General features: G+C 37.2%; 45 protein-coding genes and 2 pseudogenes (1 of these 47 running past the window's edge). 23 read left to right on the top strand and 24 right to left on the bottom strand.

Annotated features, from left to right (window positions below):
* The 3 genes in view from tatC to tatA are tightly spaced (at most 55 nt apart) and all read right to left on the bottom strand, a layout consistent with a single transcriptional unit that may run on beyond the window.
* Positions 1-290, bottom strand: partial view of a twin-arginine translocase subunit TatC gene (gene tatC, locus ACFINY_RS00950; protein ID WP_375611255.1) — the 5' end (the start) only. Its footprint begins 493 nt before the window's first position; the window shows 290 of its 783 coding nt (coding positions 1-290); its start codon is at positions 288-290; its stop codon lies beyond the left edge, outside the window.
* Positions 287-727 carry a twin-arginine translocase subunit TatB gene (locus tag ACFINY_RS00945; protein WP_375611254.1) on the bottom strand — a complete coding sequence of 147 codons (441 nt, stop codon included), beginning with the start codon at positions 725-727 and terminating at the stop codon, positions 287-289. Before ACFINY_RS00945 ends, tatC begins: the two co-directional genes overlap by 4 nt.
* Before the next feature lie 55 nt (positions 728-782).
* Positions 783-1,085 (bottom strand): twin-arginine translocase TatA/TatE family subunit, encoded by a 303-nt coding sequence (gene tatA, locus ACFINY_RS00940; protein ID WP_375611300.1) that lies wholly within the window; start codon positions 1,083-1,085, stop codon positions 783-785.
* Between the two features lie 1,644 nt (positions 1,086-2,729).
* Here tatA and ACFINY_RS00935 point away from each other — a divergent pair.
* The 3 genes from ACFINY_RS00935 (at position 2,730) to pgsA (ending at position 6,626) form a co-directional block, all read left to right on the top strand.
* Positions 2,730-3,593 (top strand): 23S rRNA (adenine(2030)-N(6))-methyltransferase RlmJ, encoded by an 864-nt coding sequence (locus tag ACFINY_RS00935; protein WP_375700761.1) that lies wholly within the window; start codon positions 2,730-2,732, stop codon positions 3,591-3,593.
* A gap of 399 nt (positions 3,594-3,992) precedes the next feature.
* Positions 3,993-5,972, top strand: a complete 1,980-nt coding sequence (uvrC, locus tag ACFINY_RS00930) for an excinuclease ABC subunit UvrC (protein WP_375638105.1) — start codon at positions 3,993-3,995, stop codon at positions 5,970-5,972.
* 72 nt (positions 5,973-6,044) lie between these two features.
* Entirely contained in the window at positions 6,045-6,626 is a 582-nt protein-coding gene (gene pgsA, locus ACFINY_RS00925) for a CDP-diacylglycerol--glycerol-3-phosphate 3-phosphatidyltransferase (RefSeq protein WP_273723320.1), read from the top strand.
* A gap of 329 nt (positions 6,627-6,955) precedes the next feature.
* On the opposite strand, the gene ndk is transcribed toward pgsA, so the two are convergent.
* The 5 genes and pseudogenes from ndk to bafA (ACFINY_RS00900) all read right to left on the bottom strand — a co-directional run bounded on the left by ndk (position 6,956) and on the right by bafA (ACFINY_RS00900) (position 19,499).
* A complete protein-coding gene (ndk, locus tag ACFINY_RS00920) occupies positions 6,956-7,378 on the bottom strand; it encodes a nucleoside-diphosphate kinase (RefSeq protein WP_375611251.1) in 423 nt (140 codons plus the stop codon).
* A gap of 267 nt (positions 7,379-7,645) precedes the next feature.
* On the bottom strand, positions 7,646-10,234 hold the full coding sequence (gene bafA / locus ACFINY_RS00915; RefSeq protein ID WP_375611250.1) for a BafA family autotransporter: 2,589 nt from the start codon (positions 10,232-10,234) through the stop codon (positions 7,646-7,648).
* A 286-nt stretch (positions 10,235-10,520) separates the two neighbouring features.
* Positions 10,521-10,746, bottom strand: a pseudogene (locus ACFINY_RS00910) (hypothetical protein); the annotation flags it as partial.
* Between the two features lie 323 nt (positions 10,747-11,069).
* Positions 11,070-13,634, bottom strand: a complete 2,565-nt coding sequence (gene bafA / locus ACFINY_RS00905; protein ID WP_375611249.1) for a BafA family autotransporter — start codon at positions 13,632-13,634, stop codon at positions 11,070-11,072.
* A gap of 360 nt (positions 13,635-13,994) precedes the next feature.
* On the bottom strand, positions 13,995-19,499 hold the full coding sequence (gene bafA, locus ACFINY_RS00900) for a BafA family autotransporter (RefSeq protein WP_375611248.1): 5,505 nt from the start codon (positions 19,497-19,499) through the stop codon (positions 13,995-13,997).
* Positions 19,500-20,071: 572 nt separating this feature from the next.
* Between bafA (ACFINY_RS00900) and ACFINY_RS00895 the strand changes: the two genes are divergently transcribed.
* Positions 20,072-21,361: an MFS transporter gene (locus ACFINY_RS00895; RefSeq protein WP_375700760.1), complete on the top strand. Its 1,290-nt coding sequence runs from the start codon at positions 20,072-20,074 to the stop codon at positions 21,359-21,361.
* On the opposite strand, the gene ACFINY_RS00890 is transcribed toward ACFINY_RS00895, so the two are convergent.
* From ACFINY_RS00890 to ACFINY_RS00880, 3 genes are read right to left on the bottom strand one after another with little or no spacing between them, the layout of a single operon-like run.
* Positions 21,358-21,624 (bottom strand): hypothetical protein, encoded by a 267-nt coding sequence (locus ACFINY_RS00890; RefSeq protein WP_375611246.1) that lies wholly within the window; start codon positions 21,622-21,624, stop codon positions 21,358-21,360. The genes ACFINY_RS00895 and ACFINY_RS00890 overlap by 4 nt on opposite strands.
* Positions 21,611-21,790, bottom strand: a complete 180-nt coding sequence (locus tag ACFINY_RS00885) for a hypothetical protein (protein WP_375611245.1) — start codon at positions 21,788-21,790, stop codon at positions 21,611-21,613. Before ACFINY_RS00885 ends, ACFINY_RS00890 begins: the two co-directional genes overlap by 14 nt.
* On the bottom strand, positions 21,790-22,236 hold the full coding sequence (locus ACFINY_RS00880; RefSeq protein WP_375611244.1) for a DNA polymerase III subunit chi: 447 nt from the start codon (positions 22,234-22,236) through the stop codon (positions 21,790-21,792). The genes ACFINY_RS00885 and ACFINY_RS00880 overlap by 1 nt, the downstream gene beginning before the upstream one ends.
* Before the next feature lie 396 nt (positions 22,237-22,632).
* Between ACFINY_RS00880 and lptF the strand changes: the two genes are divergently transcribed.
* The 6 genes from lptF to rsmA all read left to right on the top strand — a co-directional run bounded on the left by lptF (position 22,633) and on the right by rsmA (position 30,172).
* Positions 22,633-23,823 carry an LPS export ABC transporter permease LptF gene (gene lptF / locus ACFINY_RS00875; protein WP_375611243.1) on the top strand — a complete coding sequence of 397 codons (1,191 nt, stop codon included), beginning with the start codon at positions 22,633-22,635 and terminating at the stop codon, positions 23,821-23,823.
* Complete coding sequence (lptG, locus tag ACFINY_RS00870; protein ID WP_375611242.1) at positions 23,820-24,911, top strand: LPS export ABC transporter permease LptG; 1,092 nt, start codon at positions 23,820-23,822, stop codon at positions 24,909-24,911. The genes lptF and lptG overlap by 4 nt, the downstream gene beginning before the upstream one ends.
* Entirely contained in the window at positions 24,912-27,272 is a 2,361-nt protein-coding gene (locus ACFINY_RS00865) for an LPS-assembly protein LptD (protein ID WP_375611241.1), read from the top strand.
* Positions 27,273-27,381: 109 nt separating this feature from the next.
* Positions 27,382-28,338 (top strand): SurA N-terminal domain-containing protein, encoded by a 957-nt coding sequence (locus ACFINY_RS00860; RefSeq protein ID WP_375611240.1) that lies wholly within the window; start codon positions 27,382-27,384, stop codon positions 28,336-28,338.
* Positions 28,338-29,351: a 4-hydroxythreonine-4-phosphate dehydrogenase PdxA gene (gene pdxA, locus ACFINY_RS00855; protein WP_375611239.1), complete on the top strand. Its 1,014-nt coding sequence runs from the start codon at positions 28,338-28,340 to the stop codon at positions 29,349-29,351. Before ACFINY_RS00860 ends, pdxA begins: the two co-directional genes overlap by 1 nt.
* Positions 29,342-30,172 carry a 16S rRNA (adenine(1518)-N(6)/adenine(1519)-N(6))-dimethyltransferase RsmA gene (gene rsmA, locus ACFINY_RS00850; protein ID WP_375611238.1) on the top strand — a complete coding sequence of 277 codons (831 nt, stop codon included), beginning with the start codon at positions 29,342-29,344 and terminating at the stop codon, positions 30,170-30,172. Before pdxA ends, rsmA begins: the two co-directional genes overlap by 10 nt.
* Before the next feature lie 29 nt (positions 30,173-30,201).
* Here rsmA and gmk read toward each other — a convergent pair whose 3' ends face one another.
* From gmk to ACFINY_RS00815, 7 genes are all read right to left on the bottom strand, one after another.
* A complete protein-coding gene (gmk, locus tag ACFINY_RS00845; protein WP_375611237.1) occupies positions 30,202-30,879 on the bottom strand; it encodes a guanylate kinase in 678 nt (225 codons plus the stop codon).
* A 298-nt stretch (positions 30,880-31,177) separates the two neighbouring features.
* Entirely contained in the window at positions 31,178-32,287 is a 1,110-nt protein-coding gene (mltG, locus tag ACFINY_RS00840; protein ID WP_375611236.1) for an endolytic transglycosylase MltG, read from the bottom strand.
* Positions 32,288-32,383: 96 nt separating this feature from the next.
* Entirely contained in the window at positions 32,384-33,646 is a 1,263-nt protein-coding gene (fabF, locus tag ACFINY_RS00835; protein ID WP_375611235.1) for a beta-ketoacyl-ACP synthase II, read from the bottom strand.
* A 101-nt stretch (positions 33,647-33,747) separates the two neighbouring features.
* Positions 33,748-33,984, bottom strand: coding sequence for an acyl carrier protein (locus ACFINY_RS00830; RefSeq protein ID WP_004860281.1), 237 nt, complete (start codon positions 33,982-33,984; stop codon positions 33,748-33,750).
* 260 nt (positions 33,985-34,244) lie between these two features.
* Complete coding sequence (gene fabG, locus ACFINY_RS00825) at positions 34,245-34,982, bottom strand: 3-oxoacyl-[acyl-carrier-protein] reductase (protein WP_375611234.1); 738 nt, start codon at positions 34,980-34,982, stop codon at positions 34,245-34,247.
* A gap of 18 nt (positions 34,983-35,000) precedes the next feature.
* Positions 35,001-35,945 carry an ACP S-malonyltransferase gene (gene fabD / locus ACFINY_RS00820; RefSeq protein WP_375611233.1) on the bottom strand — a complete coding sequence of 315 codons (945 nt, stop codon included), beginning with the start codon at positions 35,943-35,945 and terminating at the stop codon, positions 35,001-35,003.
* A 77-nt stretch (positions 35,946-36,022) separates the two neighbouring features.
* Positions 36,023-36,610, bottom strand: a complete 588-nt coding sequence (locus ACFINY_RS00815; RefSeq protein ID WP_375611232.1) for an undecaprenyl-diphosphatase — start codon at positions 36,608-36,610, stop codon at positions 36,023-36,025.
* 335 nt (positions 36,611-36,945) lie between these two features.
* Between ACFINY_RS00815 and rpsF the strand changes: the two genes are divergently transcribed.
* From rpsF to ACFINY_RS00765, 10 genes and pseudogenes are all read left to right on the top strand, one after another.
* Positions 36,946-37,353: a 30S ribosomal protein S6 gene (gene rpsF, locus ACFINY_RS00810; protein ID WP_375611231.1), complete on the top strand. Its 408-nt coding sequence runs from the start codon at positions 36,946-36,948 to the stop codon at positions 37,351-37,353.
* Positions 37,353-37,601, top strand: coding sequence for a 30S ribosomal protein S18 (rpsR, locus tag ACFINY_RS00805; RefSeq protein ID WP_012754957.1), 249 nt, complete (start codon positions 37,353-37,355; stop codon positions 37,599-37,601). The genes rpsF and rpsR overlap by 1 nt, the downstream gene beginning before the upstream one ends.
* 149 nt (positions 37,602-37,750) lie before the next feature.
* Complete coding sequence (locus ACFINY_RS00800; RefSeq protein ID WP_375611230.1) at positions 37,751-38,731, top strand: hypothetical protein; 981 nt, start codon at positions 37,751-37,753, stop codon at positions 38,729-38,731.
* A gap of 25 nt (positions 38,732-38,756) precedes the next feature.
* Complete coding sequence (gene rplI, locus ACFINY_RS00795; RefSeq protein ID WP_375611229.1) at positions 38,757-39,353, top strand: 50S ribosomal protein L9; 597 nt, start codon at positions 38,757-38,759, stop codon at positions 39,351-39,353.
* A 593-nt stretch (positions 39,354-39,946) separates the two neighbouring features.
* Positions 39,947-41,437, top strand: a complete 1,491-nt coding sequence (locus ACFINY_RS00790; RefSeq protein WP_273791081.1) for a replicative DNA helicase — start codon at positions 39,947-39,949, stop codon at positions 41,435-41,437.
* Positions 41,438-42,050: 613 nt separating this feature from the next.
* Positions 42,051-42,986: pseudogene (locus tag ACFINY_RS00785) on the top strand (DnaB-like helicase C-terminal domain-containing protein); the annotation flags it as partial.
* Positions 42,987-42,992: 6 nt separating this feature from the next.
* Positions 42,993-44,369, top strand: coding sequence for a DNA repair protein RadA (gene radA / locus ACFINY_RS00780; RefSeq protein ID WP_375611228.1), 1,377 nt, complete (start codon positions 42,993-42,995; stop codon positions 44,367-44,369).
* Positions 44,370-44,511: 142 nt separating this feature from the next.
* Positions 44,512-45,054, top strand: a complete 543-nt coding sequence (locus tag ACFINY_RS00775; protein ID WP_375611227.1) for a CvpA family protein — start codon at positions 44,512-44,514, stop codon at positions 45,052-45,054.
* Between the two features lie 115 nt (positions 45,055-45,169).
* On the top strand, positions 45,170-46,663 hold the full coding sequence (gene purF / locus ACFINY_RS00770) for an amidophosphoribosyltransferase (protein ID WP_375611226.1): 1,494 nt from the start codon (positions 45,170-45,172) through the stop codon (positions 46,661-46,663).
* 2 nt (positions 46,664-46,665) lie between these two features.
* A complete protein-coding gene (locus tag ACFINY_RS00765; protein ID WP_375611299.1) occupies positions 46,666-47,415 on the top strand; it encodes an SDR family NAD(P)-dependent oxidoreductase in 750 nt (249 codons plus the stop codon).
* A gap of 70 nt (positions 47,416-47,485) precedes the next feature.
* On the opposite strand, the gene pssA is transcribed toward ACFINY_RS00765, so the two are convergent.
* The 5 genes from pssA to cysS all read right to left on the bottom strand — a co-directional run bounded on the left by pssA (position 47,486) and on the right by cysS (position 53,379).
* Entirely contained in the window at positions 47,486-48,325 is an 840-nt protein-coding gene (pssA, locus tag ACFINY_RS00760) for a CDP-diacylglycerol--serine O-phosphatidyltransferase (protein WP_375611225.1), read from the bottom strand.
* An 8-nt stretch (positions 48,326-48,333) separates the two neighbouring features.
* Entirely contained in the window at positions 48,334-49,032 is a 699-nt protein-coding gene (locus ACFINY_RS00755; RefSeq protein ID WP_375611224.1) for a phosphatidylserine decarboxylase, read from the bottom strand.
* A gap of 117 nt (positions 49,033-49,149) precedes the next feature.
* Positions 49,150-51,033, bottom strand: a complete 1,884-nt coding sequence (locus ACFINY_RS00750; protein WP_375611223.1) for an ABCB family ABC transporter ATP-binding protein/permease — start codon at positions 51,031-51,033, stop codon at positions 49,150-49,152.
* A 115-nt stretch (positions 51,034-51,148) separates the two neighbouring features.
* Positions 51,149-51,820: a DUF421 domain-containing protein gene (locus ACFINY_RS00745; RefSeq protein ID WP_375611298.1), complete on the bottom strand. Its 672-nt coding sequence runs from the start codon at positions 51,818-51,820 to the stop codon at positions 51,149-51,151.
* A gap of 50 nt (positions 51,821-51,870) precedes the next feature.
* Positions 51,871-53,379: a cysteine--tRNA ligase gene (cysS, locus tag ACFINY_RS00740; RefSeq protein WP_375611222.1), complete on the bottom strand. Its 1,509-nt coding sequence runs from the start codon at positions 53,377-53,379 to the stop codon at positions 51,871-51,873.
* Positions 53,380-53,878: 499 nt separating this feature from the next.
* On the opposite strand from cysS, the gene ACFINY_RS00735 reads away from it, so the two are divergent.
* Positions 53,879-54,247, top strand: coding sequence for a TIGR02301 family protein (locus ACFINY_RS00735; protein WP_375612942.1), 369 nt, complete (start codon positions 53,879-53,881; stop codon positions 54,245-54,247).
* A 419-nt stretch (positions 54,248-54,666) separates the two neighbouring features.
* On the opposite strand, the gene ACFINY_RS00730 is transcribed toward ACFINY_RS00735, so the two are convergent.
* Positions 54,667-55,995, bottom strand: a complete 1,329-nt coding sequence (locus ACFINY_RS00730; RefSeq protein WP_375700759.1) for a dihydroorotase — start codon at positions 55,993-55,995, stop codon at positions 54,667-54,669.
* A 64-nt stretch (positions 55,996-56,059) separates the two neighbouring features.
* Here ACFINY_RS00730 and ACFINY_RS00725 point away from each other — a divergent pair, with 64 nt between their 5' ends.
* Both ACFINY_RS00725 and ACFINY_RS00720 read left to right on the top strand, forming a co-directional pair.
* Complete coding sequence (locus ACFINY_RS00725; protein ID WP_375700758.1) at positions 56,060-56,932, top strand: YgfZ/GcvT domain-containing protein; 873 nt, start codon at positions 56,060-56,062, stop codon at positions 56,930-56,932.
* Positions 56,925-57,542, top strand: a complete 618-nt coding sequence (locus ACFINY_RS00720; RefSeq protein ID WP_375700757.1) for a YfbR-like 5'-deoxynucleotidase — start codon at positions 56,925-56,927, stop codon at positions 57,540-57,542. The genes ACFINY_RS00725 and ACFINY_RS00720 overlap by 8 nt, the downstream gene beginning before the upstream one ends.
* The last annotated feature ends 129 nt before the right edge of the window (positions 57,543-57,671 follow it).

Genomic DNA, 57,671 nt, shown 5'->3' with positions numbered 1-57,671 from the left:
GGAAAAGATAAAATAATTCCCCCAAAAGCAGAAAGCTTCATCTTCGTTAAAAAAGTTTCCCATACTTGCGTTGATTGCAAACGAATACCCTCAGGGTTACCCCCTGCTATTTTCATTGCCCACTGATATGGCCATAGTAAAAAATTTAAGATATAATCTTTAACAAGAAAACACATCATAAAAGCGATCATAAATGCAACCAAGGCAGAAATAATTCGCTGACGAAGTTCAATTAAATGTTCTAAAAGTGGAGCCATATTAGCATCAACTTCATTTTTTTTTACATTCATGACATATCTTCTTTTTCTTTATCTTTAGGAGAAACAAAAATGTTTTCAGAATGATGAGAAGCTATAGAAACTGTCATATCTTTCTTGATTACCTTTTGATCACATTCCAAAATTTCTTTATCTTTTTTTGATTTATGATGTGTTTCCTTAACATCCCAATTATCGTGGATATCCTCTAATATATTTTGAGTGGGATCAAAAGTTTCTGCCAACTTCTTGCTTGAATCGCTAATATCCGAACATACTTTTTGCAAATCATCGCGCTCGATTTGTTTTATTACATCATCAAACTGATGACGAAGTTCATTTGCTGTTGAATACACATACGCTCTTATCTTTGCTACTGTCTTTAATATTTTAGGTAAATCTTTTGGTCCAACGACAATGATGAGAACAAGTAAGATTACGATAAACTCTGGTCCGTCAATCCCAAACATCTCTTAATTCGACTTTCTCATCAAAAAATATTGCACAATGATGATTGCGTTTTTGTTACTGTTTTTTAGCAACAGATGTTTTGCTTTTTTTAGAAACAGAAGAAACCTTTCTGCGTGCTGTTGCATGTTTTACCGATAACGGCTGAGATTGTTGAGATTCTACATCAATCATTTGGGAAGTAGGAGCCATTTCAACTTTATCCTCAATGCCGTCATCTTCTTCTTTCATATTTTTTTTGAAGGCTTTAATTCCTTTAGCAACATCGCCCATTAATTCAGAAATTTTACCGCGACCGAAAAGCACAAAGATAATCAATAAAATTATAATTAAATGCGTTGGTGAAAAAATATTACCCATTATTCTCTCTAACTTTATGCTTTTAAATTTGATTTCATTTATCCATGCTTCCCCTGAAGAATGTATCAAATATAATATCTTACTTATATATTTTCTTCTTAACTTAAAAGCAATTACACGCTTTTATTGCAAAAAGAACTTTTTATCCTCTCATCCTTTTTTAGCGTATTATAACACAAACCATTCAAAAATGATAAACCACTTCATACAAAGTTCAAAACACTTAAAAACTTTTCTAAAATAACTTCATCTGATCTCTTAGGTTACTCATCTTCCTGTAAATACTATAGCCAATGTCTTTCCTTTTAAACAATGTTGTACGTATCATTACAAACATTTCCGCCAAATTATCCTTTACTGATAAAAATCATAACATGCTGTAAAACATTTTACGTATTCAATTAAAAAAATCAGAAAGAAAAATCTCTAAAAAACTTTCTTAACACATCATCAGTCTCTTCAAAAACGATCATCTTACGCACAACATTTACTCTTTGCGTTGGGGTGGAAATTTTATCATCCATTATTCCATATACAATACGAAATATGAGCCATCATCGTATTCAATTAAATATCTGGCGTGTAAATAAAAACTATTAGCGGAAAGAGTAAAAATGCACTTTATGAACCAACTCAAGTGCCAAGAGGTATGGCAATACTGCTAAAAAATAAAAAAGGTACCAGCTTGTGCCTTTATTCAGTAAAATACCTCCATATAACCAGCTCTCTAAGCCACTGTATGCTCTAACTATTACAAGTCTCCGGATTCTGGGCATGCGTTCTCATAATATCATGTGTTTAACCTATCTCAGTATTGAAAACAGAATGGGCATGAATAGAAAATTACATTCAATCAAAAGCATGGTATCGAAGCATAATCCATATAAAAAGAATTTCTTATCCTAGCCTTTTTTATAAGATTACCTCATAAAGCCGCTCGATAATACAGTGTTAGAGATAGATAAACCTATTTACTTTAGTTTAAAATTCCTCATTTTGATTGAGATAGCTTGCAGAGCACATATCAATTTTCAAAAGTTTTATTTTAGCATCATACACAATAACCTAGCTATTTAGCGTGTATAATGTAAAGCTTTGGCTCCGCTTAAAGCAATGAAATTCATTCACACTTTTACAAAAATCTATCACTATAACACCAGCACTTTATTGCTCTATCCATAATTTTACGCTTGCTAAAAAACTTATAAATGTAACAATGTTTTTATCAAGCATTTGAAATTCTTTAATCTTTAAACAAGCAAATTGATGAATGAATTTGAAAGATACCCTTCAATTTTCAACAAACTTCACTAATATTCTCGTTAATTGAGTGTTTTTTATAGTCTTCCTAGAAGAGTCCGCGATCATAAAAAATTTCTCTTACAACATAAATATCTCTATTGAAATGTTTGATCTCTTCTTGTCTATCTTTCATATAAAAAATTTAAAATTTTAACGATTAATCTCATAATATAAAAATAGCCTTGTGAATAAATGCTCCAATGACATTAATATTTTTTCTGTAGTGTATAATTTGGGAGTGAGGGTATTGTTTGATTTCTACAAGAGTATTTTTATGGATATCAATTCTATTATTCTATGCTAATAATCCGGTACAGTTATACATATGATAGAGTTTACTCCATGAATTATCGGCATATTTATCATGCTGGCAATTTTGCTGATGTTTTTAAACACATTATTGTCACTCGCATTGTAGAATATCTCAAACGCAAAGAAAAAGCTTTTCGCGTTATAGATACGCATGCTGGAATCGGTATTTATGACCTTTCTTCTTTAGAAGCACATAAAACAGGAGAGTGTCGCGAAGGTGTCCAACGACTTTTTTCAACTCCTATCCCAGAAGATTTAAGAACACTCCTTTGTCCATGGTGTGATATCATTGATGCCCTCAATAAAGGGGAAAAAGAAATTGTATTTTATCCTGGATCTCCTGTTCTTATTCGTCAATTATTACGGAAACAAGATCGCCTCACCGCAATAGAATTGCACAATGAAGATTATCATATTTTAGCAAAAAACTTTGCAGGAGATTATCAAACAAAAGTTCTGCATTTAGATGGTTGGCTTTCCTTAAATGCTCATGTACCACCAAAAGAAAAACGTGGGTTTATCCTTGTTGACCCTCCCTTTGAAAAAACTGGAGAGTTTTCCCGCCTTATTGATGGATTAACGAAAGCCTATCGTCGCTTTTCTGGAGGAATCTACGCTTTATGGTATCCTGTTAAATATGACAAAGAAATTGAAAGTTTTCTTCACGCGCTTTATCAAACCGGAATTCCTAAGATTCTACAGCTTGAAATGCGTATCCGAAAAAGTTCAAGTCTACCGACAATGAATGGAAGTGGTATGATTATTATTAACCCTCCCTACCTTTTGGAAGAAGAAATGAAAAAACTCAGCCCCTTTCTTATCAACCGTCTGGGACAAGATGAAAATGCCCAAATAACGCATAAGTGGCTTCAAAAAGAACATCTGTTATGTTAGATCTTTCTCTGATATTTTTTCTAAATCAAATATCATGTTGTAAAATACAAAGGCATTAAATGATAAAGTTCTTTGATTCTTTGGATAATACCAACATATTATAATGGTAAGCTAATAACGATCAGCGTGAATTAATTTTTTTCCTTTTAGAAAGTCTATCCTCTTAATCATCATGGATTTCTTATTTCAATCATTTTAATGGATAAATTGGGCAAATTCATAAAGCTGTCTTAGAATAACAACTCTCATATTTTTTATGAAAGATCGGCTCTCTAAAATCATACTCTTATGTTATAAGATATTATTTATAGAAAAAAATTATAAAGACATAAATAATCATTATTTAATAAAAAAGAATATTTCATATATTAAACAAACAACATATTCGTAACAAACGGAATGGTCCTGAAAAATAATACAAATTGTCCGCAAAATGAACGGGAAAAACTTTCTTTTCTCTCTAATGTTACATGGCATAATGCCAATCAAAGCAATGAGAAAAATCAGTTCCAAGGTATCAAATTCATACAAGAGTTTGTTAGACACCTTCCGCATAAGCCAGGGGTTTACCGGATGATTGGTGAAAATGGTGATATTCTTTATGTTGGCAAAGCCCGTAATCTCAAAAAACGTGTTTCAAACTATACACGTGAACAAGGACACAATAATCGTATTACCCGCATGATTCGTGCAACATATCATATGGAATTTATCGTCACCCATACAGAAACAGAAGCACTCCTTTTAGAAGCCAATCTCATCAAAAGATTGCATCCACATTTTAATGTACTCCTGCGTGATGATAAAAGTTTCCCTTATATTATGATTACAGATGATCATCGAGTGCCTGCACTTTACAAACATCGTGGTGCTCGAACACGAAAAGCTCACTATTTTGGTCCTTTTGCTTCTGCTGGTGCAGTGACACAAACAGTTCATGTTTTACAACGCGCCTTTTTATTACGAACCTGTACTGATTCAGTTTTTGAAAACCGTACACGCCCCTGTTTGCTTTATCAAATTAAGCGATGTTCTGCACCTTGTACTCATGAAATTAGTGACAGTGATTATAAAGAACTGGTGAAAGGAGCAAAAGCGTTCCTTTCGGGAAAAGATCAATCTATTAAAAGCGATATGGTTCAAGCTATGCATAAAGCCGCAGAAAATCTTGATTTTGAACAAGCAGCTTCCTATCGTGACCGCTTATCAGCCCTTTCTCACATACAAAGCCATCAAGGTATTAATCCTCAAACGATAAAAGAAGCGGATGTATTTGCAATTGCGCAAAAAGAAGGAATGACCTGTATTCAAGTGTTCTTTTTTCGCATGGGGCAAAATTGGGGAAACCGTGCCTATTTTCCTAAAGCAGATCCCTCTTTTTCCCGCACTGAAATTTTAGCGAGTTTTCTTGCCCAATTTTACGATGATAAACCACTTCCCAAAAGCATCCTTTTATCTGAAGAAATTGAAGAAAAGGCACTTCTTACAGAAGCATTTAGTCTCAAAGCAAACCACAAAGTATCCCTCTCTTTACCCAAACAAGGTGAACGGAAAACTCTTGTTAATCGTGCCTATCTCAATGCTCATGAAGCACTTGAACATAAGCTTTCTGAAACAGCCACCCATACAAAATTGCTTCAAGGTCTTGCTAAAACATTCCAACTACCTTTTCCTCCACACCGGATAGAAGTCTATGACAATTCTCATATCATGGGAACAAATGCTGTAGGGGCTATGATTGTTGCTGGTCAAATGGGATTTATTAAAAATCAATATCGAAAATTCAACATTCGCTCAACAGATATCACGCCTGGCGATGATTTTGGCATGATGAAAGAAGTGATTAAACGAAGATTTTCACGCCTTATCAAAGAGCATGATCTGCCAAATAGAAGTCATAACATAAAAGATGATGATCTTTTTCCCATTTGGCCTGACCTTATCTTAATCGATGGTGGTGAAGGACAAATCAACAGCGTACATGCAATACTTGCTGAATTACAATTAAATGATCTCTTCACAGTTGTTGGAATCGCCAAAGGTGTTGACCGTCATGCGGGACGTGAACGATTTTTTATAAAAGGTATTCCCCCCTTTACACTTCCTCCACGTGATCCTATCCTCTATTTTTTGCAACGTCTGCGTGATGAAGCACACCGTTTTGCGATTGGAACTCATAGGATAAAACGAAAAAAAGCAACATTCAAAAACCCACTTGATGAAATCGAAAATATCGGTCCGACAAGAAAGCGTGCATTGCTTCATCATTTTGGAAGTGCCAAAGCTGTTGCTAGTGCCTCATTTGAAGATTTAAAAAAAGTTACGGGAATCTCTATGACAATTGCACAAAAAATTTATAACCATTTTCATGAAAAATAGGCTTGTTTCATTACCTTCGCCTTGTTACGTTTAGGAAATATATTCTCTTTCACAAGAATTAAAAATGGCTCCATGAAAAATCATACTTTTTCTTTTCCAAATATTTTAACTTATGCACGAATTGTTGCAGTCCCAATGGTTGTTGCATGCTTTTTTTTAGAAGGGCGACTACAATCAAGTGATATCACTCGCTGGATTGCTGTTTCTATTTTTATCGTTGCATCCATTACTGACTTTCTTGACGGTTACCTTGCTCGTATTTGGGAACAAACATCCAATATTGGTCGCATGTTAGATCCAATTGCCGATAAACTTCTCGTCTCTGCTTGTTTGCTCTTGCTTGCCGCAGACAGTACCATCGCTGGGTGGACACTATGGGCAGCTATTATCATTCTTTGCAGAGAAATTCTTGTATCAGGATTACGTGAATATTTGGCTGAGTTAAAAGTTAGTGTTCCTGTCTCTCGTCTTGCAAAATGGAAAACTTTTGTACAGATGATCGCTATTGTATTTCTTTTAGCTGGACCAGCCGGTAATAAAATTTTCCCTTACACAGTAGAGTTTGGCATTACTATGTTGTGGATTTCTGCCCTCCTTACATTGTGGACAGGGTGGGATTATTTTCGTGCAGGTTTAAAACACGTTATCCTATGAAGAGTATGGAGATTTATAATGATAATTTATCTTTTTGTACTTAAATAAGAGATAAGAATAGCATAAGATTGATTTATTTTTATTAATGATAAATCAATCAAACACTGTTTTGCACATTACAAATAAGGGGGACGTGTAGATAAAAGCTATTCAAAAAAGAGTAAATAGGCTTTATATTTTCGTAAAAGCAGCTGTAATATTAAAAGCTAAAAAAACGATTAATGCTCTATATGCTTTCAAAAAAATCTATAATCTTATAAGCAAAAAACCGAAACATAGTGTTTCGGATTTTTGCTTCTTATATACGCTTTATTATTATAAACGCTTTATTAACCAACAATTTCTACCTCAGGAAACCAAAAGGCGATTTCTGTTTTTGCCGTTTCAGCACTATCGGATCCATGGACAGAATTTTCGCCAATCGATAAAGCATGAACCTTACGAATTGTCCCTTCTTCTGCATTACTAGGATTCGTAGCCCCCATTACTTCACGGTTTTTAGCTATTGCATTTTCACCTTCCAAAACTTGTACAACGGTTGGACCAGAAGACATGAATTCAACCAATTCACTAAAAAAAGGACGTTCTTTATGAACAGCATAAAATTTTTCAGCCTCACGTTTGCTCATCCAGACACGTTTAGACGCAATAACACGTAGCTCCGCATCCTCAAGCATTTTAGTAATTGCGCCAATCAAATTACGACGGGTTGCGTCTGGTTTAATCATCGAAAAAGTACGCTCTAAAGCCATTTAACCACCTTTATTTCATTGATAACATTCTCTGGCCATTTCTATAGCGAGCAAGGAGCCCTTTGCCAAGTGACTCTGCAAAAATCTATACAAATTCTCAAAAATATAGAATAAATTATAAAGAAAACTTTAATAAAAATCCTGCAATTGCTCATCCCATCATAAAAATGCGCTACCGACTCTTAATAAATATTGAATCTTCTTCCATAATTTTAAATGCTTCCTATCAAAATTATCATTGAAATCAATCAAAAAATAACCATATCGTTAGAAACTATAGCGTACACCTAAAATACCCTGAAAGGACTGTTTTGTTTTATGTCCTTTAACATAATGGGCCTCACCATATAACTTTAACTTCTCACTCACAAAACTGCTTAAACCTAATCCTAACTTACCTGCATTGCCCGATAAGTCCGTGGTAAATGGATGACGTTGATTAATTAATGTTTGATTGTCATCTTTATTCTCACGCAACCATGCTGCTGTAATATACGCAAGCGATGAGGAATCCATGTGAGAACCAAATTCATATCCTAAAGATAAGCCAACCTCACTGCGTAATGAAGTAAATGGACGCATGTCACCTGTCATGCCATTCGATAACTTGATTTCTTTACCCTCAACACGCAACCATGTAAATTGTCCATAAGGCTGCAACCAACTGTTCTTTGACGTCTTAAGTCGATAACCAGCTTCAAAGGAAGTTCCCAATGCCCTTTGAGTATATGTTCCTTCAATCTCTAAACCATTCGTTGAAACGGCTTTTAGAGTATTTTGATAATGATTGTATTTTAAAATACCATCGAGATACCATCCACTATGATCAAAATAAGTGACATAAGCACCAATACCATAAGTATTGATTCCACTGTTACCCCCCCGTGCATGCGCAACACGGGCACGATCATAACTGCCAAAACCACCTATATAAAATTCTCCATTTTCCCACTCGCTTAAACCATTGATCCCCAAAACGATACCGGTCTGATCCAGTTTAAAATCTATATGCTCTGTAACAACACTCTCTTTAGATTTAATCGCATAGGTCCATAAAGCCGTATTCTTTTTACTTTTATCTAGAATTCCTCTTCCCGCACGTACGGTTTGCATTTCATTGTGAAAAATCATCGCTGGAGCCACAGACATAGACAATACCGCATCTGTAGAGGGAGTGGTCAAAAAGTGAGAAACTGAAAGTTTCTCACTCAATTGTGGAAAAGGTTGTTCTTTATGAACTGGACGCAAAGTCATTTGATCGGCTAAAGATTGAGAAGAGGTTGAAACAGCAGTTTGTTGTTTTTCATCAGAAAAAGGATGAAGACCTGATAGAGGAAACGCTACAAGAGTCTGATTTTCTTGAGAGGGAGATACAGAAACACTAGAGACATTCTGTGCCCCTCTTAAATGACGTGGAGGTCGTGGTTTAGATGGCTGTTTTTTAGTAAGTGGACGAGGACCGGTATTTTTTCCTTCAGAAGAAGCCCCTTGATCAGACTGTATACCCGTATCAGCAGACAATGCAAGAGGAATCTTCGCTTTCTTATTCACACACTCTACTTCAGAATTAGAACCTTCCGTATCTCCAGAAGCTCTACTTAAATACCAAATTGTAGCACTACCACTAGAATCAGCACATCTTCCTCTCTTCACTAAGCGATACTGATAGGTTCCACCATCAACAGCTGTAATGTCCTTGCCCAAAAGATCTGCCAGAGTAAAATTAGCTCCGCCATTGTGGCTTCTATCGGTAATTAACGGAAGCTCAGTAACCAAACTATTCCTTTGTGAGAGAGGACCTGTAATTTCACGTCCAGAATCTGCAATATTTATTTTGTGATTCCCTGAGCCCTCACCAATCAACAAATAATCACTCGCATCCCACGTAGCGCTAATATTGAATCGAAAATGTAAATCCCCTGAAAGTCTCTCAACATAAAGTGAAATATGACGTGGATCATACGGAATAGAAGAAAAAATAACAGTCCCACCCTGCCCCCCTAAATCTTTAATTTTAATCTGTGGTTTTTCTCCTATCTTCCGTTCACCAACCTCAAATATTATCTCATCCACGCTCTCTTCTATAGGAATTTTTTTCTTAGTTATATGATTTGTCCTATCGCCAGCGAATAAATAAAGTTCTCCGCCACCATTGATCCTTACTTCTCCAACGACTTCTTGTACACCAACATGGAACCACGATTTAGCAAAATCGGTAATTGTTAAAGTATCTACAAATCCCATAGGATATACAACTTGAATAGCTTGATCCTTCAAAGTAGTTTTCACAGACTCCCCTAGTGCTAAGACATGCTGTCTCCCATTCCCAGAAACTTCTGTAAACATTGCTCTCCCCCCTTCCTTTCTTTGCCCCGCATAAATATTTTGTTCTCCATCATTTCCCACTTTCGCATACCAAGCACCTCCCCCATCATACACATTCTGCTGCCCTATTGCTCCATCTACACCAGTAACTGTGGAATTATATGCACTACTCCGTCTCAACACGCGTGTAAGATCAATATTGGGCTCTTCATGAATAAACTGCTTACCACCTCTAACTTCAGCATTAATTGCAGTTCCTCCGCGTACAACTATCTGCATCCCACCTTTTTTAATATTAGATCCTACGGAGGATTTTCCATTATCAACAAGCTCTACATCACCATCTTTGAGAATAGTATTATTGCGAAAAAAATTAGACATCAGTGCTATTTTTTTTTCTTCCTCTTCTCTATTTACCACATGTGTTGCTCTTGTTAGCACTCTATTCCTACTCTCAACTGCACTTGCAGATTGCACAAGACAACTACTGATCATCAATACTGAAAAACTTAATTTGTATCTATACCGCATTATCCACACTCCACTCTCAATTATTTAGAAAAATACCCCGCGGCTACATAGGTAGCTCGTTTTAGATTGTATCATAATGTGTTTTATTTATGTCTAAATACAATTTTTTAGTGTATTTTTTTAATTTAAGCAACTTTAAGTTGTTTATCTATGAGCCACTAAAAAACTCTAACTTAAGGCAGAAAAATTGAATAAAATTCAAAATGTTCACTTAAATTCAAGGAATAATTTGCATATCTGGAATTATAGATGAAAAAAATGCTCGTGCCCTTTAATGGGGCCCCTCTTCACGTAAAACAAAACGCCATTGGGTTGTACATTCACACACTTGTTTTAAAGAGATATCTCTCAACGCACCCAAGCCCATTTCGCGACGTCATCCATGAATGGTATACCGGTAAAGCCATTGAACCCCCATACGCTTATGGCGTAAGCAAACCGGTACCATCACACACTTTTCCAGCCCTAAAATGTTGCAACGCGACACCCTTTGGTACTTGAGGCAGTTTAATAAGAGGTATTTTTAGTTCTTTCTTGTACAATTTTTATCCACGCAGGCTTGCCTGCTTGTGACGTGCAAGAAAATGGTTTTGATTGATTCAACATAAACAGATTTGGAATGAGAGAATCCTATGATTTTCGCGACTCTCATTCAACATGCATAAAAATGAATTATTATTATAAATTCAGTATGTTGCCTTTAAAAGAGAGAGTATAAAGACATTTCTACTATTTGAGAAAGTCCTTAAACTCTCGAGAAGACATAGCCGAACGTTATCTGTTTAAGTTTGCAAAACAATTACATTTGTAAAGTTAATCAGCCATGCACACATATTTAGAAACTATAGCGTAATCCTAAAATACCTTGAAGAGCATTCTTAATCTTATGTCCTTTTAGATAATGTGCTTCCGCATAAAGTGTTAGTTTATCATTGACCGAACCGTTTAAACCAATTCCCAATTTACCCGCACTGCCTGATAAATCTGTAATAAATTTATACTGGTTATTAATTGTCGTATAATTATTATTTATATTCTCACGCAACCAAGCTGCCATAATGTAAGCTGTTAATGAAGTTTCTGAACTCACAAAAAATTCATGTCCTGCAGTCAATCCAACTTCACTGCGGAATGAAGTTAACGGGCTTAGATCACCTATCATTCCATTGGAAAGTTTTATTCTTTTACCTTCAACCTGCAAACCTGTTAGCTTGATATAAGGCTGCATCCAAGTATTCTGTGCCGGTTCAAAATAACAGCCAATCTCAAATGATCCACCTATCGCCCACTGATTGTAATGACTTTGAATGGCTAAACCATTCGTTGAGATGGCTTTCAAATCATCCTGGTAATAATTATATTTCAAAACACCATCCATATACCATCCACGATGATCAAAATAAGTTGCGTAAGTTCCAATGCTATAAGAGCTCAGATCACTATCACCACCTCGTGCATGAGAAATACGTACTTGATCATAACTCCCGAAACCACCAACATACAACTCTCCATGCCTTAATTCACTCAACTGATCAGCACCAAAGACTAAACCTGTCTGCCCAAGCTTAAAGTGTGTATGGCCTGTCGCAACACGTTCTCTGCTCTTAATCCCATAAGTCCATAGTTCGATATCCTTCTTATTTCTGTCCCAAATTTTTCTACCATTCCGTATAATTTGCAACTCATTATTAAAAATAAGCCCAGGAACTACGGACAACGTTAACACTGCATCTGTAGAGGGGGTTGTTGATGTTTCTCCAGGAAAAAAAGGATTTGTCGGATCTGGTATAGAAGGTTCTGGTCCATTGAGGCGGTCTGCCGATAAAAACCAAACTTTTCCATTTTCATCCTTTCTTTCTTTCAAATCATACATATAAGTTCCACCATCAATGGCGTTAATTTTTTCACCCTTAAGATCTGTCAGCGTAAAATGCGCTCCACCACTTTGATCCGTAATTAAATCACGCTTATTTGAAAAAGGATCCGTGATTTCAACTCCAGAATCAGCAACACTTATTGTATGTTTCCCAGCGCCTTTCTCAACCAAGAGATAATCACCACGGTTATGGGCAATCGTAGTATTGAACGCGAAATGTAAATTTCCTGAAAGATTATTCACATGAAGCTGAGAATAATATGGATCAGAACCTGTAAACGAAAAAATAACACTCCCTTCACCACTTAATTTTTGTATCAAAGAACTTTTTCCATCAAACTCATCAGTAATAGAGTATAGTTTTGTATCTTTTCCATTTAAAATAATATCTTCTACTGTGGTGCGTTGTTGATCATTTCCAGCATAAAGATGGATCTGCCCAGAATGGTTTACCTGTGTCTTGCCTTCTAATGTTGCTCCAGCATACACCCATGATTTTGTTTGATCATTCATTGTTAGATTTTTTACAGATCCATCAGTATATATTTCCTGAATAGCACTCTCATTTAAAGTGACTCCAATAGCCTGACCGCCTTTTAAGATACGTTGTTTACCACCACCAAAAACTTCTGTGTCAAATGCAAAACCACCATTTTTTGCACTTTGAGACTTTTGTCCAACCTCTTGGACACCCCCTTGCATAACTTTTGTATTCCAAACTTTTCCGCCATCATATACTTTTTGTTGGCCTAGTGTTTCATCTTGACCATAAATGATAGTATGAGAAGCACTACTGCCTTTAATCTCTCCTCCAATATCCCCCTCGCCGAAAACAAGCTGCTCACCGCCATAAATTTTAGTCCCCTCTACTTTCCCTCCATTTCCAACACTTTGGTGCCCGCCTTCTTTAACAACAGCATTTTTCGAAAAACCTTGTTTTCCCTTTAAAGCCTGAACATTTTCAATTCCACCATGTTCAATTTTACTATTCTCACTGAGTCCTCCTGCATACACATAAAGCTCTGCACCATTCCTTACAGTGTTATTAATGGATCGCCCTGGACTATCAATCTCACCATCATTTGAAATGTATGCTTTACCTTCATTATCAAGGATATAATTTTCTAATATTGCCCCATCTTTAATGGAAATAAGTTCAGGCTTTTTAAGAAACGCAGTATTTTGTTCTTGTGCATTATATCCAGCATTGTCACGATGACTGCTGTCAAGCTCCTGTTGACTCGCAAACACTCTAGCACCCTTATCCATGATAAAATCGCTAGGCTTTTTCAAAAAGTCTAATTCATTGCGCGTTCTTATCATGACATCATGAGAGGCTCCAAGTATGCATCTGCCTGTTTTCATATCCTCATTGTATTGATCGTGAAATACCTTATCATTTTCATAACTTGAAGATTGACAAAAAAGTGCTGCTCTTCCCTCATTTGCAGCAGCAGCTTGCACAAAACAGCTGCTCAACATGAGTATCCAACAATGTCGTTTCCATTTATATTGTAGAGCCATATCCTCCCCCCTTCACGCCTGCATAGACACTGAACGTAATTAGCTCTACAAAACATATTTTCAACCTTAGATTGCAACAATCCTTCTTAAAAATCCTCCTTATTTCATAAAAAACCGTTCTTTACAGTTTTTTTAATACTTTTTTGATCAAGAATATAAGGGCGTTTTTATAGTGCTTCTTTAGCATTTCCTCAGAATTTTCTTATCAAAAAAAAGTAATGCATAATCAAGTATATAAGGGTATACAGTTTATCATGAACAACGAAGCTGCGTGCTCTGAAAAATTGTTCTCTGATGCTGCATTAAAAACTTAAAAAAACTAATCATACATTTAAAGATAACTAAAAAATAACCATATCGTTAGAAACTATAGCGTACACCTAAAATACCCTGAAAGGACTGTTTTGTTTTATGTCCTTTAACATAATGGGCCTCACCATATAACTTTAACTTCTCACTCACAAAACTGCTTAAACCTAATCCTAACTTACCTGCATTGCCCGATAAGTCCGTGGTAAATGGATGACGTTGATTAATTAATGTTTGATTGTCATCTTTATTCTCACGCAACCATGCTGCTGTAATATACGCAAGCGATGAGGAATCCATGTGAGAACCAAATTCATATCCTAAAGATAAGCCAACCTCACTGCGTAATGAAGTAAATGGACGCATGTCACCTGTCATGCCATTCGATAACTTGATTTCTTTACCCTCAACACGCAACCATGTAAATTGTCCATAAGGCTGCAACCAACTGTTCTTTGACGTCTTAAGTCGATAACCAGCTTCAAAGGAAGTTCCCAATGCCCTTTGAGTATATGTTCCTTCAATCTCTAAACCATTCGTTGAAACGGCTTTTAGAGTATTTTGATAATGATTGTATTTTAAAATACCATCGAGATACCATCCACTATGATCAAAATAAGTGACATAAGCACCAATACCATAAGTATTGATTCCACTGTTACCCCCCCGTGCATGCGCAACACGGGCACGATCATAACTGCCAAAACCACCTATATAAAACTCTCCATTTTCCCACTCGCCTAAACCATTGATCCCCAAAACGATACCGGTCTGATCCAGTTTAAAATCTATATGCTCTGTCGCAATGCTCTCTTTAGATTTAATCGCATAAGTCCATAAAGCTGCATTCTTTTTACTTTTATCTAGAACTCCTCTTCCCGCACGTACGGTTTGCATTTCATTGTGAAAAACCATCACTGGAGCCACAGACATAGACAATACCGCATCTGTAGAGGGAGTGGTCAAAAAGTGAGAAACTGAAAGTTTCTCACTAAATTGTGGCAAAGGTTGTTCTTTATGAACTGGACGTAAAATCATTTGATCGGCTAAAGATTGAGAAGAGGTTGAAACAGCAGTTTGTTGTTTTTCATCAGAAAGAGGATGAGAACTTCCTGAACCTAAAACTTCAATAACGTGACTTCCAAGAGAGAAAACAGTTGGAGATACAGAAGCCTGAGATTTTTGCCTTAAGTTTTGGCAGTTCTCTCTTCGACGTGGCAATTTTATAACATGCGCTTGTGGTGCTGCAATCGTTGAAAGAGAAGAAACCGATTGATTTTGATTTAAATGCCGCACAGATCTGCTTCTACTACGTGGTAAACTGTTGAGAAATGAAACATTATCAATAAATACTGCAGATAAATACCAAACTTTTTCGCCCCCACCCTCATCAATTCTCTGTTTTAAACCATACGTATAGGTTCCGCCATCAATAGTTTTAACATTTGCACCAGAAAAGCTTCTCAGGGTAAAATGTGCTCCTCCACTTTGATCAAAAATTAAATCAAGTTCTGTTGAAGAAGGATCAACAATTTCAATACCAGAATCTACGACACTTATTGTATGAAAACCACTCCCATTCTCAATAAAGAGGTAATCACCTTTTCCTTCTGCAAGGCTAACATTAAGGTCAAAATGTAGACTCCCTGCTAGATTATCAATATAAAGCTGAGAGTAATATAAATCATCTTCAGAAGAAGTAAAAATGACTTTTCCTACACCGCTTAACTGCTGAATGCGTGTACTTTTATCGTCAAACCCACGAGCAACGGAGTATAATTGAGCGTCTTCTCCGTTTAATTCAATGTTTTCTACTATAGTTTGTTGACCATTATCTCCAGCATCAAGATGGAGCCCACCAAAATCCTGAACTTTTATTTCTCCTCCTAATATTGCACCAGGAGAAATCCATGAATTAGCATTACCTTCAATCGTTAGATTCTTTACAATTCCACCTGCATAGACTTCTTGAACACCACCAGTGCGTAAAATGACTGTATTTGCTTCACCTCCTGCTAAAACACGCTGCACACCCTCTGAAAAGATTTCAGCATTTACAGCTAAACCGCCGGCTTTTTCTGCAAAGTTATCATCATTAGGAAACCATTTAGCAAGAGTTTGTATTCCTCCACTCATCACTTTTGTTCCCACAGCCATCCCATCATCATATACATTCTGCTGTCCTGGCGTATCACCTTGACCATACAGTATCGTGTTATAAGCGCTGCTCCCCACAATTCCACCATTTACATAACCATCTCCGAAAACAAGCTGCTCCCCACCATAAATTTCAGCTCTCAATGCGGTTCCTCCTCCCTCCACTCTTTGTTTTCCATCCTCGTAAATAATCGTAAATTCTGAAATCCCTTGTTCCCCTACAATCTCAACACCACCATTTTCAATGGTTGTATTTTTACTGAAACCACCAGCTTCAACATAAAGTCTTCCTGATCCCTGAATTGTATTATTAATAGACTTCTTAAGAACACCTTGCTCTCCATCATCAGAGACATAAACTACGTTATCATCACCGAGCCAAGAGCTTTGTAGAATTCCTCCTCCTTCCCCAATGCTGTAATGAATTACATCAGAGATACTAAAATCTTTTGACGATGTCATATTTTCTTCTTTTTCAGGAAGCTTATCTATAGGCGACTCCACATGAGGTGAAGGAATTACAGGAGCAGAAGTTATTTGTGATGTAGCCAAAGACCAAGTCTTTCCCCCATTATCATCTTTTGTCTTTAAGCCATACATGTAAGCTCCACCATCAATCGTACTCGTCTCTTCACCAGAAAAATCTGTCAGAGTAAAATGCGCATTTCCGCTTTGAACATGAATTAAATCAAGCTCCAAAACTAAATTCTGATCTTGTAGAGGAGAATTGGTAATTTCAACACCAGAATCGATAACACTTATGGTGTGATTACCTGATCCTTGTTTTATCAGAAGATAATCACCGCGCTGTTCTGCAAAATTAGTATGCAACCTAAAATGTAAACTCCCTGAAAGATCATTGATCTCAAGTTTAGAGTAATGTGGATTAAACACGGTAGAAGTAAAAATAACACGACCATTCCCACTCAGATTCTCAATCAAAGAACTTTCACCATCTATATTAGAGGCAATCGCGTACAATTTTGTATCTCTGCCATTTAAGACAATTTTTTCTACTTCAGTACGAGATTGCTCTGCACCAGCATAAAGATAAATCCGTCCAGAATCATTAACCGTTGTCTTTCCTTCCAATGTTGCGCCACCATGTAACCATGATTGTGCTTGATCCTTAACGGTTAAATCTTTTACATAACCTCCTAAATCTATTGCCTGAAAAGCAGTCCCTTCTAAAAGAACGCCAATCGCGATTCCTCCCGCTAAAACATGTTGCTGTCCACCAGAAAAGACCTTCGTATCAAAGGCAAAACTGCTATACTCGTCTAGATCCTCTTCTCCATAAAGATTTTGTATCCCTCCTTCCATGATCTGTGTGTTAAAAACCTCTCCATCACCATACACATTCTGATATCCTCGCACTCCATTCTCACCAGAAACGATAGTGTCATAGGCGCTGCTCCTCACCGTCGCACCTTTAATATCAGACTTTCCTGAAACAAATTGCTCACCTCCGTAAATTTTAGCCCCTTCAGCTTTTCCCCCCTCTTTAACCTTTTGTTGCCCACCTTTATGAACAATAGTATCCTGTGAAAGACCCTGTGTTTTAATAAGCTCAGTGCCACCTCTTTGAATTGTCGTATACAAGCTAAAACCACCGCTATAAACGGAAAGCTTTCCACCATCTTTAACTGTATTACTAATTGAAGTTTCTCCATTGCTATCAACTTCCTTGCTACTCGTGTCAAAGCTAGGATCTGCAATAGAAATAGTTGTTCCTTGATCAATTGTGAGTTCTGTAAGTAAATCACTTGATGAACCAGTATATGGTTTCAATACACTATCAAAAACTTGAGAAGTTGTCTCATCAATGGTGTGGTTTGCATCTAAGTACCAAATTTTACCAGTACCCTTATTGTTTCTATGTTTCAAACTGTACCGATAGGTTCCGGCATCAACAGTTCCGATTTTTTCACCAAAAGTGTTTGTCAGAGTAAAATGGGCATTTCCGCTGCGATCAGTAATTAATTTAAGCTTTTTGTAAGAAGAATTTGTAATTTCACGCCCAGAATCAGCCACACTTATTGTGTGAGAACCAGAGCCCCTTTTTTTAATCACAAGATAATCACTAAGCTGCTTGGCAAAATTGACATTAAAATCGAAATGTAAAGAACCTGAAAGATCATCGATATTAAGCTGTGAATAATGCTTATTAGTCCCTAAAGACGTAAAAATAACTCTCCCATTTCCTTTTAAATTCTTAACATTAATCTCAGTTTTTTTGCCGTTATCTTCAGACGCAATAATGTATAGTTTGCTATCTTCTCCATTTAAATTAAGATTTTCTACTTCCGTAACAGCTTCACCATTTCCAGCATAGAGATAGAGGTTGCCAAAATCATTAACATTTGTATCCTTATCTAATATTGCACCGGCAAAAACCCATGATTGTGCTTGATGATTAATTGTTAGATTATCCACGTATCCAGAATCATATATCTTCTGAGTAGCTCTATCGTATAAAGTAACTTCGCTCGCATTCCCTCCTGCAAAGATATTCTGCATACCATTTTTAAAAAGTTCGGTACTCAGTGCAAAAGCCCCCTCATTAATTGTAAAATCTTCATCTTTTATATCGGCTGTATCAGCATCTTCTGAGAAACCGTTATGAAAATTCTCTTTACCATCAAGATTCTGGACACCACCTTTCATAATCTTTGTGTCAACAGCCATCCCCCCACTATAGACACTTTGTATTCCTAGCATTCCATCTGCAGCATGAATTTCAGTGCCATAAGCACTACTTGCCTTATCTTCACGCGACAAACCATCCCCAAGAAACCCCTTACCAAAAATAATCTGCTCACCGCCATGGATTTGAGCCCCTTCTGCATTTGCACCACTCTCAACAATTTGTTTTCCCCCTTTTTTAACAGCGGCATATTCCGAACTGCTCAAGTTTTGGACAAACTCAATCCCACCATGCTCAATTGTCGTATCCCTGCTAACACTTGCTGCATCAATGTAGAGTTTTCCCCCTTCTCTAACCGTATTATTAATGGAATAAGCTGCATCTTTATAGTTAAAGCTATTTATTTCAGAACCTTCAGAGTCACGGTTAGTAATATAGATCGTAGCACCATCGCTTATTATTGAATTTGGGAGTACTTCAAAGAATAGCTTTTCTAATCTCTTCCTTTCCTCTTCTGAAAGATCACTTCCTTCTACTGTCTGTTTATTCTCTATCTTTTTTGATCCCCCCTTTTTTTCTTTTAGTCCCCTCACTTCCGATAACAACTTTCTTGTCTCTTCTAGGTGTTCACTGATACTTACTGGTGTTAATAACTTTTCTCTTGGTGTAGCTACTCCATATGCACTCGCAATCTTGACAAAAAAACCACTGGCCATTACCGCACAAAAACTTAATTTCAATTTGCGTTGCATTATTTACACTCCATAATTTTAAATTTAAATTCTCCCATTTAGAAAAAAGTGCATAGATCAAAACAACACAACGTAATTGCTCAACCTCATGTCTTTTAAGATAGCAAAGCATTCGATGGATTAAGCTCTGACAGATCAAATATACACCATGTGTTTTAAAATGCATGCACAACTAAAAGATTTAATTTGTTTTAGATACACTTTAAAAGTGTTATAATTGCATCCATGAAAAATATTTTTAATATTTTGAGACACTAAACACTGATCTACGAATAAGATTGATTCCTTAATAGATAAAAATGGCATTAAACTTTAAAGGAAACAGCAATGTGAATGAGAGCTGCGTTTATGGCCACCTATTGCCATCTTCTACAGCATTTAAAACAGTGTCTTTATTTTATTCAATATGGATAATATATAGATCACTTATTCATACTCATCAGTCCATAATCATTGTTCTAATATATAACGAAGTGTCATAATATTGACTCGACACCGATTTGAAATTTCTATAGTTATAGTCAGTTAACTCGTCATTTGATTTGTCATATACTAAAAGGGACATTCTATTCATGTCTATAAACTCAGAAATGAAAGCTACAAGCAACAGAAACTCCCCTCGTCGGATTTTATTTGCAAGCCTTATTGGCCCAACAATTGAATTCTTTGATTTTTATGTCTTTGGCACTGCCGCAGCTCTTATATTTCCTCATGTGTTTTTTCCAACACAAAATGATCAAATTGCTATTTTACAATCTTTCCTAATATTTGGAGCAGCCTTTTTTGCCCGCCCTTTTGGATCAGTTGTTTTTGGACATTTTGGAGATAAGATTGGAAGAAAAGCAACACTTATCGCTTCTCTTCTCACAATGGGTCTTTCAACAGTCATTATTGGTTTTCTTCCTACTTATGAAATAGCTGGGTGGTTTGCCCCTTTCCTCTTAACCTTGTGCCGTATTGGACAGGGAATTGGATTAGGAGGAGAATGGGGAGGAGCTGTTTTGCTCGCTACAGAAAATGCCCCTCCAGAAAAGCGCGGCTGGTATGCAATGTTTCCCCAATTAGGCGTTTCAATAGGTTTGTTTTTATCTATTGCTGTTTATTTGGGTCTGCTGCATTTCCTTGATCGTGAAAAACTTTTAGCTTGGGGATGGCGTATTCCTTTTATTGCTTCAGTTGTTTTTATGATTATAGGATTATGGGTCCGTCTTTCAATCAATGAAACTGTTCAATTCAAAAAAACTCTTGAAAGTAAAAAACATGTCAAAGTTCCTATCATAGATGTCTTTTTAAAATGTCCACGAATCCTATTTCTTGGAATATTTTCTGGTATGGCAACTTTTGTTTTGTTTTACTTGGTTACTACATATTTGTTAAGCTATTCAACAAACCATTTGCAATTGCCATTTCATCAAGCTCTTCAAATCGAAATTGTCGGTGCTATTTTTTGTGGGATTTTTACTGTCATCACGGGAAGACTCGCTGACCGTATTAGACGTAGAACTTTGATGATTTGGATTACAATCATCACCGGTATTTATTCTTTCGCAATTCCTTATTTCTTAAATTCTGGAGTTATAGGAGTCCTTGCAATGTCTGTCATTGGCTTATCTCTCATGGGAATGATATACAGTCCTCTTGGTGCTGTTTTGGCTTCACCATACCCAACAGCAATTCGATATACCGGTTCTTCTATTACTTTCAATTTATCTGCTATTGTAGGAGCATCTCTCGCGCCTTATATTGCAGAATATCTGGTGCAACATTTCGATACATCTTATATCGGTTATTATTTGCTTCTTGCTTCTTTTATTTCACTGATTTGCTTCGTCGGATTTACAGATGATGAAATATCCAACTAAAATATAATAACGAAGAATAAAATAAGGACTGGCGGCAAAAATGCTGCCAGTTTCGTTTTTAAAGATAGGGGTTGAGGTATTTTCCACCACAATATTCCTGCAAACAAGGCACTCAAAAAGAAAAATAAAAAATCTGCAATATTGCTTATATAAGAAACAGCAAACATTTCTGATAAGATATGCGTTGTCCCCAACCATGAAACGCAAAAGAAGGCCAACATCACAGCCCATAAAACAAGCAAAATTCGATCAATAATTATCATTATGGCGTTTCGTTTTTTTAATTATAGTCCATATATTTAACATGCCTAAAAGAAAAATCACAATAAAAACCCAACGCCCTCCCCCTGAGCCTTCCGTAATAAAAAGTGCAGGATTTACTATTCCCAGTAATCCTATAAAAATCAGAACAATAGATACAAGACGCATTAAACCTGTTTTTCCCAGCGACAATCTTCAGTCTGTTGCCAATACGTTAAATTATGATTTTCCATTTTATATTTTTTCCACTGTGCACGAACGAGATTCAACTGCTCTTCACTTCTACCATCAAATATCACGACAAGCCGTTGATAAGCATCAATATCCGAACAAACAGCTCCCTCTATGAGAAAACGAATCTTTGAATCATTCGGATTTTCTTGTCCTGTCGTAAGAAATACAGGCTGAAAGTTTGGATATTGATCACACTCCGTTCCATGTCCAATAAATGATTCATCAGTATAAACCCATAAATGTATATCTATAGAATCGCGTTGTTCTTTACTCACACATTGTATTGTTACTTTACCAAAACGAGCCAATGCACGCTCCACAAGCGTCGGCAAAATATCCTTCAGCGTTGACTGCGTCAAATGATAGAATAAAATATCCAATCTCTTAAGCCTTCATCATTCTTTATAAAAAGCTAACATCTTTTTAAAAAAAATTCTATATCCCTAATACAAAGGAAACGGTTCAAGATATAAACCCTCTTTTTTGATTGAGATGCATTATCTTTTTGCACGTGTCTTTAAAAGACAAAAATTTTTATCTTCAACGTTAATAAAAAAGTTTTTTAAGTTATTTTCTAGATTCTTTGTAGACTATAGTTGAAAATAAAATATAATGTACGGAAAATTTAAAGAGGACCTCATAGGCAATTTTATATTATTTATTTGGTAAAAATATCCAATTCATGAAAGGGTATTTTTTCAAACTTTATTACATTTTAACCGAAAGCAGTAAGAATATTTGCTATCGAATTAAAAACTGAGGATTTTCCCCAATTTATGCGTATTATTGAGTTCTACATCCTGAAACGTGTCATTGTTTTGTTTAGTTCTGTCATGATTGCAGCAGTGGGCGTTAGTTGGACTATACAAATTCTTGCACGGATAAACTTTCTCACAACAAGTAAACAAACACTCCTCACAGTCTTACAATTTTCACTCTCATTGGTTCCTTCTGTTATTTTTGTTGTCATTCCGTTTGCATTAGTCATCGCAATTACAACCATCCTCTCAGCAATGCATCAAGACTCAGAACTTGCTGTCATCAATGCCTCTGGTTTTCCTAAAAGTACTGTTTGGAAACCTATCCTTCTTCTTGCTATTGTTGCATCCTGTATCTCCTTTTCTATAGCTAATTTTGTTGTTCCTCAAGCGCGTCTTCATATGCGACAAATGCTAGCAAGCGCTCATTTTGATCTTATTAATCTATTCATTAGTGAAGGGAGCTTCCAAAAACTCGCCAATAACCTTTACATAGAAATTGGCGAACGAAATCCAAATGGAACACTTGAACGCCTTTTCATTGCCGACCAGCGTGATCCTAAGACTGATCTTTTTTATTATGCAACAGACGCATCCATTGTGAGCAATAAAAACGGCAGTTTTCTGGTTCTCAATAACGGTGAAATAGAAAGAGTCAATCATCAAAATAACAGTGTTTCAATCGTGCAATTTAGCTCATATACTTTTAGCCTAGGAGAGTTTATCCCTAGTGATAAAACACCTACTCTTTATCCAAAAGATCGGTCTCTTTCTTATTTACAAAACCCTGACCCAAAAGATCCCTACTATCAACGAAAACCACTCCAATATAAAGCTGAATTTCACCGCAGATTAACACAATGGCTCTACCCTATTGTTTTTTCACTTATTGCATTAGCAGCAGCAGGGGATGTACGCTCCCATCGACAAGCTCGTCATTCCGCAAATATCTCGGCAATTGCCCTTTCTTTTCTGGTGTATTGGATAGGATATTTTTTCGCAGAAAAAGCAAAAAGCGATCTTGCATACGTTCCTCTCCTTTATATTATACCTATAGGAACAAGTGCATTTGTCTTTTTTATGCTTTTAACGAATCATAAAATTGGGCTTCCCACAAAAGTTAATGAGATACTTCAAATCGCTTTTCAAAAAATAATGAACAAATTTGAACATCGAAAATCTCAAGATTCCTCGGATAAAATATCATGATTGGGTGGACACTTGGACGATATTTTTTTATACGGTATCTTAAAATAACTTGTTATTTCTGGGGAAGCATTTTTGTTCTTGCTCTTTTAATCGATTTCACAGAGAATTCCGGTAGGCTATCTTCCCTTCCGCATTATACAGCAAAAGATGCATTTTTCCTCTCTGTTTTACGCATCCCTTTTATCATGCAACAACTTATCCCTTTCATTGCACTCTTTTCTGCAATGGCAACGCTTATCTCGCTCAACAAAAAACTTGAACTTGTGGTGACTCGTTCAATCGGTGTTTCTGCATGGCAATTTCTTATGCCAGCTTGTTTTGGAGCTTTTCTTTTAGGATTATTTTCAATTCTTCTCATTAATCCACTTGCTGCATGGGGATTTTCTCAAGCAGAAAAAAAGATGACTGAATGGCGCAATCACAATGTACTAACACCTCTTCACAATACAAGTATCCACTGGTTAACACAACGTACAAATTTAGGCAGAACAACCATTGGTGCTAAATCTATCACCGATCAAGGACTTTCTCTTCTCGATGCCACCTTTGTACAATACAATGACAATGCAACCGTTAAAAATTGGATTAACGCCCCAAAAGCAACCTTGACTAATGGATTTTGGCTATTAACAAATGGAACAATCTATAAAATAGGGTATCCTCCTGAAAAATTTACCGTGTTGCAAATAAAAACCAATCTAAAACCTGAATTTTTAACGGAACGTTTAGTGAATCCCGCAACTATTCCATTTTACCAATTGCCAAAAAAAATTATGATTGCACGTTCATTTGGCTATTCTGCTAATAATTTTGATATGTATTTCCAATCTTTGATTGCATTACCGGCATTGCTTGTGGCAATGACCCTCATTGCAGCAACTGTATCTTTAAATTTTACACGTTTTGGGCAATCTAGAATGTTGATTCTTGGTGGCGTAATAGCTGGGTTTATGCTTTATGTTATTTCCGTACTTGTTCAAGCTTTCGGTAATGCTGGATATATTCCACCAATTATTGCAGCTTGGACACCCGTTGTTATTGCGTTATTCTTAGGAATCTCTTTTTTACTTCATAAAGAGGATGGCTAAGTGAAAGCATTAACACTTAAAAAAACTATTTTAACAAAATTAAGTGCTCTCGCTTTTAAAAGTGTTGTGGGGGGTATTTTAGGAAGTGCTTTGTCTTATTGTGCGCACGCTCAAAGCCTTCAATCTCCTTCTCAAAGTCGCATTCAAAATCTGGAACCTCCTCTTTTGCTCTCTGCGGATGAACTCATCTACAATCGTGATGAAAACACTGTTTCTGCACACGGTAATGTCCAAATCGAATATGATGGCAATAAAGTTGTCGCTCAAAAAATTATTTACAATCAAAAAACAGGACGGCTTATAGCACAAGGGAACGTTGAAATTACTCAAAAGGATGGTAATAAAATTTATTCCAACCAAATTGATATGACCAAAGATCTTGGCGAGGGTTTTGTAAACGCCCTACGTATTGATACAGCCAACAATGTTCACTTTTCAGCCCAAAATGCTACACGCAAACACAATCACATAACAGTCTTTGAAAATGCAACCTATACAGCCTGTGAACCTTGCTCTTATAAACCAGATAGAGACGTCCTATGGAAAATTAAAGCAAGAAAGATCATATGGAATAATAGCGTCAAAAAAATTCGGTTTGAAAATAGCAGTTTTGAAGTTTTTGGTGTACCGATTATAAAATTTCCAAATTTTGAGATCTATGATCCAACTGTCAGGCGTGCTAGCGGTCTGCTTACTCCTCATTTTTTTTATACTGATTATCTCGGTATGGGGATAAAGAATTCTTATTTCTGGAATCTCGCCCCCCATTATGATTTTACCCTTTCTTCTACGGTTTATACCCAACAAGGGCTTTTAACCGAAGGGGAATGGCGTCAGCGTTTAAAAACGGGCCGTTATAACATTCGCTTTGCTCATATATATCAAATGAAACCGCATAGATTTGATAATGATACGATTGATGCCCAACATAAAAACCGTTATATGCTGGCGACAAAGGGGGATTTTCGTATTAACTCACACTGGACTTATGGATGGGATATTCTTGCACAATCAGATCGGCATTTTAGTCGTGCCTATAAACTTGAAAACTATAACAATCCTACACAACTTTCTCAGATCTATCTGAATGGTCTTGCAGGAAAAAATTATTTTGATATGCGTTTTTATCATTTTAAAGTTCAAGATTCAATACTGAATGATCCTCATTATGAACGTCACTCTCGACAAGCGTGGGTCTTACCACGCATCGATTATTTTTTCACACCAGATGAACCCATTTATAATGGAGAGCTTACCTTCCATAGTAATATGCAATCAGTTTATCGTCGCCATGCTGACTTCAGTTCACCCGACCAGAACGGAAACCCTCTCAACACAGTAAGACTTTCTGGTATGGCTGGAAATAGTTTGCGTTTAACAAACGAGCTTCAGTGGAGAAAGCGCTTCAACACGCACAATGGACTCATCTTGACCCCTCTTCTCTCTCTACGAGCTGATATCATTACAACCAATGCAAGCGAAAATCACACAGATTTTATAGAAAACAATACCTTATCCGCAATTCATGGTTCAGCAATTCGTGGCATGGCAACAGCAGGGTTGGAACTACGCTATCCCTTCCTCATTACAGCTGATCATTCTACACATATTATAGAACCAACTGCACAAATTTTTATACGCAATAATGAACAATATATTGGACAAATTCCTAATGAAGATGCTCAAAGCTTTGTCTTTGATGCAACCACTCTCTTTCAACGAGACAAATTTTCTGGTTATGATCGTGTAGAAGGTGGTACAAGAGCCAATATAGGTATAAGATATTCTGGAAGCCTTAATGATAATTGGTCTCTTTATGGTCTCATTGGACAATCCTTTCATCTAGCAGGAAAGAATTCTTTTGCAGAAAAGGACTTTATCAATGTCGGTACTCATTCTAGCTTAGAGGCAAAACGTTCAGACTATGTTGCAATGTTTGGTACAACCCATAAAAGTGGTTTTTCCTTAGAAACGCGTGGACGCTTTGATAAAAAAACAGGAAAAATCCGCCGTAGTGAAATCGAAGCATCACAAAAATGGCAAAATTTTTGGGCGGCTCTACAATATGCCTATATCGCAAAGCAACCAGATTATGAATATTCTCAAGAGCGCCAAGAAATTTCTTTTCAAACAGGACTTAAATTGGCAGATTATTGGTCCATTAATAGCAACGCCGGTTATGATTTAGTATCTGGTACATTTATAAAGCGAGGAATTAGCTTGAGTTATATGGATGAATGTTTCGGGTTAACATTCGGTTATCAACAGGTAACGAATCCAGGCAGGAAAGCACCCTTGCAAAACTTTAATTTCTCTCTTTCATTGCGTACGATTGCAGATATCGGAAAAAAGATAGATTAATTTATAAAGGGAATGTATCAGTCATTTAACTTATCATTGTTTTTATGAAAGAAAGCGTGTATTTTAAGTTGTTGATGAGAATTAATAAACAATGCGAAAGCCTATTTACATGAATAAATTGAAAAAGCGTTTTCTTGCTTTATTTTATATTGCATCTTTGAGCGTAAGTAGCCTGCTAATAAATGGATTTTTGATTCCGACAGTCTTTGCACAGACTTCTATTGTTGTTACAGTTAATGGCAACCCCATCACAAATTATGATATACAAAGACGCCTTGCTTTTCTCAGGCTACAACAAAAGCAAGGCAATTTGGTGGCACAGGCTAAAAAAGAGCTTATTGACGAAAAGCTAAAAAATATTGAAATAAAACGTCGTAATATTGAAGTAAGCAATGATGAAGTTGATAGAGCTTTTGAGAATTTTGCGACACAAAATAATATGACGATTGATCAGCTCAACCAGATTCTGATCCAAACTGAGATCACAGTGCAACACTTTAAAGATTACATCCGTGGACAAATAGGATGGGGGCGTCTTGTTAGCGCACGCTATCAAGCTGAAACAGGTATGATTAGCGAACAAGAAGCTGTACGCAGAATATTAAAAAATGGTGGTGTAAAACCTTCAACCAACGAATATACATTACAGCGAATTGTTTTTGTCATTCCTGCACATCGTCGTTCAGAGATCTTTGAAAGACGTCAAAGAGAAGCAAGTAATTTTCGCGCACATTTCCGTGGATGTGCCAATGCTCACAATCAAGCAAGAGGTATTTTAGACGTTACTATCCGCCACTTAGGAAAGTTTCTGGAGCCACAACTTCCTAATGCATGGGAACAAGCTATTCTTGCAACGCCTGCTGGAAAGATGACAAAATTACAAGAAACATCTGATGGAATCGAAGCAATTGCTGTCTGCAAAATAAAAAGAGTTTCTGATGATTATGTCGCTCGACTGATATTTTCTCTTCAAGATAGTAAAAAAAGAAGCCCGCAAAAACTTGAAGAATTAAGCGACAAATATTTAGGAGAACTGCGCCGAGTGGCACGCATTCAAAATTCATAATGGCTGCTCTTATTGTTAGCGGTGGTGATCCTGCCGGAATTGGTCCTGAAATAGTATTAAAAGCGTGGAATTTGCGTGTTACGCGCCAAATTCCACCTTTTGTACTTCTTGCTGATCCAGATGTTATTCGTTCGCGCGCTCGTTTTTTACAGATTGATGTTGAGGTGCAATCTGTTTTAATCAATAATCCTGCAAAAAATTTTCAAAACGCTCTTCCTATCATACCGTTAAAAAACAAACAAAGTGATCAATTAGGTATACCTTCATCGAATAATGCCGCTGGAATTATTGAAGCAATTAAACGCTGTGTTCAATTGATTCAAAATGGCCATGCATGTGCACTTATCACTTGTCCTATTGCAAAAAAGAGTCTTTATGATGCCGGTTTTCAATTTCCAGGTCATACAGAACTTTTAGCCGATTTAGCCCATAAAGCTTTTCATAAATGTTATCATCCAGTTATGATGTTAGCAGGACCCCGATTAAAAACAGTACCAATAACTGTTCATATTCCATTTAAAAATGTTCCTTCACAGCTTACCCGTGATTTAATTATTCAAACGGTACTTATTACTGAATATGACTTAAAAACAAGGTTTAAAATAACGTCACCCCGACTAGCTGTTGCTGGTCTTAATCCTCATGCTGGAGAAGGAGGTGCAATGGGAAAAGAAGATATTGAAATTATCACTCCTGCTATTGAATATCTTAAAAAGAAAGGACTCAATATTGCAGGCCCGCTGCCTGCCGACACAATGTTCCATGAATGCGCAAGAAAAGCATATGACGTTGCCATTTGTATGTATCATGATCAAGCCCTTATCCCTGTTAAGACATTAGACTTTGATAGCACTGTTAATGTCACGTTAGGTCTACCTTTTATTCGCACGTCTCCAGATCACGGGACTGCTTTTGACATTGCTGATAAAGGGATAGCCTCTCCCGAAAGCTTTATTGCTGCTCTTAAACTTGCAAATCAACTTGCAAAAAATAGTTTAAACCCATGCCAATAGATAATCTCCCTCCTCTGCGTGAGGTCATTGATATATATGGATTACAAGCGCATAAATCTTTGGGGCAGAATTTTCTTTTTGATCTTAATTTAACATCTAAAATTGCTCATCAAGCAGGCAATATAGAAGGAAAACCTGTTCTTGAAATTGGTCCTGGTCCTGGAGGTCTCACACGTGCCTTGCTAGCAAAGGGTGCCATTGTAACAGCAATAGAACGCGATGAGCGCTGCATACCGGCTCTCTTAGAAATAGAAAAACACTATCCTAAAAAATTAAAAGTTATTTGTAATGATGCACTGAAGCAAGATTTCTCAAAACTCTTTGAAACAAGCCCTGTAAAACCGCGCATTATTGCAAATCTTCCCTATAATATTGGGACACAACTCTTATTAAATTGGCTTTTGACTGAACCATGGCCTCCTTTTTATGAATCAATGACATTGATGTTTCAACGTGAAGTTGCCAAACGGATTACAGCTAAACCTCAATCTACTCATTATGGACGTCTTAGTGTCTTAACTGGCTGGCGTACCACTGCTAAAATTGCTTTTGATGTCCCCCCTCAAGCCTTCATACCAATACCTAAAGTAACGTCTTCCGTTGTTCATATTATTCCGCGAATACAACCTCTTTCCTGCTCTGCACAAAAACTAAGCCTCGTCACAAAAACCGCCTTTGGGCAAAGACGAAAAATGCTTCGTCAAAATCTCAAAATACTTGGAGGTGAAGAGCTATTAGAAAAAGCTGGAATTGATGGAACGCGCCGTGCTGAAACGCTCTCGATTTCTGAATTTGTAACTTTAGCGCATCTAGTGCTCTAAAAAATGCACTTTGTGTTATAAAACCTTTTTTAATCACAATATTTATCGATTTTTTCAGCAATAAGCCCATCAACAAAAGAACCAAGATACGAACAACGCTCACGTTTTACGGTTTCAGCTAAATAAATTGATTTAATAAAAGATAAAGACTGATCTAAATCTTCGTTAATCACAACATAATCATAAGAAAGCCAATGCTTTAACTCCGTTCGTGCATTTTCCAATCGCAAATTGACAGTATCTTGACTATCTTCTGCTCGACGATGTAAACGCGAAACAAGCTCTTTCATTGATGGTGGAAGAATAAAAACAGATACAGTGTCTCCTAGCATCTTTTTTTGCAGCTGCTCGGTACCTTGATAATCAATATCAAATAACATATCTTGGCCAGCATTCAATGCGCTTTCAACAGTTTCACGTAAAGTGCCATAATAATTTCCGTGAACTTCTGCCCACTCAATAAATTCATCCCTATCACGCTTATATTCAAACTCTTCCTTTGAAATAAAGTAATAATGCAGCCCATCTACTTCACTAGGACGCCTTTTCCTTGTGGTCATACTTACGGAAAGCTCTAATTGTCCCTCTTTTAGAAGTAATCGAGAAATTGTTGATTTACCAGCACCTGAAGGCGAAGAAAGAATAAATAAAAAACCGCGGCGTTGATTTATTTTTATAGCACTCAATTTACTTTCAAAGACTGTCATTACATCACTCTACTTTGTTCATAAATGTTTCTCCAAAATTTGAATTATACATTATCTCAACCTCTCCCCTAATCAATGTGTTTTCTTAGCAATTCTCAATGTTATTTTGCTCTTTTTTGAGATAAGGTATTAGCAGTATATTCACTTTTTTCTTAAATATTTTTATCCATACGCCAACCCACTTGTGACAGACAAGAAAATGATTTTTTATCATTCTCATAAAAAATTTAAATAGAAAAATTTTACTATATTTGGGATTCTCATTTACGATGCAAAAAGATGTGTTATCACTATAAATTCAATGTTTTGCCTTTAATTCTCGCCACTTGCGAACATTCATATTATGTTCCTCTAAAGTTCGAGAAAAAACATGCCCTCCTGAACCATCAGCAACAAAATAAAGTGCATCACTGCTTGGTGGATGTGCCACCGCTTTTAAAGAATCTCGACCTGGATTTGCAATAGCCGTTGGGGGCAAACCATTAATTTTATAAGTATTATATGGTGTTTCCTTCTCAAGATCTGAACGATAAATTGCACGACCGGATGGTTTTCCTTTTCCTCCGAAGAGACCATAAATTACTGTTGGATCCGATTGAAGACGCATATGCTTTGTAAGGCGGTTATAAAATACCGCAGCAACCATTGGTCTTTCTGCTGCAATTCCCGTTTCTTTCTCAACAATTGAGGCTAATATAACAAATTCATCAATTGATTTAATGGGTAAATCAGGTGAACGCGTAGCCCATATAGCATGAATTAATTTTGTCTGTCCTTCACGCAACCTGTTTACAATCTCTTTACGCGTTGTTCCCCGAATAAAACGAACAGTATCCGTCATTAAATAACCTTCTGGAGGCAAAATTTTTGGAAGGTCTCCAATCAAAATTTCATTCGCAGCTAATCGATCGAAAACTTGCTGAACCGTTAAACCTTCAGGTACTGTAAATGTATACTCTATAGATTTTCCTTTCACAAGAATATCCATAATATCCTGCATCGAAGCATGAGCTGGAATTAAATATTCACCAGCCTTCAGATGCGTTGTTTTTTGGTGATAACCAACCCCATAAACAAAAATATCTGATGATCGAATGAAACCACGTTTTTCTAGCAATGAAGCAATTTCACGAATTCCGGTACCAGGATGGATAAGAACAATTTGTTCTTCCTCAATTTTTCCCTTTTCTTCAAAAATACTTTTTCCAATATAAAGAGGAATACTTATGGCAAAAAGAATAATCACAATCAGCATAAGAAAAAAATGACCGAGAATGACCAACGGATTACGGACGATAGATGATTTCTTTCGTTTTTTATGTATTAACATGTCATAACTATCTGCTAAATGATTCGAAGAGGAATCACTTACGTCCTTTAATGATTTTCCATTTTTCACATCGGACATAACCCCTCAATAGCGATTAAGGATAATATTATAATTTCTTATTCACCTTATAATAAAGTAGAAAACTCAAAAGCAAAAATTAAATAAAAATACTTATTATCCCCTAAAACGTCGCATCACCAACGATGCATTTGTCCCACCAAATCCAAAAGAATTAGAAAGAATCGTATCAATCTTTCGTTCACGCGGTTTGTGTGGTACAAGATCGATTTTCGTTTCAATCGATGGATTGTCAAGATTAAGTGTCGCTGGGGCTATATTATCCCGTATAGCTAAAATAGAAAAAATAGCCTCAGCAGCACCGGCTGCACCAAGTAAATGCCCGATAGATGATTTCGTTGATGACATAGAAACTTGTGGTGCATAACTCCCTAAAACACGCTCAACAGCCGCTAGCTCTATGGAATCAGCCATCGTAGATGTACCATGAGCATTAATATAATCAAGTTCACTTACATTCACTTGTGCACGCTTAAGAGCAGCTATCATACTACGCTGAGCCCCTTCACCACTTTCTGAAGGCGCTGTAATGTGGTAAGCGTCACCAGATAAACCATAGCCAATAACCTCAGCATAAATACGCGCTCCTCGTTTTTTGGCATGTTCCAGCTCTTCTAAAACAACAACAGCTGCTCCTTCCCCCATCACAAAACCATCACGATCAATATCATAAGGACGTGACGCCCGTTCAGGATCATCATTGCGACAAGTAGAAAGAGCTCTACAAGCTGCAAAACCTGCAAGAGATATCCGATTTATCGGAGATTCAGTCCCCCCTGCCACCATGACATCTGCATCACCAAACATAATCAAACGTGCCGCATCACCAATTGCATGCGCCCCTGTTGAACAAGCCGTTACAACAGAATGATTAGGCCCCCGTAAACCATATTGAATAGACACATAACCAGAAGCAAGATTAATCAAACGACCTGGAATAAAAAAAGGAGAAACACGACGTGGGCCCTTATCACGAAGCGTATAACCAGCTTCAACAATACCCTCAACTCCCCCAATTCCCGAACCAATTAACACGCCTGTACAAATCTGATCTTCATCACTCTTAGGAAACCATTCGGCATCTGCAAGCGCTTGGTTAGCAGCAGCCATTGCATAAACAATAAATGCATCAACTTTACGTTGCTCTTTAGGTTCCATATACAAATCAGCATTATAAGTCCCCTCTGTTCCATCCCCTAAGGGGATACGCGCAGCAATCTGGCATGGCAAATCTGACACATCAAACTCAGTGATACGTCGGACACCACTTCTTCCTTCAAGAAGTCGTTTCCAACTATATTCAGTATTACCAGCTAATGGAGATACCAACCCTAAACCAGTAACAACAACACGTCTCATAACTTCTAACCTTGAACTAAACTTCACCTCTCAAAGCTCTCTTTTCAAAAGAGCTCCGAAGAATATAGGCAAAAGCAATTTATGCCTTTGCCCTTTAGTAATCACGCAGAAGCTTTATCAATGAACTTGACTGCATCGCCAACTGTAAAAATCGTTTCAGCAGCTTCATCTGGAATTTCTACCCCAAACTCTTCTTCAAAAGCCATAACGAGTTCAACCGTATCAAGGCTATCAGCCCCTAGATCATCGATAAAGCTTGCATTTTCTACAACTTTATCAGCATTAACCCCAAGATGTTCCACGATAATTTTCTTAACGCGCTCTACTGTGTCACTCATGTTGAAATCCTCGAATTTATATTTCCTATAATTTGGTTAACTATATCGGTTCATCTAATCAAGCAATAGATGCATTACTTTAAAAGATTTTAGTAATGATTTAAAACATCCTGTGGATATCCCCTACAAAATGAACCAATCTGACATTCCGACATCAATTGATCAACGACCATATTAAAGAAATAGATGCATCTATCCATTTCAATCGTTACTATCTAAAATAATACAACTCATAAATCAATGTGGAATAAAATAAATACTCAAATCATTGCCATTCCACCATTGATATGGAGTGTTTGACCTGTCGTATAGGCTGCTTCATCGCTTGCTAAATAAACAGCAGTAGCGGCTATTTCTTGCCCACTTCCCATACGTTTCATCGGAATCGCAGCCATAATGGCTTCTTTTTGCTTTTCATTAAGCTTGTCTGTCATTGCGGATTTAATAAATCCTGGAGCAATACAATTGACAGTGATGTTTCGCGAAGCAATTTCTTGTGCCAATGCTTTAGAAAAACCTATCAAGCCTGCTTTTGCAGCACAATAATTCGTTTGTCCAGGATTTCCCACAACACCAACAACAGATGTAATGTTAATAATCCTTCCATAACGGCGGCGCATCATAGAATGTATTAATTCACGCGTCAAAAGAGAAGCAGCTGTTAGGTTAACTTCTAAAACATCATCCCAATCTTTATCTTGCATACGCACAAAAAGACCATCCTTAGTGATTCCAGCATTGTTAACCAAAATATCGACGCCATCCATTTCTCTTTCTGAAACTTCAACCAATTGTCTAATCGATTGGCGTTCAGAAAGATTAGCGGGAAATACAAAAACATTCTGCCCTAATTCTGCTGCCACTTCTCTAAGCTTTTCTTCACGTGTTCCATGAAGTCCAACAATGGCTCCTTGTGCATGAAAGCAGCGTGCAATTGCCTCACCAATTCCTCCTGATGCCCCCGTTATAAGAGCTTTACGCCCTGTTAATTTAAACATTTTTAAACTCCTTATAGATTAAACGCCAAGCATACCTAGCGCTGATTCTATTTCATCAACTGTTCCAATAGTTACCCCTTTTATATCCTTGTTAATACGACGCGTTAAACCTGTTAATACTTTTCCAGAACCAACTTCAAAAAGCGTATCAACCCCATTAGCCCCGATCCATTCTATTGTTTCACGCCACCTCACCCTCCCCGTCACTTGTTGGACAAGAAGAGTAGCAATACGTTCTGGATCCTTTTCTGGTGTAACAGAAACATTGGCAATTAAAGGAACAATAGGTTCCATTTTATTAACAGTCAAAAGCGCTTTCTTCATGGCATCAGCAGCAGGCTGCATTAAAGACGAATGAAAAGGTGCAGAAACTGGAAGAAGAAGTGCACGTTTTGCACCTTTTGTTGATGCAATCTCTACCGCTGTCTCAACTGCTTTTGCTTTACCTGAAATAACAATTTGCCCACCACCATTATCATTAGCAATCTGACATAGTCCTTCTCCAGAAACAGTTTCGCAAATTTCTTCCACAATGTGCTCTTCTAAACCAATTAATGCAGCCATAGAACCTTCTCCAACCGCGACAGCAGCCTGCATAGCATTGCCACGAGTACGCAAAAGCCTTGCCGTATCTGTGAGAGTAAATGTATCAGCAGCACAAAGAGCCGAATATTCGCCTAAAGAATGACCAGCAACAAATCTTACCTTGTCTTCTATACGAAGCCCTAATTGTTTCATCACACGAATGACAGCCATAGATACAGCCATTAATGCCGGTTGTGCATTTGCTGTTAACGTTAAAACATCTGCTGGTCCTTCAAAAATAATCTTTGATAATTTCTCACCCAAAGCATCATCAACTTCCTCGAAAACCATCCGTGCGGCAATAAATTGCTCTGTAAGCGCCTTTCCCATACCAACAAGTTGACTCCCCTGCCCTGGAAAAATAAAAGCTGCACCCATTTATCAACTCCTAAAACTGTACAATTAAATTATTTTCTTTTGACCTTATTCATCCGCACAAATCAAGATAAAGCCCTTTATTTAAAACGAATACCACACTTAAAATTATATTTTAAGGGCGGAATTTGATATAAAAACTTAGGGAAATAGGGTGCTATAAACTGAATAACACCCAAACTTATGAGACTTCCTAAAAGTGCACCTGCTAAAATATCAAAGGGATAATGTACGCCCACAAAGATGCGCGCCCAACAGATTAAGCATAAAAACACTACGGCAAATTTAAAAGTAACTTTGTATCGGTAAAAATAAAAGTTAGCTGCATAAGATGCAATGGTCAAGGCATGATTACTAGGAAAAGAAGCTGTTGCACGATGTTGAATAAACGGTGTCGTCAGCCCTACCACGAATGGGCGAGGATGAAAATAAAAAAGAGAAATGAGATAACCTATGAAAAGAGATGCACAAATACTCATGCAAATGCTTAGCACAACACACCGTTCCCTCTCCCCACCACAAAACCACAACGCACAAAGATGGAGAGGAATAATATAAATTAAAAACTTTGCACAAAAAATACTAAACAAAACTACAATCGACCAAGCTTGATGATTGCCGACAAACATTTCAAAGAGTGTAACATCAATTTGGTTTAAAAAGTCCATTTTTCCCTCCTTTGCCTTTATATTACAGTATTATCTTTTTGTAGAAGAAGGAAATATATCAAGATTTAACAAATCAATTTTTTTATGTGCATAAACTTGCTATTTTAAAAGATAACCTGTAGATATGAAATATTCGTTGCCGGCACTTTAGCTGGAGGTTGAACGGAGGGCTGTAAAATATCAGTAGGAAATACAATGTTTCCGGCCTCCCGTATCTCCGCTCTGAGATGTCTCGAATTGTAAACGCGTCCTTTCTTCTTTGGATTTCCAAAAAAGACAAGTCGCAGAGGCTTTGCGCTAAAACCGGTGAAATTTAATTGAAGAAAGGCAAAACAATGGCTCTTTATGAACATATGTTCCTTGCCCGACAAGACATTGCACCGCAGCAAGTTGATGAACTTTTGAGTCTCTACAAAGGTGTCATTGAAGTGCATGGTGGAAAAGTTGGGCGTATAGAAAATTGGGGACTTCGTCCTCTTGCTTACCGTATTCGTAAAAACCGTAAAGCTTATTATGTCTTAGTCAATATTGATGCACCAGCTTCAGCAATTGCTGAAGTGGAGCGTCAGATGCGCATCAATGAGGATATTTTGCGTTATATGACCATTCGCGTAGAAAAACACGAAAAAGAAAAATCTGCTATGCTCTCACACCTTGATCGCAATAGTCACATTGGACATGATGAAGAGCGTCCTCGTTTTCCACGTCGTCAACGTGAAAATACTATAGAAGGGGTAGAATAATGACTGATACTAATCAAAACTCTGCACGTCGCCCCTTTCATCGTCGTCGTAAAACGTGTCCTTTTTCAGGGACCAATGCTCCCAAAATTGATTATAAAGACATCAAGTTGTTACAACGTTATATTTCCGAACGTGGGAAAATTGTTCCTTCACGGATTACTGCTGTTAGTCAGAAAAAACAGCGTGAATTAGCTAATGCTATCAAACGTGCTCGCTTTTTAGGCTTACTTCCGTACGTTATAAAGTAAGCAATCAATACGCTATGCAACTGGAGAGTTTCTCCAGTTGCATTTCTTATATGGTTAAAAAATAGCTTGTTGTATCCTATGTTAAGCTATTAAATGTCAAAGTTGGGGTATTGACACACCTCTAACTGCAGAAAGCAGGACAGCAATAAATGAAAAAAAATCGTACTTATGAGATATTAACCGGTATTTTGGCAGGATTATTTGCTGTTGTGATAGGACTGGCAATCATCAGTGTTGCAAATATTGCGCCCTTTTTTTCTCTTCTTCTTGGCTGCTTTCTTTCATTGCCAATTTTTATTGTTGCGTTCGGTCAAGGAACATTAGCCAGTCTCATCGCCCTCATAAGTGCCACTGTTGTTCTTATCATAACCACTAATACCTATATTGCTCTTGGCTTTATGTTCTTATTTTTCCTTCCTGCTGTCTATGCTTCTTGGCTTCTTGGGCTTGCACGACCAGCGCAAAAAGAAAACGAACTGATATGGTATCCATTATCATCGGTTATTTTTCATTTAACTAATTTTATCGCTCTTATAGCAACTTTCATTGGGCTCTATGTTCAAACACGTCCTTCCACACCCATCGTTGCAAAAAAAATCACCGAAAACATAGCACAAACTCTGCAACAAACACAGTCAATAAAAGAAGCCGATATACGCGCTTTTAATGAGCTTTTAATGACGCATACAGCAACTTTTACTGCTTTTTCTTTGACTATTTATAGTTTGGTTTTTCTCATTGGTAACCTTTACTTTTCCATGATAGCAGCACAACATATGAAATGGCTGAAAAGACCCCGTGATGATTGGAGCCAAACTCTCCGCCTTCCCATTTCTGGAATTGTTATTTTCATTATTGTTTGCATAGCATCGATGGTTGAGCTGAGCGCTTCTCTTAACTTGAGTACCCGTGTCTTTAGTACTGCATACATTGTCATCATATTAATTAGCGGTCTAGCATATCTTCACAATATTACAAAAGGGGTAAACGGTCGGATTATTATACTTTCTCTTGTTTATATTGCTATTTTAACAGTCGTTTTTACTCCACCTATTGTTTTCATGATGCTTTTGATGGGAATTTGGGCTGCTATTCAATACAATTTTCAATCACGCAAAAAACTCCACTAAATTTATTTGTTCGAAAGGAAAAACTATGGATATTATTTTACTTGAGCGCATTCCTCGTCTTGGTCAGATGGGTGATATTGTCTCAGTTAAAGATGGTTATGCGCGTAATTTTCTCTTGCCTCAAGGTAAAGCTTTACGCGCAAATGAAGCTAATAAAAAACATTTTGAGATACAACGTGCACAACTTGAAGCACGTAATCTTGAACGCAAAAGCGAAGCGCAAAAAATTGCTGAAAAACTTGATGGACAATCATTCATTGTTGTTCGTTCTGCTGGTGAAACAGGACAACTTTATGGTTCTGTGTCAACACGTGATATTGCTGAAATCATAACAGATGAAGGCTTTTCTATTGGAAGAAATCAAATCGAACTTAATCATCCAATAAAAATGATCGGTCTTCACACTATCACTCTTAGCTTACATCCAGAGGTTCAAATTTCTGTGATTATTAATGTTGCGCGTTCTACCAGTGAAGCACAACGCCAAGCAGAAGGTGAAACCCTCACTTCGGCTAAAGAAATATATAATATTCAAGAAGAATTATTAGAAGAAAGTCAGGAAGAATTATTGGCAGAAGAAATTAATGACAACGATATAAACAGTTCTCATCAAGAAGCTTAATTTCTATTTTTTCTTTCTGTTTTATATTTTTTATTCCATTTTAAATATCGATCATAAAATACTCGCACTTTAAAAGTGAGTATTTTATGGCTATCGTACATAAAGAACCTAATTTTTATGAAAGAATTAGAAATATACTATTTAAAGGCATTACATGCCGAGAATGGTAGTATCACTAAGAGGAAATGTCTTTTGTTTTCCAGCATATAAAGTAAAAATAATTTAAAGTTCTACCCTTAAGACTAAAGTTTGTATGAGCGTTAATTTGATTATATCCTCACATGATCTGAAATAATTTCAGTTATAAAAAATAATTCTACTTACACAGATATTGGAATTTTAAGGTTAAGTAACTTAAAAATACTTAAATTTAGAGTAGCAAAACTTCCACTTTAAAATCACATATTATAAAATAAAATAGATAGACGTTATATAAATAATACACAAATGATAAATGAGGAACGAAAAGAGAGTTTTAAAAAATTATATAATTTTAACTTAAAATGAAGGTTTGTAGCTCTATTCTTTTAATTATACGATTTTCAATTTATCGCCTAAAGTAGCTAGACTTAGAATTTTAGTGGAAAAATATTATGGAAGAAACTAACGTTGTTAATGTCAGCTCTTCAAAGAAAGAGGATTCTCCTTCTTTTCGGCAACTTCCGCATAATATTGAAGCTGAACAGGCATTGCTTGGTGCCATCTTTATCAACAATGATTCTCTTGACCGCGTTTCAGATTTTCTAAAACCAGAACATTTTTTTGAACCATTGCATCAAAAAATTTATCATGTTTTATCTCACCTTATTAAAACAGGAAAACGTGTAGATCCAGTTACAATCAAGCCCTATATCCAAATGGAAGAAAAAATTGGAGATATTACTGTATACCAATATGTTGTTCGCTTAGCCACAGAGGCAGTCACTATTATTAACGCTGAAGATTATGGACGCGTCATTTACGATCTTTTTATCCGACGGTCTTTGATTAACCTTGGAACTCAAGTTGTCAATACAGCCTTTGATGCTCCTGTAGAACTCACGCCTACCCAACAAATTGAAACTGTTGAAAATCAGTTATTTGAGCTAGCAGAAAAAGGGAAATATGGAGGTGGATTTGAAAATTTTAATGAGGCTATTAAAAAAGCTATCGATATGGCAAGTGCTGCGAAAAAGCGCTCTTCACAATTATCAGGGATAGCCACCCATATTAAAACACTTGATGAAAAAATGGGAGGATTACAAGCATCTGACTTAATTATCCTTGCGGGCCGCCCTGGTATGGGTAAAACCTCACTGGCTACCAATATTGCCTTTAATATTGCTAATGCTTATAATCGTAATGCCAATATCCAAGAAAATGAAGGCGGCATTGTGGGATTCTTCTCACTTGAGATGTCATCCGAACAGCTTGCAACCCGTATTATTTCTGAACAAACAGAAGTCTCTTCTTCTGATATTCGGCGTGGCAATATTTCAGATGAACAATTTTCAAAAATTATTCGTGCGGTGAACCAACTACAAAAGGCACCACTTTATATTGATCAAACTGGGGGAATATCAATTACGCAATTAGCTGCTCGTGCGCGGCGTCTCAAGCGGCAACATGGTTTAGATATCTTGTTTATTGACTATATCCAACTCATGACAAGCAGTTCAAAGCGTTCATCAGAAAATCGTGTTCAAGAGATTACAGAAATTACCACAGGATTAAAAGCATTAGCGAAAGAACTTAATATTCCTATTATCGCTCTCTCTCAACTTTCACGTCAAGTAGAAAATAGAACAGATAAACGTCCACAGCTCTCAGATTTACGTGAATCTGGTTCAATTGAGCAAGATGCCGATATCGTTCTGTTTGTCTATCGCGAAGAATATTATCTCAAAAATGAAGAACCAAAACTAGGTAGCTTGGAACATACGAAATGGCAAGAAATAATGGATAAAGCTTTTGGAAAAGCTGACGTTATTATTGCAAAACAGCGCCATGGGCCGACAGGAATCGTGCCCCTTGCCTTTCAATCTGATTTCACACGCTTTAGTGATCTGGCCGATAGCAATTACCTTCCAGAGCAAATTGGTTAAATCGACATGGCGCGTAATCGTATTCAATTTATCTGTCAAAATTGTGAAACCATCCTTCTCATTAAAAAATGTAGTTCTTATCAAGAATGATAATTTCTTACAAAGAATCATTTTTCAATGATTCTAGCCACCGTTATTTGCTATTTAATAACATTCTTCTTGCATGAAATGATAACACATCTCTTAATGTTGTAAGTGGGGTACATATATTAAAATCCATAGCTAATCTAAATCTTTCTATATTGTTCCTTCTTTTAAAAAACTCCTTCTCACAAGACACTCATTTTCTTGTTTTTAAATTCAAAAATAATTGCTGCTGTTGTGCAAGGCTGACTATTATGTAGAATATCAGAAACTTTCCTCTTTATAGGACAACCTCTAACCTTTTAACAAAAATATTTTCTAATCTATCTGAAAAATTACCCTAATTACCGCAATATAAAAAACAAGCAGTGTTTTGAATAATACAGCACAGAGAAAATTCTACAACATGCAAAATATTCTTGATATAAAATTGCATAAAAACTGATATCTAACAAAAGGAAAGTGTATAATTATGCTAGAAAAAAAAGAAGACTGCGATAGTAGATTTGACAGTCTTGATGACGCTATCAAAAGAGTTGTTGATATAGCAAGTGCTGCAAAAAAACGCTCTTCGCAAATATCAGGGATAGCGACTCATATTCAAACACTTGATGAAAAAATGGGAGGATTACAACCATCCGACTTAATTATCCTTGCGGGACGCCCTGGTATGGGTAAAACTTCACTTGCTACCAATATTGCCTTTAATATTGCCAATGTTTATAATTATAATGGTAATATCCAAGAAAATGAAGGCGGCATTGTGGGATTCTTCTCACTTGAAATGTCCTCAGAGCAGCTTGCAACACGTATTATTTCTGAACAAACGGAAGTCTCTTCTTCTGATATTCGACGTGGTCATATTTCAGATGAACAATTTTCAAAAATTATTCGTACGGTAAATCATCTCCAAAAGGCACCCCTTTATATTGATCAAACTGGAGGAATATCAGTTTCACAACTGGCTGCCCGTGCTCGACGTCTCAAGCAAAAACATGGTTTGGATGTCTTAATTATTGATTATATCCAACTCATGACAAGTGATTTAAAATACACATCTGAATATCGTATTCAAGAAATCACTGCAGAATTAAAAGCCTTAGCGAAAGAATTAAATATCCCTATTATTGCTCTTTCACAACTTTCACATCAAGTTGAAAACAGAACAGATAAACGCCCAAAACTTTCAGATTTAGGTGGATTTGGTTCTATTGAGCAAGATGCCGATATCGTTTTATTTGTCTATCGTGAAGAATATTACCTCAAAAATGAAGAACCAAAGTTCGGTAGCCTTGAACATATGAAATGGCAAGAAATAATGGATAAAGTTTTTGGAAAAGCTAACGTTATTATTGCAAAACAGCGCCATGGGCCGACAGGAATCGTGCCCCTTGCCTTTCAATCTGATTTCACACGCTTTAGTGATCTGGCCGATAGCAATTACCTTCCAGAGCAAATTGGTTAAATCGACATGGCGCGTAATCGTATTCAATTTATCTGTCAAAATTGCGGAACCATCCATTCTCGTTGGGCAGGGAAATGTAGCGCTTGTGGGGAATGGAATTCCCTTATCGAAGAAACTATAAATAGCGGCATAGGAAGTGGTCCTAAGCAGAATGCTCGTAAAGGACGCATTGTCACACTCACATCTCTTTCTGGAAATATCGAAGATGCTCCACGTATTCATTCTGGTATTGCTGAACTTGATCGTGTTACCGGTGGGGGCTTTGTCCGTGGATCAGCACTCCTTGTTGGAGGTGATCCGGGTATTGGTAAATCAACATTGCTAACACAAACAGCTGCTGCTTTATCTCGTAAAGGATATAATGTCATCTATGTTTCAGGTGAAGAGGCTATTGCGCAAATTTGTCTGCGCGCACAAAGGCTTGAAGCTAACAATACAGAAGTGAAACTTGCTGCTGAAACCAATGTTGAAGATATTCTGGCAACCTTAAGCGAACATAAAAACCTTGATATGGTGATTATCGATTCGATTCAAACCCTATGGTCAGATACAGCAGATTCAGCACCTGGCACTGTCACACAAGTACGTATCGGTGCTCAGGCAATGATCCGCTTTGCCAAGAAAACAGGAACCGCCGTTGTTCTTGTTGGGCATGTTACAAAAGATGGACAAATTGCTGGTCCTCGAGTCGTTGAACATATGGTTGATGGCGTTCTCTATTTTGAGGGTGAAGGAGGACATCATTATCGCATTCTTAGAACTGTAAAAAATCGCTTCGGACCAACAGATGAGATTGGTGTCTTTGAAATGTCTGATAAAGGATTACGCGAAGTGATAAATCCATCTGAATTATTTTTAGGGGAACGTAATGAAAAAGCACCAGGCGCTGCTGTTTTTGCAGGAATGGAAGGGACACGCCCGATACTCGTAGAAATTCAAGCGCTTGTTGCTCCTTCTTCCCTTGGGACACCAAGACGTGCAGTTGTCGGATGGGATGGAAATCGCCTTTCTATGATTCTTGCCGTTTTAGAAGCCCATTGTGGCATTCGTTTTGGACAGCATGATGTCTATCTGAACGTAGCAGGTGGATATCGCATATCAGAACCCGCTGCTGATTTAGCTGTAGCCGCTGCTTTGGTATCTTCTCTTGCCAATATCGCATTGCCAACGGATTATGTATATTTTGGTGAAGTCAGTCTTTCAGGAGCTACCCGCGCTGTTGCACATTCAGCACAGCGCATCAATGAAGCAAAAAAACTCGGCTTTCAAGGAGCCTTTCACCCCACAACAACAACCGAAATGATGAAGTCGCTCAACTTTCAACAAAAAACTTTCTCCGACCTTCCCGAACTCGTTGCTACTCTTACCGTAAGTAAAAAATGATCTGCACCACAGATATGATAATATAGAAAAAACTCTATAAAATACAAAAGATCCTTGCTATAAGAACAAAAAATGGCATAACAAAAAATATATTTGCACACAGACTTAAAAGAACACAACTTTATGTATAAGGAACAAACAAATGATCATAACAATCCTTGATGGAATTGTCGTAGTAATCATCCTGTTGTCCGCTTTTCTTGCTATGCTTCGAGGATTTTCACGTGAAGTGTTATCGTTGATTTCTTGGGCAGTTGCAGCTGTTACGACACTGTTTTTATTCAAACCTGTCTTACCTTTCTTTGAACAATATCTCTCTAATAAAATGATTGCATTGATCACAACATTGGTCACAATTTTTATTATTGTTCTCATTATTACTTCAATTATTACAATGAAGATCTCTGATTTTATTATTGATAGTCGAATTGGTATCCTTGACCGTGCTATTGGTTTTATTTTTGGAGCACTTCGTGGTTTATTTATCATGGTCATCGGTATGTTGCTGCTTAATGCACTGATTAAACCCGAGCTTCAAGCGAATTGGTTAAAAAATGCAAAAACAAGGCCTATTTTAGATTCATTGGGACAAAAAGTTTGGGAAATACTCCCCAAAGATATTGGATCTGTTCTCGAAAAGACGGAAAATTTGTTTAAAGACAGCAATAAACATACGTATGAGTAACACTCTCATGAAAAGATAATTTTCAAAAAATAGAGAATAGTTTTTCATGAGGAAAGAGAACTAAATGATGTAAAATGTGATATTAATGATTCCTACATATCACAACTGAAAGAATATGATGATAAAAAGCGATGTTTTCTGTCAAGAATTTTCATTAGATGATGATACCCTTCATGAAGAATGTGGAGTTTTTGGTATTCTTGGGCATGAAGATGCCGCAACATTAACAGCTCTTGGACTCCACGCACTTCAGCATCGTGGGCAAGAAGCAGCTGGGATTGTTTCTTACCATAATAAAATATTTCATCAAGAAAAGCATTTAGGTCTTGTTGGAGATCACTATACAAACCCTGCAACACTTGCGCGCTTACCAGGAAATCGTGCTATTGGACATACCCGTTATTCAACAACTGGAGAAGTGGCATTACGCAATGTTCAACCCCTTTTTGCTGAATTGAAAGTTGGAGGTATTGCTATTGCGCATAATGGTAATCTTACCAATGGTCTCACATTACGCCGTGAACTCATCGCTTCTGGTGCTATCTGTCAATCAACGTCGGATTCAGAAGTTTTTCTCCATCTTATTGCCCGCTCACGTTATGAGTCGTCCTCTGATCGTTTTGTTGATGCGATTCGGCAAGTAGAAGGTGGGTATGCTATGTTAGCGCTCACACGTACAAAACTTATTGCGGCACGCGATCCAACAGGAATTAGACCTCTCGTGATGGGGGAACTTGATGGTAAGCCTATCTTTTGTTCTGAAACTTGTGCTCTTGATATTATTGGAGCAAAATATGTCCGTGATGTTAAAAATGGAGAAATCATCATATGTGAAATACAAAAAAATGGGGAAATTACAAAAAAAATTATAAAACCAGAAAATACACAACCAGAAAAACTTTGCTTGTTTGAATATGTTTATTTTGCCCGCCCAGACTCAATCGTTGGAGGGCGTAGTGTTTATACAACACGCAAAAATATGGGAATCCGTTTAGCACAGGAAGCCCCTTGTGAGGGTGATGTTGTGGTTCCTGTTCCTGATGGAGGAACGCCTGCTGCAATTGGCTATGCACAAGAAATTGGAATTCCCTTCGAGCTTGGCATTATTCGTAATCACTATGTTGGCCGCACTTTTATCGAACCAACACAACAAATTCGCGCTTTTGGCGTCAAGTTAAAACATTCGGCAAACCGTCCTGTGATTGAAGGAAAACGTGTTATTCTGGTTGATGACTCTATTGTGCGTGGAACAACATCCCTTAAAATTGTACGAATGCTTCGCGATGCAGGAGCAAAAGAAGTTCATATGCGCATTTCTAGCCCTATGATTTTTTATCCTGACTTTTATGGTATTGATACACCTAAAGCTGAAAACCTTTTAGCAAATCAATATCCAGATTTAAAATCTATGTGTGATTTTATTGGAGCGGATTCATTAGAATTTCTTTCAACGGATGGATTATATCTTGCTGTAGCAGGGGAAAAACGGAATAACGCCAATCCACAATTTACTGACCATTATTTTACTGGATATTATCCTACGCATCTGGTTGATCAAGAAAATCTCTCCAAAATTCATCAATCATCTGTTCTTAAAACAAGAGATTAATGATGACAAAACGTGACTTTAGTCTCCATGGGCGTGTTGCACTTGTTACTGGCGCATCAAGAGGGATTGGCTATCATTTGGCACTCGAGCTTGCTGCACGCGGCGCTCATATTATTGCTCTTGCACGAACAGTCAGTGGACTTACTGAATTAGATAATCAAATCCGAGAAAAAGGGGCTCATACAACCCTTGTTCCCCTTGACTTGCATCATATGGAAAACATCGATACCCTTGCTATCTCAATTGCCAAACGCTGGAAAAAACTTGATATTATCGTTGCAAACGCAGGAATTCTTGGAACACTCTCACCAATAGCGCATATAGAAAACACGGTATTTGAAGATGTTTTTCAAATAAATCTTTTCAGCCAATGGCGCTTAATGAAAGCCGTTGAGCCTTTATTACGTGAATCTGATGCTGGACGAGCCATCCTGTTATCCTCAAGCGTTGCGCATGCTGCGCGCCCTTTCTGGGGAGCTTATGCAGCCTCTAAAGCGGCTTTAGAGGTGATTGCCCGCTGTTGGGCAGAAGAACTCAAACAAACCCCTATTAAGATTAATTGTGTCAACCCTGGTGCCACACGCACTGCCATGCGCGCTGAAGCTATGCCCGGTGAAGATCCACAAACTCTCCCTTCACCACAAGAGGTTGCAAAAAAGATAGTCCATTTGTTATCACCTGATTTAAAGGAAACTGGAAAACTCTTTAATGTCCATAAAAATCGGTTTGTAGATTATCATGTACCTGATTGATCATCATATGAGAAGTAAATCGTTTGACTCTCTCTTTTTCCTGTGATTTTCGACAGAAGAATGAAGCACTTTATAATTCTTGGATAGCTTTAGCATCAGCCTTTTTCTCTTCTAAAGTAGCACGTTTATTATAAGCGATAAAACTACACGGGAGAAAAATCATATAGCTAACAGCTGTAATCAATAAAGTTTCCCATGTGTAAGTCGCAAGAAAACCGACATAAATAACAATGACCAACATGCACGGTATAACGATATCGCGCCTTAAATTTTGATCAATTGTTTTTGCATTCCATACCGGTAAACGACTAATCAAAAGAAAAGCAATAATTACAGTATAAAGACTAAAAAATAATGCCCACCCCCAATTGGGGACCAAACCAAGAGTGCCTAAATAGGTAGGCAATAAAAGTAATAATGCTCCTGCTGGTGCTGGAACACCAACAAAATAACTTCTCTGCCACTTAGGTATATTGGGGTTATCTAACATCACATTAAAACGTGCTAATCGCAAACAACAAGCAACACAATAAACAAGGGCAGCAACCCACCCAATATGATTCGCTTGATTCAAGATAAAAGAATAAACAATGAGTGCAGGGGTAACACCAAAATTTATAACATCAGCAAGAGAATCCATCTGTGCCCCAAAAGATGAACTACCATCTATTAAACGGGCAATGCGACCATCAGCACCATCTAAAACTGCAGCCAAAAGCACCATTAAAATAGCAGCTTCATAACGATGTTCAAAAGCCAAACGAATGCTGCTCATCCCTGCACAAATTGCTAAAATAGTAATGATATTAGGAATAACATACCGCATTGATGTAGGTGAACGCCGCCGATTTGCAACATCATCATGCTGCCCCTCAGGATTGAATGAAGAAAATGGCGAAAAATTTTTCATTGTGAGTCCTAATCGTATCTGAAGCCCGTTGTGGCACTCTTATCATCAAAAGAACCCAAAACTGTTTCTCCAGCAATTGCTGTCTGTCCAACTGCAACACGCAATTTCATTTCAGTTGGTATATAAACATCAAGGCGAGAACCAAAACGAATCAATCCAAATCGCTCACCAGTCATAACGGCATCGTTTTCTTTTGACCAGCAAACAATCCGGCGTGCAACCATTCCCGCTATTTGTACGACACCAATTTTACCATGTTTGCTATCAATTACCACCCCATTACGCTCATTAAACTGACTAGCCTTATCAAAGTCAGCATTGGTAAATCGACCTGGATGATAAACGATAGACTCTACTGTACCACTGATAGGAATACGATTAATATGGCATGAAAAAACATCCATAAAAATGGAAATACGAATCATTTCATCTTTCCCTAATCCTAATTCTTCAGGTGGAACACATGATTCCACAAATGAAATACGCCCATCTGCAGGCGACATAACCCAATTTGAATTCAAAGGGATCACACGATCTGGATCACGGAAAAAGTATACACACCACACCGTGAGAACGAGACCAAACCAAAACAACGGACTCCATATCCAACCAAGAATGAGCGAAATAACAAAAAACGCTACAATAAAAGGATAACCTTCTTTATGAACCGGTACAAAGCTATTATGGAAAGATTGCAGAATACTCATATAATTTCCTATTCATCGTAAACTTAAACAAGCAACAAAGCTTTTTGTTCCTCTTGTGTCTTTTTATGTATTTAATCAATCACTCCATATAAAGATATAGATTACATTTTGCTCTATTTATTTTTTACGATTAACAACACTCGTCTCATCTTCTTCACGCATTTTACGTAATTTTTCTTCCGCTTGCGATGCTTCAAGCTGCTTATTCCACATTGAAGCATAAAGACCTTTCTTGCGTAAAAGCTCTGTATGCGTCCCATTTTCAATAATACGACCACTTTTAAGAACTAAAATTTCATCCGCATTGATAACAGTAGAAAGACGGTGCGCAATAATCAATGTTGTACGTCCACGGCTTACAATATCCAATGCTTGTTGAATTTCCTGTTCCGTCGCCGTATCAAGAGCCGCCGTTGCTTCATCTAGAATAAGAAGTGGAGGAGCTTTTAAAAGTGTCCGTGCAATAGCCACGCGTTGTTTTTCACCACCTGATAATTTGAGACCTCGCTCTCCTACCACAGACTGAAAACCTTCCGGTAAAATTTCAATAAATTTTGATATTTGTGCCATTTCAGCAGCTTTGCGCATCTCTTCATCTGTAGCACTTGGACGCCCATAGCAAATATTATAGGCAATTGTATCATTAAATAACACCGTATCTTGTGGGACCATGCCAATCGCTTCACGCAAACTTTTTTGTGTTACATCACGAATATCCTGCCCATCAATTGTGATAGATCCTGCATCAACATCATAAAACCGAAAAAGCAACCGAGAAATAGTAGATTTACCGGCACCCGATGGACCGACAATAGCGACTGTTTTTCCTCCAGGAACTTCAAAATCAATATCTCTGAGAATCTGACGTCTCGAATCATAGGAAAACTTTACCTGATGAAAACAAATGGTCCCATCGCTTATCTCTAACGGTTTAGCATCCGATTTATCAACGATCTCTTTCTGAACATCTAAAAGATCAAACATTGCTTCAATATCCGTTAAACCTTGTCGAATATCACGATACATTGAACCAATAAAATTTAGTGGAATGGAAAGTTGCATTAAAAGCGCATTAATAAAAACAAAATCTCCTAAAGTTTGTGTCTTATAAAAAACTTCATAAGCTGACATCAGCATCATGATCGTCATTCCAATACCAAAGATAAGAGTCTGACCAAAATTAAGCCAGCTTAAAGATGTCCAAATCTTTGTTGCGGCTTTTTCATAACCTACCATAGAAGCATCAAATCGATCGGCTTCTAGAGTTTCATTACCAAAATATTTGACCGTTTCAAAATTCAAAAGAGAATCAACAGCGCGAGTATTCGCCTCAGTATCCGCTGTATTCATTTTTTGTCGAATGCGAATACGCCAATCACTCGCCTTAATGGTAAACAAAATATATAATCCAACCGTTACAACAACAATGAGAAGATAATGCCACCCATAACTTATATAAAATACCAGTGCCGTTAATATAAATTCTAAAACTGTTGGTACTGTACTAAGAATTGAAAATCTTACGATCGCTTCGATTCCTTTTGTTCCACGCTCAATCACACGAGAAAGCCCACCTGTTCGGCGTTCCAAATGAAATCGCAAAGATAACTCATGCATATGTACAAAGGTTTTATAAGCTAATTGACGAACAGCGTATTGACCAACAGTGGCAAACAGGGAATCGCGTAATTGATTTAATCCAGCCTGCATAATACGCGCGACATTGTATGCCAAAACAAGCATGATGGGAATAATCCAACTGGATGGGAACCATTCAGGTAGCTGAAAGCTTGAATCAAGCACATTCGTAGAATATTTAAATAAATACGGTACAGATATGAGAACGAGCTTAGCCAAAACAAGATAAAATATTGCCCATAGCACACGCATTTTTAGATCACGCCGCCCTACCGGCCACATATAGGGCCATAAATTGTAAAGTGTGTGCAGAGTCTTCCCTGTATCTGATGATACAGTTTTTGTCATTTCATTGCGTTTCATAAAGTCCTTACTTCTCTATCATCCGCACAAACAGGCAAAATACCCTCTGTGGTTATTTATAGATTCATCTCTTCATTATGGCTTCCAATAAGCTATACCTACCCGTTTTTTGAAGTTAGACTGTTTTTGAAAAAGGAACAAGAAATAATCCACTATACAATTTATTATTTTGATCTGTATTTTCATACCACTCTGCTGCAAATAAATTTTCAACTTTTACATGTTTTTTTTTCAATTCTGCCTGAAGCCATTTTTTTGTTTTACCAATCTCTTTCAGCCCCTTATCAAGAATTTCACCATTTTGTATTAAAATGATAGACTTCTTTCCTTCTTCCTTTTTAATAACGGAACAATCGCCATTGGTTTCTAAACGAACGAAAGCAGCTTCATGTAAACTACAGCCTTTAATGCGCAACATTGTAATCAGATCATTCACACTGATACCTAATTTTTTAATCTTATCCACTTGAAATACTCCATCTAAAACCAATGCAATATGTCGTCCTGCAATAAGACGACGAAAAAAAACTGAATAGCGCATCAGAAAATTAAGAGATGTGACTAAAGTCTGCCAAATAAATAAGACAATCAACAATTGAATACTGCTAACATCCGGACTATAAATAACGCCTCCAATAATACTTCCCATGACAAAATTACTTACCAAATCAACTGGCGTCATTTGACTAAGACTACCACGACCTGTGGTTCTTAAAATCAAGAGGAAAGCGATAAGTCCTACAACTAGTTTTAGTGCAACATACCCATAATGATATAAAAATTCCATCATATTCTCCTTTTTTATGGAGCTGCTGGAATAGAGACATTAGTGTCGCTTTAGTGTCGCTTTATTTCCCACACAGTTATGCGCTCACCACTCTGCGGATCCTTACTGTCTTTTAAAAGAACCCCCTTGGCTGCAAGCTCATCACGAATTGTATCCGCAGCTTCCCACTCTTTATTATGGATAAGTCTTAGTCTTTCGGCAATGCGCTGATCAATAAATTTTGTATCAAGGAAAGTTTTTCTCGTAAATAATGGGCAATCTATTTCTTTAATCCATTCTTGTCTTAACAGTCCTAATAAATTCATCCCATTCAGAAGAGCCAAAGCATTTCCTTCTTTATAAAATTTTCGCAAAAGAGTCAGTGCTTTTGGAGTATTAAGATCATCACTAAGTGCATCTATCAAAGTATCATCAATTGCTTCATTGTTTTTCATCTCACTCTTTTTGCTGCGAAGCCATTCATACCAACGATACAGTTCGCTGCTCGATTGTATTAAACGCTGTGCTGTCCAATTTAATGGTTCACGATAATGCGTTTGCAACATCGAAAAACGCGCAGACAAACCAGCCCAATTTTGCTTCATTTCATCGGTTAAAATACCATTAAACTCCCCCAAATTATTCTCTAAAACAGAACGAATAGTTATGAAATTGCCAAAGCTTTTCGACATCTTTTTGCCTTCAACTTGTAAAAAACCATTATGCATCCAAAAATTAGCCATTCGCTCCGTCCCAAAAGCTGAACAACTTTGTGCAATCTCATTTTCATGATGAGGAAAAATTAAATCAATTCCACCACCATGGATATCAAAAACATTGGCGGTCGGATCATCACAGGTTAAACCACCGCCATAGGGCGCTAATAACTTTGCCATTGACATTGCAGAACATTCAATATGCCAACCTGGACGACCTAAAACAGGAATTCCGCCCGGTGATTTCCAACCTGGTTCTCCTTCCACAGAAGGCTTCCACAAAACAAAATCCATCTCTTCCCTTTTATAAGCAGCAACATCGATACGCGCCCCCGCCCTCATTTCATCTAAAGAACGATTTGCAAATGCCCCATAATGGGGAGGATTTTTTATGCTACTTACAGAAAATAATATATGATTTTCCGCTTCATAAGCGTGCCCCTTTTCAAGCAACCTTTCAATTAAAGAGCGCATCTCCTCTAAATGCTCAGTGGCGCGTGGCTGACTGGTTGGCAACAGACAACCAAGTGCTATGGTATCTTGCTGAAACTGAGAATATGTACGTTCTGTTAAGTGACGAATAGCCTCATTCAATGATACGTTTGGATATTCGCTAGCTGCTCGTGCATTAATTTTATCATCGACATCTGTAATATTACGTGCATATAGAACATGCTCATTGCCATAAACATGACGCAATAAGCGAAATAAAATATCAAAAACAATAACAGGACGTGCATTTCCTATATGCGCATAATCATAAATTGTCGGTCCACAAACATAAAGACGTACTCTTGTCGCATCTATTGGTGTAAATTTTTCTTTTTTACGTGTTAGCGTATTATAAAATCGCAACTCTTTCATTTATTGACTCCATGGACGATATTATGCACCGATCCTTTTAGATGTATCTTATCTCAAATCATTGTATTACGCGGTTTAAGCTAAAAACTTGTATCTTTTATAGTAAATTCTTCTTACCATTTTCCCATTGTATTTACGGCTGTATTCATCGTTTATCATAAAAACAATCTATTTTATTTGATTGGACAAAAGCGTTCTATCATTAGAGATGCTTTCTCTCCTTAAAGAAAATGAGCTTAGAAAAAAATCTATAGGCAATACAATATAAATCTATGTGAAAAATAGATAGTTTGCAGAAAGAAAATCTTAAATTTTTAACCACACAAAGCTTCGTCAGTATTTTCAATATTCCACAATGGGTTCCTTACTGCCTCTTACGCCCTATATTTTATAATCAATAATTGAGAATAATGTAGCAATTAACTTTATTTTTACACCGTTCTCATGACAAAATTATTTTATCTTTACAGAGTTTTATTCAAAGAAAGCAATAAAAATAATGCGGTATAGATTGATGAACATCATTATTTTAATATTTCTTGTCATTTCAATGCCAACCTTTGCACAACAATCTCCACCTTATGAAAAAAAATTACTCCGACTAGCAGAAATTTTGGGATCATTGCATTCTCTCCAAAATCTTTGCGAGCCTCCAACAAACCAATGGTATGACTATATGAATGCACTGATTGAAGCAGAACGCCCCATTCCACAAAGACGTGCTTATTTTTATGAAGCGTTTAATGAAGCGTATCGTGCTTTCTCAGAAAATTATCATCATTGTACACAAGCAGCCATTGAAGCCAACCAAAGATACATTGAGGAAGGAAGAATTTTATCTGAAAACCTCCTCATGCATTATAAATAATTAATCTATACAAAAAGTATCTCTCTCAATTTTAGCGGTATCAATGATACTCCTTTCACAAATGCGGGGAGCAATAAACCAGCTCTGAAAATAGAGAGACGTTTAAAGAATAATGTCTCGATACGCTTTTATTCGTATGAGCGCCTTTTTCCCCATACAAAATCGCTCTTTGGCTTCCTCCCCACACCTCAAAGGACGAAGATTTTTAACTAAATTTGCTCTGTAAATAATCTAGGTTCTTGTTGAACAAGGTTCCTCTTGGCTTCTAACGCATGTAATTTGCTGCATAGTTTCTACAAACAAGCCTAAGAATATTCACCACGCATTAAAAAAACACTTATGTATCAAAGAGGCTGACATACCCTATATCACCACTCTAAAAGATGGTATTTTACGGCATACTTATAATTTTAATCTGTTTACACCAAAGTTTCCATAAATTTAACAGGCTCTCCTTGTGAAGGTGTAACAATTTCACCTTCCCACATAACGCGCATACCACGGATAATAGTCCCAACAGGCCAACCTTTAACTTTTTGACCATCATAAGGTGTCCAACCGGCGCGAGAACCAATTAAGCTATTCGTAATAATTTCCTCTCGCTTAAGATCAACAATGGTTAAATCAGCATCAAACCCAACAGCAATGCGCCCTTTACAACTTATACCAAAAATACGACTAGGGCCATGTGAAGTGAGATCAACAAAACGTTCAAGAGATATTTTTCCTGCATTCACATGTGTCAACATAATTGCTGCTGTTGTTTGCACGCCTGTCATACCTGAAGGTGAAGAGGGATAAGGTTGAAGTTTTTCTTCAAGAGTATGAGGCGCATGATCTGAACCTAAGACATCAATAATTCCTTGTTGAACACCGTACCAAAGAGCGTCACGGTGGCGCGGCTCACGAATAGGCGGATTCATCTGAATTAATGTACCAAACTTCTTATAATCATCAGCCGTGAGCGTCAAATGATGTTGTGTCACTTCAATTGTTGCAACATCCTTATGTTTTTTTAGAAAATCAATTTCTTCTTCTGTCGAAAGATGTAACACATGAATCCGAGCCTTCGTCTCATGAGCAATTTTTACCAAACGCTGCGTACATTTTAATGCCGCAACTTCATCACGCCAAATCGGATGTGACGATGCATCCCCTTCAATACGCAATATTTTACGCTCTTTGAGCCTCGCCTCATCTTCAGAATGAAAAGCTGCACGACGGCGTGTATTCTTCAAAATAAGGCGTACACTTTCATCATCATCAACCAAAAGATCACCGGTAGAGGACCCCATAAAGACTTTAATTCCAGCCGTACCAGGAAGTCTTTCTAATTCAGATAGTTCATGAGCATTTTCACGCGTTCCTCCAACCCAAAATGCAAAATCACAATGCATTCGATGAAATGCGCGTTTAACCTTATCGCTTAATGTTTCTTCTGATGTTGTTAATGGACTGGTATTAGGCATTTCAAAAACTGCCGTAACCCCCCCTAACACGGCAGAATACGAGCCACTTTCCAAATCCTCCTTATATTCATTTCCTGGTTCACGAAAATGCACTTGGCTATCAATAATTCCTGGTAAAATATGAAGCCCTGTACAATCAATGACCTCATTAGCCGATGCACATGTAAGGTCGCCTATTTCAGCAATACGACCATTTGTAATACCAATATCACGCTTGCTTCTTCCATCATGATTCACAAGTGTTGCACCTTTAAAAATTGTATCAAATGTTTTAAACATAACCACGCTCCTTACATATTGCTCACTTATCGATTATGTAACTTTGAGCAGAAAGGCAAGAACCATGATTAAAAAACAAAATGCCATTTGCTTAAAAAACCGCGGGCTTATTCAAATTACAGGCGAAGAAGCAACAGATTTTCTACAATCCCTGATCACGACAGATGTAAAAAAAATCAGTCCACAGGAACTTTTCCCTGGAGCCCTTTTATCCCCACAAGGAAAGGTTCTTGCTGATTTTCTTATCGGAAAAAAAGAAGATGGTTACCTGATTGATATCAGGATGCCTTTAGCTGATACGCTCCATAAGCGTCTGTTGCTCTATAAGCTGCGCAAAAAAGTAGAAATTACACAACCATTTCAAGAGCTTGTTACAGTTTCTTTGAATAATGAATCAGATTCTTTAAATTTTGATTCAAGTTTTGTTGATAAACGCTTCCCACAACAAGAAAAAATAATACGAATCTATGGCAAAAAACCTTTTTTAACTTCAGAATATCATGACACATGGAATCAATTGCGTATCCGTTATGCAATTGCAGAAAGTGATCAAGACTATGAAATTGGCAAAGTCTTTCCTCATGATATTAATTACGATCAAATCAATGGACTTGCATTCAATAAAGGATGTTATATTGGACAAGAAATTGTTTCACGAATGCACCACCGCCGTGCAGCACGTCGCCGTATTTTTATTGTAAAAGGCCAGTGTAAATTAACCCCTCAATCTAACATTGAAGCAGGAACAAAAGTGCTTGGCTACTTGGGAACATGTGTAGAAAATGAGGCTCTTGCTTTAATGCGTATTGACCACGTCAAAGATGCTATGGATTATAACATCCCCTTTACTGTAAAAAACATTCCTGTCACTATAAGCATTGCTGAAAATATGAATTTTACCTTTCCTGAAAATACTATAGAAAATACTCATGGCTAAAGCTGAATTATTAAAAAATGGAGAAGCCCGCGCTTGGCAAAGAATGCTCTCTGGAAGGCGACTTGATCTTCTCAACCCTTCTCCTTTTGATGTTGAAATTGAAGATATTGCCCATGGACTTTCTCGCGTGGCACGTTGGAACGGTCAAACACGAGGAGAGCATGCCTATTCTGTTGCACAACATTCACTTTTGGTTGAACAAATATTTCAAAAACTTTTTCCACAATCGGAAAGCAACGAATGTCTTTATGCCCTTCTTCATGATGCTCCAGAATATGTCATCGGCGATATGATTTCCCCTTTTAAAGCTGTCATAGGAAAACAATATGAACGCGTTGAAAAGCGCATCCAAGATGCTATCCACATGCGCTTTTCTCTTCCCGTTGATCTTTCTCAAAAACTTTTAAAAAAAATTAAACAAGCCGACCGTATTGCTGCCTATTATGAAGCGATTACGCTTGCTGGATTTAATACAGAAGAAGCCCTTCGCTATTTTGGCTCTCCCAATAATATTCTACCCGATGATCTTAATTTATCCCCCTATTCTACACAACACATTGAAAACGCATTTTTAACGCGCTTTAATGACTTGGATGCCCAAAGATTATAGACTCTTCGCATTGTTGATTCCTTGTCATTACAGAATCATCACACTGACTTATAATAATAATTCATTGTTTTTTCATTTTGAATGAGAGCTCCTAATATCGTAAGCTTCACTCATTTCAAATCTGTTTAT

Source organism: Bartonella sp. AA23NXGY, assembly GCF_042197165.1.
GTDB lineage: Bacteria > Pseudomonadota > Alphaproteobacteria > Rhizobiales > Rhizobiaceae > Bartonella.
Note: the sequence above shows the minus strand (reverse complement) of the source record. Positions and strands in the feature narration are given on the sequence as shown.

Bases quoted from the DNA above. Each gene is read 5' to 3' on its own strand.
- ACFINY_RS00945 (WP_375611254.1), bottom strand. From the start codon at position 727: ATGTTTGGGATTGACGGACCAGAGTTTATCGTAATCTTACTTGTTCTC.
- tatA (WP_375611300.1), bottom strand. From the start codon at position 1,085: ATGGGTAATATTTTTTCACCAACGCATTTAATTATAATTTTATTGATT.
- ACFINY_RS00935 (WP_375700761.1), top strand. From the start codon at position 2,730: ATGAATTATCGGCATATTTATCATGCTGGCAATTTTGCTGATGTTTTT.
- uvrC (WP_375638105.1), top strand. From the start codon at position 3,993: ATGGTCCTGAAAAATAATACAAATTGTCCGCAAAATGAACGGGAAAAA.
- pgsA (WP_273723320.1), top strand. From the start codon at position 6,045: ATGAAAAATCATACTTTTTCTTTTCCAAATATTTTAACTTATGCACGA.
- ndk (WP_375611251.1), bottom strand. From the start codon at position 7,378: ATGGCTTTAGAGCGTACTTTTTCGATGATTAAACCAGACGCAACCCGT.
- bafA (WP_375611250.1), bottom strand. From the start codon at position 10,234: ATGCGGTATAGATACAAATTAAGTTTTTCAGTATTGATGATCAGTAGT.
- bafA (WP_375611249.1), bottom strand. From the start codon at position 13,634: ATGGCTCTACAATATAAATGGAAACGACATTGTTGGATACTCATGTTG.
- bafA (WP_375611248.1), bottom strand. From the start codon at position 19,499: ATGCAACGCAAATTGAAATTAAGTTTTTGTGCGGTAATGGCCAGTGGT.
- ACFINY_RS00895 (WP_375700760.1), top strand. From the start codon at position 20,072: ATGTCTATAAACTCAGAAATGAAAGCTACAAGCAACAGAAACTCCCCT.
- ACFINY_RS00890 (WP_375611246.1), bottom strand. From the start codon at position 21,624: ATGATAATTATTGATCGAATTTTGCTTGTTTTATGGGCTGTGATGTTG.
- ACFINY_RS00885 (WP_375611245.1), bottom strand. From the start codon at position 21,790: ATGCGTCTTGTATCTATTGTTCTGATTTTTATAGGATTACTGGGAATA.
- lptF (WP_375611243.1), top strand. From the start codon at position 22,633: ATGCGTATTATTGAGTTCTACATCCTGAAACGTGTCATTGTTTTGTTT.
- lptG (WP_375611242.1), top strand. From the start codon at position 23,820: ATGATTGGGTGGACACTTGGACGATATTTTTTTATACGGTATCTTAAA.
- ACFINY_RS00860 (WP_375611240.1), top strand. From the start codon at position 27,382: ATGAATAAATTGAAAAAGCGTTTTCTTGCTTTATTTTATATTGCATCT.
- pdxA (WP_375611239.1), top strand. From the start codon at position 28,338: ATGGCTGCTCTTATTGTTAGCGGTGGTGATCCTGCCGGAATTGGTCCT.
- rsmA (WP_375611238.1), top strand. From the start codon at position 29,342: ATGCCAATAGATAATCTCCCTCCTCTGCGTGAGGTCATTGATATATAT.
- gmk (WP_375611237.1), bottom strand. From the start codon at position 30,879: ATGACAGTCTTTGAAAGTAAATTGAGTGCTATAAAAATAAATCAACGC.
- mltG (WP_375611236.1), bottom strand. From the start codon at position 32,287: ATGTCCGATGTGAAAAATGGAAAATCATTAAAGGACGTAAGTGATTCC.
- fabF (WP_375611235.1), bottom strand. From the start codon at position 33,646: ATGAGACGTGTTGTTGTTACTGGTTTAGGGTTGGTATCTCCATTAGCT.
- ACFINY_RS00830 (WP_004860281.1), bottom strand. From the start codon at position 33,984: ATGAGTGACACAGTAGAGCGCGTTAAGAAAATTATCGTGGAACATCTT.
- fabG (WP_375611234.1), bottom strand. From the start codon at position 34,982: ATGTTTAAATTAACAGGGCGTAAAGCTCTTATAACGGGGGCATCAGGA.
- fabD (WP_375611233.1), bottom strand. From the start codon at position 35,945: ATGGGTGCAGCTTTTATTTTTCCAGGGCAGGGGAGTCAACTTGTTGGT.
- ACFINY_RS00815 (WP_375611232.1), bottom strand. From the start codon at position 36,610: ATGGACTTTTTAAACCAAATTGATGTTACACTCTTTGAAATGTTTGTC.
- rpsF (WP_375611231.1), top strand. From the start codon at position 36,946: ATGGCTCTTTATGAACATATGTTCCTTGCCCGACAAGACATTGCACCG.
- rpsR (WP_012754957.1), top strand. From the start codon at position 37,353: ATGACTGATACTAATCAAAACTCTGCACGTCGCCCCTTTCATCGTCGT.
- ACFINY_RS00800 (WP_375611230.1), top strand. From the start codon at position 37,751: ATGAAAAAAAATCGTACTTATGAGATATTAACCGGTATTTTGGCAGGA.
- rplI (WP_375611229.1), top strand. From the start codon at position 38,757: ATGGATATTATTTTACTTGAGCGCATTCCTCGTCTTGGTCAGATGGGT.
- ACFINY_RS00790 (WP_273791081.1), top strand. From the start codon at position 39,947: ATGGAAGAAACTAACGTTGTTAATGTCAGCTCTTCAAAGAAAGAGGAT.
- radA (WP_375611228.1), top strand. From the start codon at position 42,993: ATGGCGCGTAATCGTATTCAATTTATCTGTCAAAATTGCGGAACCATC.
- ACFINY_RS00775 (WP_375611227.1), top strand. From the start codon at position 44,512: ATGATCATAACAATCCTTGATGGAATTGTCGTAGTAATCATCCTGTTG.
- purF (WP_375611226.1), top strand. From the start codon at position 45,170: ATGATGATAAAAAGCGATGTTTTCTGTCAAGAATTTTCATTAGATGAT.
- ACFINY_RS00765 (WP_375611299.1), top strand. From the start codon at position 46,666: ATGACAAAACGTGACTTTAGTCTCCATGGGCGTGTTGCACTTGTTACT.
- pssA (WP_375611225.1), bottom strand. From the start codon at position 48,325: ATGAAAAATTTTTCGCCATTTTCTTCATTCAATCCTGAGGGGCAGCAT.
- ACFINY_RS00755 (WP_375611224.1), bottom strand. From the start codon at position 49,032: ATGAGTATTCTGCAATCTTTCCATAATAGCTTTGTACCGGTTCATAAA.
- ACFINY_RS00750 (WP_375611223.1), bottom strand. From the start codon at position 51,033: ATGAAACGCAATGAAATGACAAAAACTGTATCATCAGATACAGGGAAG.
- ACFINY_RS00745 (WP_375611298.1), bottom strand. From the start codon at position 51,820: ATGGAATTTTTATATCATTATGGGTATGTTGCACTAAAACTAGTTGTA.
- cysS (WP_375611222.1), bottom strand. From the start codon at position 53,379: ATGAAAGAGTTGCGATTTTATAATACGCTAACACGTAAAAAAGAAAAA.
- ACFINY_RS00735 (WP_375612942.1), top strand. From the start codon at position 53,879: ATGCGGTATAGATTGATGAACATCATTATTTTAATATTTCTTGTCATT.
- ACFINY_RS00730 (WP_375700759.1), bottom strand. From the start codon at position 55,995: ATGTTTAAAACATTTGATACAATTTTTAAAGGTGCAACACTTGTGAAT.
- ACFINY_RS00725 (WP_375700758.1), top strand. From the start codon at position 56,060: ATGATTAAAAAACAAAATGCCATTTGCTTAAAAAACCGCGGGCTTATT.
- ACFINY_RS00720 (WP_375700757.1), top strand. From the start codon at position 56,925: ATGGCTAAAGCTGAATTATTAAAAAATGGAGAAGCCCGCGCTTGGCAA.